Consider the following 56,258-nt stretch of genomic DNA (forward strand, 5'->3'; position numbering starts at 1 on the left):
CAGGCTCCACCCTGATCCTCGCTGCGGCGGCCTGACGGCGGCACGCAGGTTCGGCTTGACCCGGCTCCAATTCTAGAATTACGCTTTACCCTCGGGCGGGCGAAGGCGAAGAGGATTGGTGGGGATCATGACCGAACGGGCCGGTTCGACGACGTGGCAGTGGAGCAAGACCGGCGAGACCCAGCGCAAGCTTCTCGATGCCGCCCAAGAGGTGTTCGCCGAGGCGGGTTTCGTCAATGCCAGCATTTCCGACATCGTCGAGCGGGCCGGATCGAGTACGGGCAGCCTGTACCACCACTTCGGCGGCAAATCCGAGCTGTTCACCGCGCTGTGGGATCGGCACAACACGGCGCACCTCGAACAGGTCAGGGCATCGGTCATCGCCGAGCGTAGGGGCGGAACCACGGATCCACTCGATCTGTTCTGCGTCGGCGCACGCGCTTTCCTCAACGGGAGTTGGCAGCGCCGCGAAGTTGCCTTGGTCTTCGTGGACAACGACGGGCCACCCGGTTTCGAGAAGCTTCGTCGGGACAATCGCATCGAATGGATCAGGCAGAACTCGGCGCTGCTCGGCCCGGGTGACGACAGTGCACAGCGAATTACCGTCGGGGTGTTGACCGACATCATCGTCGAATCGTCCCGTGAGGTGATTCTGAACTGTCGTACGAAGAAGCAAGCAGGTGCCGTTGCCGACATCATGTGCAACTTGATTCGGAAGATCGCCTCCGAATAGAGCTCGACCTCACAGCCCGGTGCGCAATTTGATTGCGCACCGGGCTTTTTCGACCGCCGGGCTCAATTGTCGTCTTGGTTCCGGCAGTCCGCGCGTCAATTAGAGAGTACGATTCTAGAAGTTGCTTCTAGAGAGGGCGCGTATGTCTGGATCGAGTGGGGCGATACCTGTACCTGGTGTCGCCGTTCGGGTTGCACCCCGGGTCGAGCGACTGCTGGCTCCCAATGCCGGTGCGTGGACCTTCGAGGGCACCAATACATGGTTGATCGGTGCACCCGATGCCATGCAATGTGCGGTGATCGATCCAGGGCCGGCAGATGCCGGGCACCTGGATTCGATCGTCGCCGCGGCCGGCCATCGGACGGTGACGGAAATCGTGCTGACACACGGGCACAACGACCACGCAGACGGGGCGCACGCGCTCGCCGAGCGAACGAAGGCAACGGTGCTGGCGCAACGTGAGGTGCTCGGGCGAACCCCTATCGAGCACCTACAGCGAATTGTGTTGGCAGGCAACGTCACGGCTCGTGTGCTGGGTACGCCCGGGCACACCCGGGATTCGGTGTGCCTGAGTTTGCCGGACGACGACGTAGTGCTGACCGGCGACACCCTGCTCGGCGCCGGCTCGCCGGTCGTTCATCCGGCGTTGCTGGCAGACATGCTCGAGAGCCTGTGCATGCTGGCCGAGATCGGCCACGGTGGATCGGTGATCGGACTGCCAGGGCACGGTCCGGTGATCACAGATCTGGAAGCCGCGGCACTGCATCGGGTTGCCGCACGACGACGACGCATCGAACAGGTTGCAGCTTTACGTGATTCAGGCACGACTGAGATCGAGGATCTGGTTGCCGCCATGTACCGGCACATCGAGGACCCGGACGTGTTGAAAGCTGCACACTCGTCCGTCGAGTCCATGGTCGTCTTCCTCGACTCGGGTCTAGGTTCGGCCGCAACGGATTCGGGGCGCAGACGATGACGGCTCGGTCCGAAACCGAATGCACGACACCGCGGCCGGAGGTCGAACCGCGATCCGAGCGTCAGGTGATGCACGACGCGTGGAGAACGCTGTCGGTGGTTGCGTTCGCCAGCATGGTCTCGGGAATGTCGGGCAGCGCACTCAACGTTGCATTGCCGACGGTCGTTCGCCACTTCGACGCGAGCAGTGTGGCGGCCAGCTGGATCTTGCTCGCGTACCTGTTGACCAACACCGTGCTTCTCGTTGCGTTCGGACGAATGGCCGACATGTTCGGCCGTCGAACCATGTATCTCACCGGCCTCGGCCTGTACACCACCGGCAGCATCTTGTGCGGTCTGGCTCCGAATGCGTGGTGGCTCGTAGCTTTTCGCGTGTTGCAAGCGGCGGGAGGTGCCATGTTGCTCACCAACAGTGCGGCACTGGTGACCGCAGCATTTCCTCGTCACAGACTCGGTGAAGGGATGGGCATCTACCTTGCGTCGTTCTCCATCGCGCAGTTGTGCGGACCCACCTTGGGTGGTTTGATCGCGCAGCAAGCGGGATGGCGCTGGGTGTTCTGGTTCAACGTTCCGATCGGAATTCTCTGTCTCGTCTGGGGTGCCATCGCGCTGAAGTCTCCGCCCCGTGGTGGTGCGAAAGGTTATTCGCTCGACCTGCGCGGCAACGCAATGATTCTCGTCGCGTTGACCAGTGGTTTGGCTGCGCTGTCGCAAGCCACCTCGCTTGGCTGGTCGCACCCGCTCGTGGTGGGCGGTCTGGCGGTGGCAGTGGTGGTGGTGCCACTGTTTCTGTGGTTCGAGCGCCGTGTTCCCAACCCGCTCATCGACGTCGCTCTGTTCAAACACTGGCCGTTCGGGTTCGGCCTCCTGGCGTCCTTCATGAACTCGATTTCGCAGAGCGGGATAGTGCTGCTGTTTGCCCTGTACTTCCAGGCAGTGTCCGGAGTCAGCCCACTCGAAGCCGGGCTGATGGTGCTGCCCGTCGCTGTCGCAGCCCTTGTGGCATCACTCGGATCCGGGCCGTTGCAGCGCAAGATCTCTGCGTCGTCGCTGTCCGTCGCCGGAAATATCCTGACAGTGTTCGCACTGCTGATACTCCTGGTGTCGACAACGGGACGAATGCACTCAGCTGTCGTGCTGTCGGGGCTCGCGCTCGCAGGATTCGGATCCGGCCTGTTCATGCCATCGAATGCGACGGCCCTCATGCGTGATCTTCCCGACGAACGTCTCGGCATCGCCAACGCCATGCGCCTGCTGCTGCAGACCAGCGGATTCGTGGTCGGGACAGCGGTGATCCTGTCGGTGGTGACCAGCGCGATGCCTCTCGAACTGCGGAAATTCGTGTTCGCTGGAACCGTCAGTGACGTGTCGGAAGCCGCAGTGGATCAGCTCCTCACCGGATACGGCCGCACCCTCGGCGCGATGATCGTCATCGCATCCCTCACGGTGGCTGTGTCCATCGCGGCCAGGCATTCCAGAACTGTCGAGCAGCGCTGAGGCGCGGAACCGGACGCTGTGCGCACAGCGAAAAGCCGCCCATTCGCGACGAATGGGCGGCTTCTCGGTGGTGCAGGTCAGCGCAGCGCGCGGTTCACCGCCGACACCACGGCACGCAGTGACGCGGTGGTGATCGATGTCGCGATTCCGACGCCCCAGACGGTGGTGGCGACGCCCGCAGGCGAGGTGACCGAAGCTTCGACGTAGGCCGCAGCCTGGGCGTCGTCGCCCGCAGACATGGCGTGCTCGGAGTAGTCCAGCACGCTGACGTCGTAGCCGATGGTGGACAGCGCGTCGACGAAGGAGGCGAGAGGTCCGTTGCCGGAGCCGGAGATCTCCTGCTCGACGCCGTCCACCTTGACCGTCGCGGTGATCGTGTCGGTGCCGCCGTCGTGCTCGGCCGCGACGACCGACTGCTTGATGCGCTCGAGCGGACGGATCGGCGTCAGGTACTCCTCGGCGAAGACGTCCCACATCTCCTTCGGCGAGACCTCGCCGCCCTCACCGTCGGTGATGCGCTGCACGGCCTGGGAGAACTCGATCTGAAGACGACGCGGCAGGTTCAGTCCGTGATCGGACTTCATGATGTACGCGACTCCACCCTTGCCGGACTGCGAGTTGACGCGAATGACGGCCTCGTAGGTGCGGCCGACGTCCTTCGGGTCGACGGGCAGGTACGGAACCTGCCACGTGACGTCGCCGATGTCCGTACCCTGCTCGTCCGCAGTGACTTTCATTGCATCCAGGCCCTTGTTGATGGCGTCCTGGTGGCTGCCGGAGAAAGCGGTGTAGACCAGATCTCCGCCGTACGGGTGGCGCTCGGCGACGGGAAGTTGGTTGCAGTACTCCACGGTTCGGCGGACTTCGTCGATGTTGGAGAAGTCGATCTGCGGATCGACGCCGCGGGTGAACAGGTTCAGACCCAGCGTGACGAGGCAGACGTTGCCGGTGCGCTCGCCGTTTCCGAACAGGCAGCCCTCGATGCGGTCTGCGCCGGCCTGGTAGCCGAGTTCTGCTGCGGCAACACCGGTTCCGCGGTCGTTGTGCGGATGCAGTGACAGCACGATGCTGTCGCGGCGATCGAGGTTGCGGCTCATCCACTCGATCGAGTCGGCGTAGACATTCGGTGTCGCCATCTCGACCGTGGCGGGCAGGTTCAGGATCAACGGCTTGTCGGGCGTGGGGTCGATGATCGCGGTGACCGCGTCGCACACCTCTTTGGCGTAGGAAAGTTCTGTGCCGGTGTAGGACTCGGGGGAGTACTCGTAGCGCCAATCGGTATCGGGGAACTTGGCAGCTTCCTCGAGAACCTTGCGGGCACCGTCGGTGGCGATCTTCTTGATGACATCACGATCGGCGCGGAACACCACTCGGCGCTGCAGGATCGAGGTCGAATTGTAGAAGTGCACGATGACGCTTCGGGCACCCTCGCAGGCGACGAAGGTGCGCTCGATCAGCTCGGGACGGCACTGCGTCAGAACCTGGATGGTGACGTCGTCGGGGATCGCGCCGTCTTCGATGATCTCGCGGACGAAATCGAAGTCGGTCTGGCTGGCCGACGGGAAGCCGACCTCGATCTGCTTGTAGCCCATCCGAACCAGCAGATCGAACATGCGGCGCTTGCGGGCCGGGCTCATCGGGTCGATCAGAGCCTGGTTGCCGTCGCGCAGATCCACCGCACACCACTGCGGCGTCCGGTCGATGATCTTGTCCGGCCACGTGCGGTCGGGGAGGGTGATGGCTTCCACTTCCTCGGCGAACGGCCGATAACGGAACGTGGGCATCGAGGAGTTCTTCTGGGTGTTCCAGGCGGGCTGGTCGCTGGGTGCGGGCCGCGAGGGCGGGGTGATGGTGCGAGATCCCGAGGTGAATGCGTCGGCTGGTGACATGGTCTTCGTCTCTCCGTACAGATCAAAACAATGTGTTCGACCGGCGCAACGAACCCCGCGACGGGAAGCCAGTCTGGTCTCAGACCCCGTCGCGGCTGTTAAGAAGGAGAGCTCGCAGCATGGGGTGAGTGTACTACCGCAGACCGACCGCCTACCCCAGGGTTCAGGAGTCGACTTTTTCGGCGACGGTGTCGTGCCTGCGCTGCCACTGCTCGATGTCGTTCAGCCGTCCGACATCGGCCGCGGTCCAACACTGTGCGAGCAGTTCGTATCCGAGGTGATCGACCTCTGCATGGCGGGTCCACACGCGATGCGCCCAGCGGCGATCGTTGTGCGCCGCTTCGGCTCCCGCGAGCGCTGCGCCGACCAGCTCGAACTGCACGTCCCTTCGAAGCGTCAGAGTGGCTGCCGCCGTGACCGTCTCGGTTCGCAGCGTGGTCAGCAAACGGGCGGTCAGGTCCAGAACCCGCCGATCGGACCACAACAGTGCGCGTCGAAAAGCGCCCGGCAACAACAACCACAGGGCCGCGAACGCGAGGGCAACCCCCACCGCGGTTTCGACCACCCGATCCACCACGATGCCGCCGAGCGGAGCACCCGGATGCGAGATGGTGCCCATCAACAACGCGAGCGGGGTGATGAATGTGACGGCGAGACCGTAGTTGCGCGCCACGCTGATCTCGATCGCGAACTGCAGCACCATCAGCACCACGATCACGGCGAGACCGGTCAGCGGCGAGAGATAGATTGCCGAGAACAACACCACTCCGGCCAGAGTGCCGCCGAGTCGCTGCATGCCGCGGTATGACCCGTGGACGCGATCCGGCCCCTGCTGGAGCACCAGGACTGCGCCGAGGATCGCCCAATCCGGCCTGCTCAGACCCAGCGCCACACTGATCCCGCCCGCAGCTGCCGCCGCGCAGAACACCCGGATCGCCGTGGACGCCGCGTGTGAATCTCGATGCAACGACCGCTTCAACCGATAGCCGATGCTCGGACGAGCCAGCGGCAGTTGATCTCGTGCCGATTCCGCCTCGTTCTCGGGGTCCGGCACGGTGCCGGCGCGCGCCGACGTGGCAGCCGCAAACGCAAGATGGGCGTCGAACAGCGTCTGTACCAGCGGAGGGCGCGAGGTCGATTTCACCGATCCGGCCTCGTACACCGCGGCCCACGCCGCGTGCAGACGGGAGGCGGCAGTGTGCCGATCGGCGACGGAGGCCGTCGACGCGCTCGTGTATTTCTCGATCGCGGCCACCGCCGCACCGACCGCCGCCCGTTCGGGTCCTTTCGGATCCCGCACCACCCCGGACATCGCGACCACCAGCGCCGACGCGACGCCGATAGCCGCACAGACGGCGCCGCGGGTCGCGCTGATGTCGGCGGCAGGGAGGTACGACGCGACCGCGCACACCAGCACGAAGAAGAAGGCCCCCGGCGGACCGAGTCGAAGCGCCGCAACGACGTAGACCGCAACGAGTGCGAGAACCGACAGCACGGCCACCGGAATCATCCGGGCCCACCCGGTCTCGCCGAAGTCGAGGGCGAGCTGCCCGGCCGTCGCGCCGAGCCACACCGAGGCCACGAGCGCGCCGCCTGCAATCAGCACTACCCACCAGCGCGATCGATAGGGGCGACCCTCGCCGTAGATCACCGCAAAACTGCCCGAGACCACCAGTAGTGCCTCGGTGTGGAACCCGAGCAGCCACGCCACGATCGCCGGAACCCCGAACGCCAGCGCCGAACGCAGACCGCCCGGCCAGCGGCGGCCGACAGCGGGCAGCCCGAAGAGCACCCGCAGACCTCGGGCCGGCGGTGGTGGGAGATGTTCTGGAACGGTCACTCGAACATGTTAGGACAGGCGAAGCCGCAGGCAGACCACCCTGAAATCCCAGCTCGGAGCTACCCGGACCACTGTTCGGGCCGCTCGCTCGGTAAGGTGACCCGCGGACAATCGAACGATTGTCGGCTATCCAGCGGAGGTAATACGCGTGGCTCTCATCGTCCAGAAGTACGGTGGATCGTCGGTGGGGACCGCCGAACGTATCCGACGCGTCGCTGAACGAATCGTCGAGACCAAGAAGGCGGGCAACGACGTTGTCGTCGTCGTGTCGGCGATGGGCGACACCACCGACGAACTACTCGACCTGGCCCAGCAGGTGTGCCCGGCCCCGCCGGCCCGCGAGATGGACATGCTGCTCACCTCGGGTGAACGCATCTCCAACGCGCTGGTCGCGATGGCCATCCACTCGCTCGGTGCCGAGGCGCGGTCGTTCACCGGTTCCCAGGCAGGCGTCGTCACCACCAGCGTGCACGGAAACGCCAAGATCATCGACGTCACCCCCGGCCGCGTGCGCAGCGCGCTCGACGAAGGCTCGATCGTTCTGGTCGCCGGATTCCAGGGCGTCAGCCAGGACAGCAAGGACGTCACCACGCTCGGTCGTGGTGGGTCCGACACCACCGCCGTCGCGCTCGCCGCGGCGTTGAACGCCGATGTCTGCGAGATCTACACCGACGTCGACGGTATCTTCACCGCCGACCCGCGCATCGTTCCCAACGCTCAGAAGCTCGACACCGTCTCGTTCGAGGAGATGTTGGAGATGGCCGCCTGCGGCGCGAAGGTGCTCATGCTGCGTTGCGTCGAATATGCCCGTCGCTACAACGTTCCCGTACACGTGCGCTCGTCGTACACCACAAAACCCGGAACGATCGTCTCCGGATCTATGGAGGACATTCCAGTGGAAGAAGCAATTCTCACCGGCGTCGCACACGATCGCAGCGAGGCGAAGGTCACGGTCGTCGGTCTGCCCGACACCCCCGGTTACGCCGCCAAGGTCTTTCGCGCCGTCGCCGATTCGGAAATCAACATCGACATGGTGTTGCAGAACGTCTCGAAGATCGACACCGGTAAGACCGACATCACCTTCACCTGCCCCAAGGCCGACGGCCCGACGGCAGTGGAGAAGCTCACCAAGCTGCAGGCCGAAATCGGCTTCGCGCAGGTGCTCTACGACGACCACATCGGCAAGGTCTCGCTCGTCGGTGCCGGCATGAAGAGCCACCCCGGTGTGACCGCGACGTTCTGTGAGGCTCTCGCCGACGCCGGTATCAACATCGATCTCATCAGCACCTCCGAGATCCGTATCTCGGTGCTGTGCAGCGACACCCAGCTCGACGAAGCAGTGCGCGCGTTGCACGCCGCCTTCGATCTGGGTGGCGACGAAGAAGCCGTAGTACACGCGGGAACAGGACGATAACCATGACCACAGTTGCAGTAGTCGGAGCCACCGGCCAGGTCGGTGCCGTCATGCGAACCCTGTTGGAGGAGCGCAACTTTCCCGCCGACACCGTTCGATTCTTCGCCTCCGCACGCTCGGCGGGCAAGAAGCTGCCGTTCCGCGGCGAGGAGATCATCGTCGAGGACGCCTCCACCGCCGATCTGACCGGCATCGATATCGCACTGTTCTCGGCAGGAGCCACGCTCTCCCGTGAGCAGGCACCGCGGTTCGCGGCGGCCGGCGCGGTCGTCATCGACAACTCGTCCGCGTTCCGCAAGGACGCCGACGTGCCGTTGGTGGTCAGTGAAGTGAACCCCGAGGCGGCGAAGAACCCGCCGCGCGGCATCATCGCCAACCCCAATTGCACCACCATGGCTGCCATGCCGGTGCTCAAGGTGCTGCACGACGAAGCCGGCTTGCAGCGACTGATCGTCTCGAGCTACCAGGCCGTCTCCGGTAGCGGTCTCGCCGGCGTCGACGAGCTCGCCACCCAGGCGCGCGCCGTCATCGATGACGTCGAAAAGCTGGTGCACGACGGTTCGTCGGTCGATTTCCCGGCCCCGAACAAGTACGTCGCGCCCATCGCCTTCAACGTCCTGCCCTTGGCCGGCGCGTTGGTGGACGACGGATCCGGCGAGACAGACGAGGACCAGAAGCTGCGCAACGAATCGCGCAAGATCCTCGGACTGCCGGACCTGCTGGTCAGCGGTACCTGCGTGCGGGTGCCGGTGTTCACCGGACACTCGCTGTCGATCAATGCCGAGTTCGGTTCACCGTTGTCGGTCGAGCGGGCCCGGGAACTGCTGGCCTCCGCACCGGGCGTCTCGCTGGTAGACGTACCGACCCCGCTCGAAGCCGCAGGCAAGGACGACTCCCTCGTCGGCCGCATCCGTCAGGACCCGGGCGTTCCCGAGGGCCGTGGACTGGCCCTGTTCGTCTCGGGCGACAACCTGCGTAAGGGTGCCGCGCTCAACACCATTCAGATCGCCGAGCTGCTGGTCTGAGGTCGTGCGCGTTGTGCGTAGCTGGAATTACGCACAACGCGCACGACGGGGGTGATCAGTTCAGGCGGTGACCTTCGGCGGAGGCGTCGAAGATGTGCGCGTGCGCGTCGTCGATGCGCACATGGACGCGGTCGCCCTTCTCGGGCGGGCTACGCCAATCGGCCCGAGCGACAATGGTTTCGGACTTGCCGTTGATGTCCGCTCGTCCGAACACGAAGGCCTCGGAACCGAGCTCCTCGACGACGTCGATCTCGAGAGCTATTCCGCTGTCGGCAATCTCGATGTGCTCGGGCCGAATACCGAACATCACCTCGGTGGCCGAGCCCAGAGTCTGACGAGGCACCGGAATCACCTGATCGGCCAGGCGGACGCCGCCGTCGGTGACCGGAGCGCGGAACAGGTTCATCGACGGCGAGCCCATGAACCCGGCGACGAACGCGTTGACCGGGGTGCGGTAGAGCTCGCGGGGAGTGGCGCACTGTTGCAGCACACCACCTTTCAGGACTGCGACGCGATCACCCATCGTCATGGCCTCGACCTGATCGTGGGTGACGTACACCGTAGTCGTGCCGAGCCGGCGCTGTAGCTGTGCGATCTGCGTCCGCGTCTGAACCCTCAGTTTGGCGTCGAGGTTGGATAGCGGCTCGTCCATCAGAAACACCTGAGGTTGCCGGACTATGGCGCGGCCCATGGCAACTCGCTGACGCTGACCGCCGGAGAGGGCCTTCGGCTTGCGATCCAGGTACGGCTCGAGGTCGAGCAGCTTCGCGGCCTCCTCGACGCGAGTGCGAATGTCTTCCTTGTTCGCCTTCGCCAGCTTGAGCGCGAACCCCATGTTCTCGGCGACGGTCATGTGCGGGTACAGCGCGTAGTTCTGGAACACCATCGCGATGTCGCGATCCTTGGGCTCGGAATTGGTGACGTCCTTGCCGCCGATGAGGATGCGACCGGAATTGACCTCTTCGAGCCCCGCGAGCATCCGGAGCGACGTCGACTTGCCGCAGCCGGAGGGGCCGACCAGAACGAGGAACTCACCGTCCTCGATGTGCAGGTCGAGCTCGTTCACCGCGGGGGTGTCGGAGCCGGGAAAAAGCCTGGTCGTGCGCTCGAACGAGATTGTTGCCATGACGAAATAGATCCCTCCACCGGCAGGAACGTGCCGGACGATCCGAGTGTGGGGTGACGGCGGGAGCCGACCAGCACATAGTATGGGCCCAATCACAACCAGGAGGAAGGTGGCCGGGTGAGCGGCTCCGTGTCCAGACGAACCGCCCTACGCGGGCTGGCGGCGGCCGCAGTGGCAGCCGGCGCAGCAGCACTACCCGTGGCATCGACCACCCGTCGAGCACTGGCCGACGACTTCCTCCGCGGGCAGAGTCCTCTCCTCTTCCATTCGCCGCCGCTGACGCCGTTCCGTGACGAACTGCCGCGATTGCCACTCATCAGCGGTACCGAGGTCACGCTCGACGCACACAGCTCCACCCATGCCTTCCATGCCGACCTGCGACCCGGTCCCACGTTCGGCTACGGCCAGTGCGACTACCTCGGGCCCACCATCGAGTCGCAGCAAGGCCAGCCCTGGACGCTGAAGTACTCGAACACCACCGCCGGTAACCCTCTCGCCGCCGACATCGACACCTCGCTGCACGGCATGAGCGAGATGGATCGCACGATGACGCCGACGTCGCTGCACCTGCACGGCAGCATCACCGAACCGGCGAGCGACGGTCACTCGGAGATGCTGGTGCGCCCCGGTGAATCCATGACGCACAACTTCCCGGGGCTCAACGACGCCGCAGGACTCTGGTACCACGACCACGCCATGTCGATCACGCGCATCAACGTCTACGCGGGCCTGCTCGGCATGAACCTCGTCCGTGATCGTTGGGACACCGGCACCTCCGACAACGCCCTCGGACTGCCCTCGGGTGAGTTCGAGCTGCCGCTGGTGCTGCAGGAAAAGATCATGAATCCCGACGGCAGCATGAGCATCCGTTCCAACATCACCGTGCCGCAGGGTAAGTGGGAAGGCGGCGGCACCGGCGACGTGGGCGTCGTGAACGGCAAGATCTGGCCGACGATGGAAGTCGCCCGCGGGATGTACCGGCTGCGCCTGGTCAACGCCGGGTCGTACAGTGTGTGGAACCTGTTCTTCACCAACAAGTTACGCTTCTGGGTCATCGGGAACGACGGGGGATTGCTCGACGCCCCGGTGGAAACCACCAGCATCCGCCTTGCGCCTGCCGAACGCGCCGACATCCTGGTCGACTTCGGTGCCGTCGAAGCAGGGGCGTTGGTCGAGTTGCTCAACGACGAACCGCCACCGGCTCAGGCGGCGTCGCTCGGAGCTGTCCCGATGCCGATGTTCTGCCAGTTCCGCGTCGCGTCCGCGGCGGGGTTCCGGGGCGTTATGCCGTCGTTGCTGCGCGGAGGAAAGGGGCAGCCGGATGTATTGCCGCCGTTGCCGACCCCCACCTTTACCCGCACCGTCACCGTGAACCAGCCCTCCAGTGGGCTGAACCTGGACATGACGCTGATGAACCTGAACAACCTGCGGTACTCCGACCCGGACATCGAGATGCCGAAGCAGGGCACCGTGGAGATGTGGAACATCGTCAACACGACGGTCGAACCACACCCGATTCACCTGCACCTGGCGCACTTTCGGACGCTGGGACGTATTCCGATCGACCTCGCCGCGTACCAACGCGACTTTCCCCGGCCCACGTTCGGCACCAGATGGGCTCCGCCGGTGGAGAAGTTCCTCACCGGTCCATCGGTGCCCCCGGCTACCTGGGAAGCCGGGTGGAAGGACACCGTCAACACGTACCCGGGCACCGTCACCCAGATCCTCGTCCGATTCCCGACGGCCGACGAACTCGGGTTCGACCCCGACGCCACCTTCGCGGGACCGGCAGCGCACCACGGCGGTAGCGATATGAGCGGCCACGATATGGGCGGTCATGACATGCCGGCTTCGGGTCCATCCGAATTGCAGGGGTACATGTGGCACTGCCACATGCTCGATCACGAGGACCACGAAATGATGCTGCGGTACCGCACCGTCGCTCCGTGACGTAGTCACCCGAACCTGTCCGGGGTCGGGAGCTGGTTGCGTTCACCGTCCGGTCGGCCCACACTGACCGAGCCGCGTAAGGCAATCACCGTGCTCGGTCGATCTTTCTGCCCATCGGCTGACTGCGACAACGGAACGGACCCCGGCCATGACCAGCGGAACCAAATCCGACCCGTGGGCTCTCACCACCGCCCCCGGCACCTCGGCGTACACCATGTACCGCGATCCCGACCACGAGCCACCTGCCCTCGTATGCCAGGTGGGTTCGACGACACTGCGATACCGCATCGAGGCAATCGAGGATTTGCACGGCTGGCTCACCGAACGTGCCGACTGGGTATTGCTCGGTGCCGCAGACGAGAAGAAGCCGGCTGCTCCTGACACGGTCGAAGCGTGGGGGCGCTCAGAGGACAACCCGGTCGGCGGTTGGTACGGGCTCAGGAACGGATACCGCGGCCGGTTCGGGATGTACCTGCCGCCGCTCCTCGAAGAGCTCGGCCTGGCCGAGCTCACTCACAATGCCCGGAACAACAGCATGCGTGCCCTGTAAAGCGGTCATCGAAAAAGTGTGTCGGTGGGTGGGTATAGCTTTCGTGGTGTGAAGACATGGGGGGATGTGTTCGGGCTCGCGGACCAGGAATTGGTCTCCGAGCTCGCTGACGTGACATCCCTCGAAAACGCACTCGCTGCAACCAGATTGACGCTGCTTGCCGAAATTGACCGACGTGGCTTGGCGATGAAACTCGGGCACTCGTCCGTCACCCGCTGGTACGCCCGATCGGTCCGGATCACCGACGGATCAGCGGCCCGCCAGAACGCACTGGGGTACTGGCTGCACGATCACCACACTGTGCTCGACGCCCTCGCCTGCGGTGAGATTCACGCCGCGCACGCCTCGGCAATCGCCGAGGGTTACGACGTCGTACTGGTGGCCGACCCGACGTTGGGTGAGGATCGACGCGCGGCCGTCGTCGCGGAACTGCTCGACACCGCTCGACGGAGCACCGCAGGCTCGGTCACTTCGCGTGCGCAAGCCTTGGCGCATTCAGCGGCAGACGATGCTCGTGCTCGTCACGAGAAGGCGGAGAAGGAACGACGCGAGCGGGAACGCGAAGATCTGAGCCGATCCCGCGATGCTGCCAGAGCCGGCCACGATGCGGGTGACCGTGATGTGAGTGGCGGTAATGCAGATGGCGGTGATGCGGGTAGTGGTGATGCAGGTGGTAATACCGGTCCCGAACCTGCTGGGCAGCAACCGCTTCCGGCGGGACCAAAGCCGGTGCCGGTGTCGGAGAACCCGGATCTGAACCGGTTCGATCTGCATCCTCTTGCCAACGGTCGTTATCAGCTCGGCGGCAGCGTCGACCGGCTCCTCGCCGAGAAAATGCTCACCGCCCTGTCGCCGTTGACTGCACCGCGGCCAGATCCCGGTGGCGAACGCGATCCACGTAGCCCGTCGAAGCGGCGAGCCGACGCCCTCGATCAGATCCTCGACCGGCACCTGCGCGGCAGCACCCGCGGGCCGGCGGGCGGGTCGCGGGCGGCGGTGCACCTGATCGTTCCGCTACGAGACTTGCTCGCCCACGGCGGCAAGGAGCAACCCGGAAGCGCAACAACGGATTCGACGGGAACCGGTGCATTCGCCGAGAGCTCGTCGAACGGCGGTGCCGGCCGTCGCTGTGCCGGTTCCGGCGGCGACTCTGTGCGGCACGAAGATGATGACAGCGCCGGTCTTACCGACCCGCGTCCTGACGGCGCAGCCCGAGGTAACACCGATGCTCTCGGCGAAGCAGCAAACGGTAGCAATACCACCGGTGGTGATTGCGGCGTGCAGAAGTCTGCGCCCGAGCCGGGCGACGCCGACTGGCCGTTCCACCTCGACTGGACCGGCCCGATCAGTCGCTTCCTTGCAGAACTTCTCACCTGCGACGCCGACCTGGCCCCGGTCATCGTCGACCACCACGGCGTTCCGCTCGCCCTCGGGCGCACCACCAGGCTCGCGAGCGACGATCAACGCATCGCGCTGACCATCCGCGATACCTGCTGCGTGATGTGTGGCCGCCCTGCGCAGTGGTGCCAAGCCCACCACGTGAAGTTCTGGGAAGACGGCGGCGCAACCGATCTGAACAACCTCGCGTTGGTGTGCGGGGAATGCCACCGACTCGTCCACCACGGCGACTGGCAACTGATCATGGGCGAGGACGGACACCCGTACGCCATCCCACCCGAATCCGTCGACCCCAGAAGACAACCACTCCCCAGCTACCACCGACGAAAACGACGCGCAGCCTGACCACTTATGGTCGGCCGCTGAAGCGCCCCAGCCATTCCCCATCGGAGCCTTGCGTCGGCCGCGCGGCCATCGGTGAGGCTTCGGCGTGCGGCCTCCCCGTATGCACGGCGCTGTCGATGAGCACGGACGGGCCCGACATCGCTTGTATCCGCGGTTCTCTCGCTCACCCGATCGCCATCGCCGGGCTGGCTTCCGCGGGGCACGACCGGCATGCATGGTCATTCGGGCCAACGCCGCGTCGACCAGAGAACTGAGCACCTCGCCAATCGGTGGCCGCCCAGGGACTAGTCGCTCGCCGCTCCAGCGGTGGACTATGCGTCGTCTACCCGTCGGTCAGGGGTCGACGACCGACCTAGGGCGGAGGTACCAGCCCTCGGTAGTGCGCCGCGATGTCGCCCGGAGTGGTGAACCAGACGCCGTCACTGTTGTCGGTCATGTGCTTCAGAGCCGAGCGGAACCGTCGAAGTCTGTAGGGCTGTCCAGTCAGGAAAGTGTGCAGGGAGATCGCCAGCACCACGGGTTGGTGCGACGAGTTCTCCTTCAGCTCGTCGAAGCTGTCGATTATGTTGTGCTCGAACGTTTCTGCGGTCTGATGGTGGTGAACGAACACCGGGAGATCGTTGACCTCGTGGGGATACGGGACGCTCAGCAATGGGCCGCCCCGGGTCTCTAGCCACACGGGTTGATCGTCGATCGGCCAATCCAAGGTGTACTCGTAACCGCGTTCGGCGAGCAGGTCTTCGGTCACGCGGCTGGGGTTGGCGCCGGGACTCATCCACCCGCGAGGCGGCGAGCCTTCGTGATGTTCGATAGCTGTCGTCACCTCGTCGATCGAGCGGCGCTCGGCGTCCTCGACCAGGTCGTTCGGTTGGACGGCATTGGTTCTGCCGTGCGCGACGACCTCTGCACCGAGAGCACGGAAAGCGTCGACCAGCCGTGGGGCATGCCCGTACACCTCGGTGTTCACGAGGAGTGTCGGGCGGACTCCGCTCTGCTGCAACGTCTCTGCGATCCGAAAACCACCCACGCGGTTGCCGTACTCACGCCAGCCCCAGTTGTAGGTGTTGGGCTGATCCATCGCGGGCGTGTATCCAAGCCCGGGTTCGCCGTCGTCGTAGGGAAAGTGTTCGCAGTTGACGGCGACGTACACCGCGAGGCGCGCGTCACCCGGCCAGTCGAACTGTGGCCGATCGACGATGGGGGAGTAGTCGAAGCGTCCGTGAGAGGCGAGTGGCATACCGGCAGAATTGCCCACGGCTCGTCGGCGCAAACTGCTTCACGGTCGATCGACTCACACGGAATTACGACGCTGATTGGCAACGAACCGCGCCTTCTTCTGACGATTTCCGCACGTATTCATGTCGCACCATTTCCGGCTGCGGCTCTGGCTGGTGTCGAAGAACGCGGCTCGGCAGGTGGGCGATGCGCACAGTGCCAACTTTCCGTCCCGATCGCCGGCGATGATGCTGATGGCGTCGGCAGCGATGACTCCCAGGGCGTCTTCGACGGCTGAGTCCGAGTTCAACTTCCATTGCCTGTTGCCCTCGGGCGTCAGGACCAACGACGCGTTGCCCCGAACGCTGTGGTCGTTGACGATCTGAATGGCCGACGTGGGCAGAGCCTCGTGGACTGCTGCTGCCGTCGCGGCGAGGTGTATCGCTTCTCGCAGTTCCAGGGCCAGGTCCAGTTGGGCCGCGGTGCAGTTGTCCACGGGGAGTCCATTCAGTGCCAACCAGTCGACGAACCGGTGCGGCACCGGGATTCGTTCCAGCGGGTCGCCGCGTCGCTCGGTCAGTGTCCCGGTGAACGCGGTGGACAGCACGCTGCCGGGGCGGAACTCGGGGAACTCGGCGGCCATGGGAACCAGCTTAGCCGGTTGCGAAGAGGTCACCTCGAGATGTAGAACTGGCTTAGCCGGTTCCAATCAAGGAGACCCCATGACGACACTCAACTCCACGCAGGTGCACGCATTCGAGTTCCTGGCGTCCGACGCGGACCTCGACGATCTACGTGCGCGATTGAAGGCTGCACGCCTTCCGGAAGCGGAGACGGTGTCGTTCGGCACGGGCCGATGGGAACAAGGCGTCCCTCTGGCCGACCTCGTCGAGACCGTCGACTATTGGCGCACCGAGTACGACTGGCGATCGTTCGAGGAACGACTCGGTCGAGTAGGCCAGTGGCGCACAACGATCGACGGCGTCGGCATTCACTTTCTGCACCGACGATCGGCACGCGCGGATGCCACCCCGCTGATCATGACCCATGGCTGGCCGGGCAGTTGCGTCGAATTTGTCGATATCGTGGACGAGTTGGCGGATCCCCGAGATGCCGAGGCACCGGCGTTCCACGTGGTGATCCCGTCTCTGCCCGGCTTCGGCTTCAGCGACAAGCCGAGTGCGACCGGATGGGGAACCGAGAAGATCGCGGCCGCGTGGGTCGAGTTGATGCACAGGCTGGGTTACGACCGGTTTCTGGCCCACGGTGGCGATTGGGGAGGCGTGATCACCACGATCCTCGGTGGCCGGTTTCCGGAGCATGTCATCGGAATCCACACAACTCTCGCGCAACCGCCACCGGGGATGACGACGGAAGCGCTCACTCCCTACGAGCGCAGATGGACCGACGAGAGCGAAAATTTCCGGCGGCATCACTGTGCGTACGCGAAACAACAGGCGACCCGGCCGCAAACGATCGGATACTCACTCGTCGACTCCCCGGTGGGGCTACTCGCCTGGATTCTCGACAAGTTCGCCGAATGGACGGATACCGACGACAGCCCCTTCGAGGCGATCTCCAGGGACACCATCCTCGACAACGTCACCCTGTACTGGCTCACGCGCACCGGTGCATCGTCGGCTCGGATCTATTGCGAGAGCCACAACTCGCTCGATCCGGATTTGCGGGTCGATGTTCCTGTGGCTATCACGACGTACCCCCACGACATCGAGAAGAATCCTCGGCCGTGGGCTCAGCACCGCTTCCGGCAGATCGTTCGATGGAAGGCTCCCGAGAGTGGGGGCCACTTTCCTTCGCTGGAAGATCCCACCTACTTCGTCAGGGATCTGCAAGAGGGCTTCGCGGCCGTACTTTCGGCCGCGGGTATTCGATGAAACAAGCTACCGAGCAATGATATTCGGCAGTAGCCGATCGCGTCAGGGCAGTCGGCGCGCTTGTGCTCGGGCGTAGTCCTCGGGGTGGTTCTTCTTCTGATTCGCTCGGACGGGGTAGAGCAGCAGCCAGAAGGCGAAGAAGCAGACTGCGCGGATTATCACCCACACGAACCACACCGGCCACACGATGAGCAGCCCCAGCTGAAGTATCTGTTTCAGCACCACGGGTGTGCCGTTCGCCAGCGCCAGCCAGCGCAGTGGATTCAGCTTGCGGAGAAAGCGTTTGGGCTCCGAATACGGCTCGTCGGGTCCGATGCTCAATGGCGAGACAGTGCTCGGCGGTGCTGTGGACATTGTCAAACCTGTCTCACGGTGATCGGAGCATCCCAGCTCCGATCACCGTGCTCGGCAACGAATTACGGGGTGATGACAGTCTGGTCGTCCACCTGGGTGGTGGCGTCGACCAGTAGGTCGAACTGATCGACGCTGCCGTCGACGTTGATCTGCAGGATGTAGTAGCCGTCCTGCCCGGTGATGATCGCGGTCTTCTGCGCCGACACCAGCTCGGCCCCTGTCTCGTCGACGTAGGTTCCGGCGATCTGGTACGCCGGGAAGCCCGACAGAGTCGACACGGCACCCTCGCCGGACGGGGTGAATTGGGGAAGGTTCATCAATTCGCCTGGGGCATAGTCGATGATGGCCTGAGGATCGACGTCGCCTTCGAGCTTGGAGACGATGGCGATCATGCTCGGGGTGCGTTCGTCGGCGGCGACCTCCGGGTAGATGATCGCACCGTAGGCCCACTCGGGGGTCTGTTCGGCCGCGTCCACCCAGCCTTCCGGGATGGCGAGGTTGATGGTGGGCGCGGTGGGATCGTCACGGGTGACGGGGATTTCGGTCAGGCCCGCGTCGACGATGTAGTCGGCGATGGTGGGGTTGGGGCCGGCGGGGGCTTCGGTGGTGGTGGCGGGTGCCAGCTTCTTGACCGTCGTGGTCGCGGCTGCCTCTGTTGTCGTGGTTGCGGCTGCCGAGGTCGTGGCCGTTGCCGTGTCGGAGCTACTGCTGCATCCGGCGGCGGTGAGCCCGAGTATCACCACGGCAGCACATGCGGCCCCACGAACGCCAATAGTAGAGAGTGTCATCGGTCCTCTTTCGTTCGTTCGGATACAGCATTCAGGTCGCTACAGCAGGGATCGAACCGACCGGATCGTAGAACCGTGACATTGGAAATGGATTGGAAGATCGGGTGCACCTTCCAATCGATTTCCAATCCTCGCTGGTTAGCGTCTGCAGCTATGAGGTCAGTAGTGAAGACGTTCGCGGTGGTCGGGGTGGTGGCGTTGGCCTTGTCCGCGTGCGGTGGCTCGGCGCAATCCGATTCCAGCACAACAGAATCGACACCCCAGGCGGTGGCAGGCGATGCGCCCGCAACCGTCGGGATGGTGGGCGATGCGTCCGATCCGGTGAACGAAATCGTCGCGGCCGCGATCGATGATCTGCAGTCGTATTGGGCCGAGCAATTCCCCGCTGTCTACGGCAGCGACTACACACCCGTCAGCGGTGGCTTCTATGCCGTCGTCCCGTCTTCCGGCGATGTGCCGCCGTGCGCGTCGTCGGCCGACGACATCGCGGGCAACGCCTTCTACTGCCCCAGCGCCGACGTAGTGGCGTGGGACAGCGAAGGTTTGCTCCCCGATCTGCAGCAACGGTTCGGCGACTTCGTGATTCCCATCGTGATGGCTCACGAGTGGGGGCACGCGATTCAGGCCAGGGCCAATTTCGAGGGCATGACCGTCACCAGTGAAATTCAGGCCGACTGCTTCGCGGGAGCGTGGGCGGCTCATGCGGTGTCCGACGCCACCGCCTTCGATCCGTCGCAGGCCGAACTCGACAGTGCTCTGGCCGGTTTCCTGTATCTGCGTGACGAGCCGGGTAGTTCGGCCGAGAGCGATTCGGCGCACGGCAGCGGCTTCGACCGCGTCAGTTCGTTTCAGACCGGGTTCGACGGCGGCCCGATGGACTGCAAACCGTACGTCGACGGCTCCCCTCCCGTCCTGCAGCTGCCGTTCACCAGCCAGTCCGACGCCGATCGGGGCGGCGACGCCCCGCTCGAGCAGATCATCGACGGCGTTCCGAAAGATCTCGAGGACTACTGGAGCGTGCTCTTTCCGGAGTTGACGGGCCGGCCGTGGGAGCCACTGAAGCCGGTCGTTGCGTTCGACCCGTCCGATGCTCCCGACTGTGGTGGCCAGTCTGCTTCCGGCTATGTGCTGTTCTACTGCGTGCCCGACGACTACGTGGGGTTCGATGCCGTCGATGCGATGCCGCGGTTCTACGAGCAGGGTGGGGACTTTGCCGTCGCGGCGCTCATCGCAACCCAGTACGGATTGGCGGGGATGGCACACGCCGGGATCGACGCCGACACCCAGGACACGTCCTTGCAGGGCGATTGCTTTGCCGGGAGTTGGGCGGCCAGCGTGTTGCTGCAGAACCGTCCCACCAGCGGATACACCCTCTCGCCCGGGGACCTGGACGAGGCGATCGCGTCGCTGCTGCTCTTTCGCGGCGACGGTGACGAATCACGGCAGGGGAGCGGGTTCCTGCGCGTCGAGGCGTTCCGGCACGGAGTGATGGACGGGGCCCAGGCCTGCATCTGACGGTCCGAACCAAAACTTAAAGTCAGGCTGGACTGTTTGTTGTTTTAGCGCTACTGTGCAAAGTGTGACTACCGACACAGGATTGAACGACGCCGAGCCGACCGGGCGGCGTACGCAGGCCGAGCGCACCGCGGGCACCCGCGCGAAGTTGCTCGACGCCGCGATCGACTGCCTCGTCGAACTGGGCTTCGCCAAGACCAGCACGCAGGAAATAGCGCGGCGCGCCGGTGTGTCTCGGGGAGCGCAACTGCACCACTTTCCGTCCAAGGAGTCGTTGGTGATCGCGGCCGTCGAGCACCTGGTCGACCGCAGGCTCTCGGAGATCCTCGAGGCCGAGCCCGATCCGGCGCGCGGACCCGAGATTCTCGCCGACGCGTTTTCCGGGCCCCTCTTCTATGCCGCCCTCGAACTCTGGGTAGCGGCCCGTACCGATCCGGCGCTGCACGAGGCGATGATCCCCCTCGAACGACGCGTCGCCGAGGCAATTCAGGGTGGTGCCCAGATCGTCATGGGTAGCAAGATGTCGCCCGAATCCATCGAGCTCAGTGTCGAACTCGCCCGCGGCCTGGCCGTCTCGGCGCTGTTCCGTACTCCCGAGGCCGACGCGCAACTGCGTGAGCGGCTCCTTCCGATCTGGTCCGAAAAGGTGATGACGTCATGAGTCTCGAGCAGCGCGTGGACATCCTCGTCGTGGGAGCCGGGTTCGCCGGTCTGGCAGCCGTGGCGAAGATCCTCGCCGCCGATCCGGCCGCCGACGTCACCGTCATCGAGCGTGCGTCCGATGTGGGCGGCACGTGGCGAGACAACACGTATCCGGGGTGCGCCTGCGATGTGCCTACCTCGCTCTACTCGTTCTCGTTCGCTCCCAGCCCCGAGTGGAGTCATACCTTCGCGCGTCAGCCGGAGCTGTTCTCCTACCTGAAATCGGTGGTGGAGCGGCTGGGACTGCAGCGCAGGATCGTCACCGACTGCGAATTGCAGAGCGCCACCTGGGATTCGAGCACCTCGCGGTGGTCGGTGCAGACGTCGAAGGGCGCAACGAGCGCGCGGGTTCTGGTTGCCGCCACCGGAGCGCTGTCGACCCCGAAGATTCCGGACGTGCCCGGTATCGACACGTTCTCCGGCACCGTGTTCCACTCCGCCACGTGGAATCACGAGCACGACCTCACCGGTGAACGCATCGCCGTCATCGGCACCGGAGCGTCTGCGGTGCAGTTCGTCCCCGAGATCGTCGACCGCGCGCAGCGGCTCACCGTCTTCCAGCGCACCCCCGCCTGGGTCATCCCGCGACTCGATCGCACCATCGGCCGGCTCGAAAGAACGCTGTACGAGAAGATTCCTGCGGCCCATCGTGCGGTGCGCGGCATCATCTACGGCTATCGCGAGGCCTACGTGACGGTTCTGGCCGACAATCCGTGGATGCTGCCCGCGGTGAAGGTTTTCGCGAAGGCGAACCTGAAGCGGCAGGTCAAGAACCCCGCGACGCGGGCCGCTCTGACCCCCGACTACGCACCCGGCTGCAAAAGGCTTCTGCTGTCCAACGATTGGCTCCGGACGCTCGACCGTCCGGACGTCGATCTCGTGACGTCGGGCCTGACGTCTGTGACCGAGAACGGCGTGGTCGACGCCTCGGGTCGCAACCACGAGGTGGATACGATCATCTTCGCGACGGGGTTCACTCCCACCGAACCGCCGGTGTCGCATCTGTTGCGCGGCAACGACGGTCGTACTCTCGCGGAGCGTTGGGGCGGTAGCCCGCAGGCGCACCTCGGTACCACTGTCGCCGGGTTCCCGAACCTGTTCCTGATGTACGGCCCCAACACCAACCTCGGGCACAGCTCCATCGTGTACATGCTCGAGTCGCAGGCCAACTACGTGGTCTCCGCGCTGAAGGAAATGATGGATCGCAGGATTGCGGCCGTCGAGGTCAACGAATCGGCTCAGCGGCAGCACAATTCGTGGGTCGACTCCGCGCTCGACGGCACCGTGTGGAATGCCGGCGGCTGCTCGAGCTGGTACCTCGATGCCAACGGTCGCAACTCCACGATGTGGCCTACCTACACATTCCGGTTCCGCAACAAGACGCGAGAGTTCGATGTCTCGAACTATCGAATCGTCCCCGGTACTCCCGAACAAGACACTCTCGAATCAGACAACGAGGTGGTATCCGCATGAGCGACTACGACGTATTGATCATCGGCTCCGGTTTCGGCGGCAGCGTTGCCGCGCTGCGGGCCGTCGAGAAGGGCTACCGGGTGGCAGTTCTGGAATCCGGTCGCCGATTCGAGGACGACGAGCTGCCCAAGACCAGCTGGCGGCTACGCAAGTACCTATGGGCTCCGGCGTTGGGTTGCTATGGCGTGCAACGTATCCACCTGCTGCCCGATGTGCTGGTGATGGCAGGAGCCGGCGTGGGCGGTGGCTCGCTGAACTACGCGAACACGCTGTACCAGCCACCGGCGAAGTTCTTCGAGGACCCGCAGTGGGGTTCGATCACCGACTGGCAGCGCGAGTTGAATCCGTACTACGACCAGGCGCGTCGGATGCTCGGCGTCGAGACCAACCCCACCATCACCGCCTCGGACAAGGTGATGAAGGAAGTGGCCGAGGACATGGGAGTGGGGGACACGTTCACCTCGACGCCGGTGGGCGTGTACTTCGGTGACCGCGGCAAGACGGCACCCGACCCGTTCTTCGGTGGTGCCGGTCCCGAACGCACCGGCTGCACCGAATGCGGATCGTGCATGACGGGCTGCCGCGTCGGTGCGAAGAACACACTCGTCAAGAACTACCTCTATCTGGCCGAACATGCAGGCGCGCATGTTCTTCCGTTGACCACGGTCGTCGACGTGCGGCCCAACGGCGCAGGCTACGACGTGGTGACGCGTCGGACCGGTGGGAAGCTGCGCCGCAAGGAGAAGACCATCACCGCCGATCAGGTCATTTTCTCGGCCGGCACCTACGGCACGCAGAAGCTGATGCTCGCAGCCAAGGAGAAGGGTTCGTTGCCGCGATTGTCGGACAGGATCGGCTCGTTGGTGCGCACCAATTCCGAGGCGGTCCTCGCCGCGACCGCCCGCGGCCGTGAGGTCGACTACCACGAGGGTGTGGCGATCACGTCGTCGTTCCATCCCGACGACCACACTCACATCGAGCCGGTGCGATACGGCAAGGGCAGCAACGCGATCGGACTGTTGCAGACGGTGCTGAGCGACGGCGGCGGCAAGATGCCCCGGGTGCTCAAGACCCTCGGCGTCGCCCTGCGCCATCCCGGCGCTGCGGTGCGGAGCCTGTCGGTGCACCGGTGGTCGGAGCGAACCGTCATCGCGTTGGTCATGCAGACCGACGACAACTCGCTCGAACTCGGCTCGAAGAAGGGCCCGTTCGGTCGCCGGCTCACCAGTAGGCCCGGTGCGGGCGATCCACCGCCGCAGTGGATTCCGCAGGGACACACAGCGATCAGGTTGCTCGCCGACAAGATCGGCGGCGACCCGGGCGGGTCGATCGCGGAGATCGTCAACATTCCGATGACGGCGCACTTCCTCGGTGGCTGCGCCATCGGTGACTCGCCGAAGACCGGTGTGATCGACGGCTACCAGCGTGTGTACGGCTACGACGGATTGCATGTGCTCGACGGCTCGGCCGTCAGCGCCAACCTCGGGGTCAATCCGTCGCTGACCATCACCGCGCAGGCCGAGCGTGCAATGGCGTTGTGGCCCAACAAGGGTGAGACCGACAAGCGCCCCGCGGCGGGTAGCGAGTACCGGGAAGTTACACCCACACAGCCGGTCCGCCCGGTGGTGCCGGTGTCCGCGCCGGGTGCGCTGCGGCTTCCGTTGACCGTGGTGGGGAGGGACTCCTGATGTGGAGCGTGCCCGAGTCCGAGACCGAGCGCACCGATTGGCCGGTCAGCCCTGCAGCGCCATGGCCTGCCAACGTCCGGGCCACGATCTGGTGGCATCGAGCACGGTCGTCGGAGTTCGGTCCGTCCGGAGCTACAACCCTGCCGATCACGATGGCCATGGTGGTCGATTACGTGACATCACCCGTCGGTCCGTACCGCGAGATTCTGGCGAGCCCAGTTCTGCGCCGAGACGTCGGTCGCACTCCTCGGATGGCGGTTCCGTTCATCGCCGTCGATTCCGCCACGTCCGTACACGGCGGTAGGACCAACTGGCACCTGCCCAAGGTGCTGGCCGAGTTCGACGGCGAAGTCTTGGGAAAGGCCGGGGTGAGCAGCGGCGAGTGGTCGGTGCACACCGATTCTCGCGGCTACGGACCGCAGTTTCCGATGCTCGGGTCCATCGGATTCGCGCAACCGGTCGACGGCGGCTCGGCCGTCGGTATCGCTCGTCTGAAGGGTAAGGCCAGGTTGGCCCGGGTCCGGGTGGAAGCGACGGGACCGACGTTGAGCCGCTGGATGCCGTCGGGCACCTATTTCGGACTGCAGATCGTGTCGGGGTCGATGCGAACCGGTGAAGCGCAGTTGGTGCCCTGAAAGCCGTTCTTTTCTTGACTTAGTCCAGATTGATTGCATGCTGAAAGCCGGAGACGTCGCCGCGTCAGGGGTTTATGTCGCAGCCCCGCGAGGCATTCTCTCCACGAAGCGGTCCAGCGTCCGGCCGTTCAGTGCGTCCCCGGGACAGCCCTCCCGGTTTTACTCCAGCCATCAGGAGGCTTCGTATGACCAAGCCGATCAATAAGCCCACCACCAGCAACTCGGGAATTCCAGTACCCAGCGACGACCAGTCGCTCACCGCCGGGACGCAGGGTCCGATCCTCCTGCACGATCACTACCTGATCGAGAAGATGGCCCAGTTCAACCGTGAGCGGGTCCCGGAGCGCGTCGTGCACGCCAAGGGCGCAGGCGCGTTCGGTGAACTCGAGATCACCGGAGACATCAGCAAGTACACCAAGGCGAAGGCTCTGCAGCCTGGTGCCAAGACCGAGATGCTGGCACGCTTTTCCACGGTCGCGGGCGAGCAGGGCAGCCCCGACACCTGGCGCGATCCGCGTGGCTTCTCGCTGAAGTTCTACACCGAGGAAGGCAACTGGGATCTGGTCGGCAACAACACCCCGATCTTCTTCGTCAAGGACCCGATCAAGTTCCAGGACTTCATCCGCAGCCAGAAGCGCATGCCCGATTCCGGCCTGCGCGACAACAACATGCAGTGGGACTTCTGGACCCTCTCGCCCGAGTCGGCACACCAGGTGACCTGGCTCATGGGTGACCGCGGCATTCCGAAGTCGTTCCGCCACATGGACGGATTCGGCTCGCACACATACCAGCTGATTGCCGAGGACGGCACGAAGACCTGGGTGAAGTTCCACTTCAAGACCGATCAGGGTATCGATTTCCTGACGCAGGACAAGGCGGACGAGGTTGCGGGTACGTCGCCCGACCACCACCGTCAGGACCTGTTCGGATCCATCAAGAACGGCGACTTCCCCAGCTGGACCCTCAAGGTGCAGCTCATGCCGTACGACGATGCCGAGAACTACAAGTACAACCCGTTCGACCTCACCAAGGTCTGGTCGCAGAAGGACTACCCGCTGATCGAGGTCGGCAAGATGACCTTGAACCGCAACCCGGAGAACTTCTTCGCTCAGATCGAGCAGAGCTCGTTCGAGCCCTCCAACACCGTGCCCGGCATCGGCTTCAGCCCCGACAAGATGCTGCTCGGCCGTGTGTTCTCCTACGCCGACGCGCACCGGTACCGCATCGGAGCGAACTACGCGCAGCTGCCGGTCAACGCCCCGAAGTCCGAGGTCAACTCGTACTCCAAGGACGGCAACATGCGGTACTCGTTCAACTCCCCGGAGACGCCCGTCTACGCCCCGAACTCGTTCGGCGGCCCATCGGCGGACACGAACAAGTACGGCGACGACGGAGCGTGGGACTTCGAGCCTCGTTTCGTGCGCACCGGGTACATCGAGCACCCCGAGGACGGCGACTTCGTGCAAGCGGGAGCCTTGGTCCGCGAGGTCATGGACGACGCCCAGCGTGAGCGTCTCGTCGGAAACATCGTCGGCCACGTCCTCAACGGCGTCAGCGAGCCCGTCCTGAGCCGAGTGTTCGAGTACTGGACCAACGTCGACCCCGAGCTGGGCAAGAAGGTCGAGGAAGGTGTTCGATCGCAGCAGAACGAGACTGCGCCGACCACCGGTGCCGGCGCAATCGACGATCCGTCCGACGAGGCCGCCAAGGTCTGATCCGACCGACCCTGGGATCGGCGTCACAGCGATGATGGCGTCGATCCGGAACAACGTGGGCCGACGTGCCGTTGTGTAGTACAGACGAAAGAACAATAATGGTGTGCGATGCATACCGTCGTCCAACGGCAGGGAGGCCACATCATGACGAACCCCATCACCAGCACTCTCGACGCAGGCCAGCAGAAGATTGCGGGCGACGCGCTTCAGGGCACCGTGGTCGATCTCATCGACCTCTCGCTCATCGCGAAGCAGGCGCACTGGAACGTGATCGGCAAGAACTTCCGTTCCGTTCACCTCGAGCTCGACGAATTGGTCACTGCTGCACGTGAGTTCACCGATCAGGCGGCCGAGCGCGCCACTGCCATCGGCGTCAGCCCCGACGGCCGCGCAGCTACCGTCTCGTCGACCGCAGGCACCAAGGGCTTCGGTGCCGGGTGGACTCAGGACAGTGAGGTCGTGCCCGCCGTTGTCGACAACATCGCTGCCGTGGTGGAGCGTCTCCGCGGACGCATCGCCGACACCGGCGAAGCCGATCCGGTGACGCAGGACCTGCTCATCGGCATCACCGCGCGCCTCGAGCAGTTGCACTGGATGTGGCAGGCGCAGGCCAGCTGACGTTTCTTTCCACCCGACAGGCCCCCCGCGCACAGCGGGGGGCCTGTTGTTTGCGTGCACCACCCCCGGGTATCCGAGAACCATGCGTGTTTCGAACCCCGCCGTCGGGGCTGTTCTGTTCGACATCGACGGAACCCTCGTCGATTCCAATTACGTGCACGTCGACGCCTGGTCGCGAGCGTTTCGTGAAGCCGGGCACGAAGTGCCGTCGTGGCGTATTCATCGCAGCATCGGGATGGACGGGTCGAAGTTGCTGGAGGCACTGGTCGGCTCGTCCGACAGTGCGGTGGCGCAGGAAGCGAAGAAGCTGCACGGCGAGTACTACGCCGATGCCTCGTCCGATCTCGAAGTGCTCCCGGATGCCCGTGAACTGTTGGCGGACTTGAATACCCGTGGACTCACCGTTGTGCTGGCCACATCCGCCCCCGAGAGCGAGCTCTCGACTCTGCGTGATCTGCTCGACGTCGAGGACTCGGTTGCGGTTGTGACGTCCGGTGAGGACGCCGAGGTGGCCAAGCCCGAGCCCGACATCGTCGCGGTTGCGCTGGAGCGTGCCGGTGTTCAGGCGGAGCGTGCGGTGATGGTCGGCGACAGTGTGTGGGACATCGAAGCGGCCGGACGTGCGGGAGTACGCGCCATCGGTGTGCTGAGCGGTGGCATCTCGCGCAGCGAACTGCTCGACGCGGGAGCGGTAGCCGTGTTCGACGACCCCGCCGATCTGCTCGCCAACATCGAGACCAGCCCCATCTACTCCGACGAAAAGGCAAGTGCTTGAGCGAGTTCCGTAAGCCGCACCCCAGGGTCGACGGCTACGTCCCCATCGAGAGCTACGGTGCGATCGGCGACGGCCGGACCGTGGCGATGATCGCCGACGACGGCCGCATCGACTGGTTTCCGGTTCCGAATCTCGATTCACCGCCTCCGTTCGCGGCGCTGCTCGACGCGCCACACGGCGGTTACATCGAACTCGCGCCGCGGGACGAATTCACCGTCGAGCGTGAATTCGTCCCTGGCACCAACGTATTGAGTTCCACATTCCGTACCGACTCCGGCACCGTGCGCATCACCGACTCGCTCAACACCGGCGTGGCCGGACGGTTGCCCTGGGTGGAGTTGGCACGTCGCGTCGAGGGTCTCGCCGGCAGTGTCGAGCTGACGTGGGCGGTCGCGCCGGGGACCATGCTCGGGATCGCCTCGCCGTGGGCGTACGACACCGAGCACGGAACCGTCCTGCGCGTCGACGGATTGACCTTGGCGGTAAGGACATTGGGCATAGAGGACGTGCAGCTCGCGGACCGCGACATCAGCGGTGTCTTCACCACCCACCCGGGCTCACGGCACGTACTCGGTGTGGTGGGAACCGAGAACGAACCGCTGCCGCTGCCGGATCCGCAGCACCTCGACGAGGGAATCGACCGGACCATCGCCAATTGGCGTGTGTGGTCGGACGAGTTCTCGTACCAGGGCCCGTGGTCGGAGCATGTCGCTCGCAGTGCGCTGGCACTGAAGTTGTTGCTGCACAGCCCGTCCGGCGCGATAGCAGCCGCTGCAACGACCTCACTGCCCGAGAACCGCACCGGTGGCAAGAACTGGGACTACCGCTACGCGTGGGTTCGCGATGCCGCGTACACGATTCGCGCCCTGCAGCGGTTCGGTCTTCGTGAGGAAATCCACGCGGCGGTGGCGTGGCTGCTGAAAGTCATCCGATCAAACGATCCCTTGGTCAACGTCTTCTACACCCTCGGCGGTGAATTGCCTGGCGGGACCGAGCAGCCCGACGTGCCCGGCTGGCGAGGCATCGGGCCGGTGGTGAACGGTAACGCCGCGGCAGATCAACTGCAGTTGATGATCTTCGGGGATCTGTTCTCGATCATTCGGCAGTACGTGGACGCGGGGAACATCCTGGACGCGCAGACCGGTCGACTGCTGGCCACCATCGCGGACGAGGCATGCGATTCGTGGCAGCGCAAGGACGCCGGAATCTGGGAGCTCGAGGACGAGCAGCACTACACCAGCTCCAAGCTCGGTTGCTGGCAGGCGCTGGACTGCGCCGTGCACCTGGCGGAAGCCGGGGAGATCCCGGGCATACCGGATAGATGGAAAGCCGAGAAAGAATGCATTCGGCGCTACATCGAAACCGAGTGCTGGTCCGACGAGCGGCAGGCCTACCTCGCGTACCCGGGCGCCGACGGACTCGACGCATCCGTGCTGTTGGCCGCCGAGATGGATTTCGATCGTGGAGAACGACTCTCGTCGACCATCGATGCTCTCGTCGACGAGCTCGGTGCCGGGCCGCTGATGTATCGCTACAGCGGAGTCGCACAGGAAGAAGCGACCTTCGTGGCCTGCGCCTTCTGGCGGGTGTCGGCATTGTCGTGCGTCGGCCGAGACGACGAGGCCACAGCTCTGATGGACCAGCTGGTGGCGCTGTCCAACGACGTCGGGTTGTACAGCGAAATGATCGATGCTTCGGATGGGTCGTTTCTGGGTAACTTCCCGCAGGGCTTGAGCCACCTGGCCCTGGTGAACGCGGCGCTGACCATTGCGCGCTCGCACGACGCCACAGCCTGACAACGACCTCGAACGCAAGGTGGGATTTCATGGATTTGGGAATCGACGGTAGGACAGCACTGGTGACCGGAGCAGACTCCGGTATCGGCTGGCACACCGCGAAAATGCTGCTGGCCGAGGGTGTTCGGGTTGTGATCAGCGACAAGGATCAGACCTCGCTCGACGACGCAGCAGCGCAGCTCGAAGCGCCCGATGGGCAGTTGTTCGCGTTCGCTGCGGACGTGACCGACACTGAGGCGGTCGAGAACTTGGCGGCGCAGACACAGCGGGCCGTGGGCGACATCGACATCTTCGTCCAGTCGTCGGGAGTGACGGGCGCGCAAGGACTGTTTCACGAGATCGACGAGGAGGGGTGGAGTTCCACCCTCGACATCGACCTGATGGGTCCCGTCCGGCTACTGCGGGCATTTCTGCCGGCGCTACGCCGTGGTGGTTGGGGACGCGTCGTGTTGCTGACCTCCGAGGATGCCGTGCAGCCGTACGACGACGAATTGCCTTACTGCGCAGCCAAAGCCGGCGTATTGGCCCTCGCCAAGGGGCTCTCGCGCAGTTATGCGTCGGAGGGATTGCTGGTCAATGCAGTCTCTCCCGCGTTCATCCACACCCCGATGACCGACGCGATGATGGACAAGCGCGCCGAGGAGAAGGGCACCGACCGCGACGGTGCCATCGAGAGCTTCCTCGACGAGGAGCGTCCGTACATGGAGCTGGGACGTCGAGGTGAGCCCGAGGAAGTCGCTGCGGTGATCACGTTCCTGTGCTCGGATCGCGCGTCCTTCGTCAACGGATCGAACTACCGAGTCGACGCCGGTTCCGTCGCAACAATCTAGGAGAGCATCATGACCAATTTCGGATACACGTTGATGACCGAGCAGAGCGGCCCGAAGGAGCTGGTGAAGTACGCCGTCGGAGCCGAGAAGGTCGGCTTCGACTTCGAGGTCAGCAGCGATCACTACTCACCGTGGCTCTCGTCCATGGGTCACTCGCCCTACGCCTGGACGACGCTGGGTGCGGTGGCTCAGGCCACCGAGCGCGTCGAGCTCATGACGTACGTGACGTGCCCGATCATCAGGTACCACCCGGCCGTCGTCGCGCAGAAGGCCGCCACGCTGCAGATCTTGGCCGACGGACGCTTCACTCTCGGCCTGGGCAGCGGTGAGAACCTCAACGAGCACGTCGTGGGAGAGGGATGGCCGTCCATCGACAAGCGTCAGGACATGTTCGTCGAGGCACTCGAGATCATCCGTGCTCTGCACGCCGGCGGCTTGGTCACCTACGAGGGCAAGCACTTTCGCGTCGACTCCGCGCGGATCTGGGACCTGCCCGAGGGTGGCGTGCCGATCGGCATCGCCGCCGGTGGCGAGAAGGCAGTGGCGCGGTTCGCCGAGTACGGCGATCACCTCATCGCCACCGAGCCGGACGCCGACCTCGTCAAGGCGTGGTCGGACAACCACGACGGACCGGCGCGCTCCATCGGACAGATCCCCATCTCCTGGGATCCGGACAAGGACGCCGCCATCGATCGCGCACACGACCGATTCCGCTGGTTCGCCGGCGGCTGGGCCGTCAACGCCGATCTGCCGACGACGGCGGGATTCGCTGGAGCCACCAAGTTCGTGCGGAAAGAAGATGTGGCCGACACGATTCCGTGTGGACCCGACCTGGACGCCATCGTCGAGGCCGTGAAGCCGTACTGGGAGGCCGGGTACACCGACATCGCCCTCGTGCAGGTGGGCGACGAAACCCAAGAACGGTTCCTCGCCGAGGCTGCAGGCCCGTTGTTGGAGAAACTGCGCGCTGCGTCCAGCTGAGCTGCTCCGGTAGCTGAACAACCCCGACCGATTCATTCGGCCGGGGTTGTTCGCGTCGGGCGGTCCTCCCACGGTATGACTCCGCGTCCGTCCGTCGCAGGACTGAAATCGTCGGCAGGCAGGACGCCACGAAAGTTCCCACGCGGCAGAGTGGTTCACATCGAACGAGCCGAACACTCACCGCAGGGAGGCGGACGATGAACACGCGAGATGCTGTCGAGGCGGGTGGCCGCTCATTTTTCGTGGCGCTACCCGATACGGCCCGCGCAGGCGCGTTGGCGGCCCGGTTGGCGCAGGTGTCGACCACTCGGATCACTCACGACTCGGGGCGTCCATGGCTTCTCGGGCATCTCACAACCGACCGACTCGTCACCGCACAGGTTGGACGTACGACGGTCGCAATCGTCGGCAGGTCAGATGCGACGGAGTCCCGGCTGCGGAGACTTGCCGAGGACATTTCGGTACCGGCACAGGCGGCAACGGCAGCGTCGAACTTCAACGGGAGTTACACGACGATCGTGTCGGTAGATGGACAGATCTATGCCAGCGCCGCGGCAATGGAGACCCGCAGAATCTGGTCTGCGCGCATCGACGGTGTGCTGGTACTGAGCGACCGCGCCGATGTTCTGGCCGATCTGGGCGAGTTCGACGTCGACCCAGCGGCCGTCACCATACGACTACTCGGCACCATGCCGCACCCACTCGATCGCGTCCCGTTGTGGACGGAGGTCGAACCACTTGCCGGAGATCGATACATCACCGTCGACAGAAACGGCGAGCGAAGCCGGACCGGAACGTGGTGGTACGCGCCACAGGCCGACACCTCGAGGTCCGATGGTGCCGTTCTGTTCAGATCGGCGGTGGAGGGTTCGGTTCGAGCTCGCACCGCGCCCGGAGATCCGGTGGCCTGCGACCTTTCCGGGGGGCTGGATTCCACTCCGCTGTGCTATTTCGCAGCACAAGCGCAGCAGGGTGTGCTCGCTCGCACTCTCTTCAACGACGACCCGGGTGGACGCGAGGATCTCCACTGGGCTCGCCGGGCGATCAAGAGCATGCCCGGAGTGCACACCCATGAGGTCACCTCCACGGACGACATGCAGGATTTCTACGAGGGTGTCGACAGCCTGGATGTTCGACTCGACGAGCCGACGCAGGCCGCGACCGCCGGGCCGCGGATCGTACGAATGTTGGCCGACGATCGCCGCAAGGGAATCAGGACGCACATCACCGGTCTCGGAGGGGACCACATTTTGCGCGGCGTCAATGCGTGGGAGCACACGATCGTACGGGCACGTCCGTGGGTCGGGTGGAACAGAGCCAGGGCGCAGCACATTCCAGCGGGAATCGGAGTGCTGACGACCTTGCGAGAGTTGGCCGATCGGCGCACGTACCGACAATGGTTCGCCGACACGATGCGTGCAGCACTGGCCGGAGTTCCTCACCCCGAGGTACCACGGATGAACGATTGGTCTAGTCCGCCCGCTGTGCCACCCTGGCTTACGCCGCATGCTCGCGAATTGCTTCGGAGCAAGATCGATTCCGTGCTCGAGGCAGCAGAGCCACTGGACCGAACCGTTGCCGGGCACATCGATCTGTATTTCGCTCGCGATGCTGCCCGACTGATCCGCGGCACAGCACAACTGGGACAGCCGTTCGGAGTGTCCTACGACTCGCCTCTGCTCGACGATCGAGTGGTGGAAGCTGCCCTTGCAGTTCGACGCGACGAACGCGATACCCCACTCGAATGGAAGCCCCTCATGAAGGACGCGATGCGCGGATTGCTGCCGAACGACTATCTGATGCGAACGAACAAGATCGGCGGCGGACCGCAGTCCGTACGCGGGTACGCCCGCCACTACGGACGACTGCTGGAGCTGATGGACGACGCACGACTGTTCGATACCGGACTGGTCGACCGAACAGAATTTGTTGCATCGACGTCGCCTCGAGCTCGTGAGGTACCGGTCGGACATGTTCACCAGGCCATCAATGCCTCGGTATTCCTTGCGGCTCAGCGAAATCGGACCGACGTAACAGTGTGATCGATCCATCCCGGCTCTATCGACAAAGGAGAAACCTATGTTCTGGAGGACCAAGGACACTGCTGCGCAGCGAAACTCGGGTCGTTCCAGCAGGACGAGGCACCTCGACACGGTGGCAACCGAGTACGGTCACGTCGTTCTCGACGGTGCAGCCGGCCGGTACTGGCACCTCAACGACAGTGCGCTGATCGTGTCACGTTGCCTGCGTGAGGGTGGCAGTCGCGAGGACGCGGCCGCGGCGTTGGTCGACACGTTCGCCATCGACCCGGCACTGGCGAGACGCGACGTCGACGCTGCCTACCGTCAACTCGAAGGGGTCGGTCTGCTGTGAGTGACGTACTGCCACACATTCCTTCGACCCTCGGTCCGCTCCCCACTCTCGGCATCAAGGCGAGCGTCGGAATCGCCAAGGGCCTGAGTCGAATGCCTCCGAATGTCCTGCGTTCGTTCCTCGAACGGATCGCAACCGGCGCTCGGCCGGCGACGTACGAGGAGGCTCGTCTGGCTCGCGATGCAGTCCTGACCTCCAGCCCCTACAGCAGAGGTGGATCGGCTTGTCTGCCTCGCTCCCTTGCGACGGTGTTGGTGTGCCGTGCACGAGGCACGTGGCCGCAATGGTGCGTGGGCGTGCTCTCGTCGCCGCCGTTCACCGCCCATGCGTGGATCGAGGTCGACGGAGTGATAGTCGATGAGCCGATGGCCAAGTCCGACTTCTCGACATTCTTCTCCGTCTCCTCGAAATCGATGCTGCCGCAGTCTGTGTGAGCTGGACTCCAGGCTGCGCCCCATGAACTCGGGACGTCGGACGTCGACCGCGCCGTCGACCGCCGTCGATCCCGTACCGGAGGACTCGATACGGGCCCCGGAGTGAATCGACCGATCCCCTGAGTATGCGAAAGGAGGTGTGACACATGACCGAGGATTACCAAGCCCCGACCATCGTCGACCTGGGTAGCTTCCAGGACAAGACAGGTTTCGGCATCGGTGGCCAGGCAGAGGGCTGGAACCCGATCGCCGATCGCAAGAACTGACACCGGATCACAGAAGCTCGACCGGACAGAATCGAAAGGAAATACCGCCATGATCAAGGATTACGAATCTCCCGCTGTCGTCGACCTGGGTAGCTTCCAGGACGAGACCGGTTTCGGCATCGGTGGCCAGGCCGAGGGCTGGAACCCGATCGCGGATCGCAAGAACTGATCGTCGACGCCGCGAACATCGCGGACTGATCAACCTCGGAAAGGAGGTGTAACGCGCATGTCGAAGCCATACGAAACACCTGCTGTTGCAGATCTGGGCCGCTTCCAGGACGAGACCGGAGAGTTCATCGGTCCGCACACCGAAGCGATCCTGCCGTTCGAGGATCACTCCAAGGAGTGAATCCGTCAGTCACATAGAACAATTCGAAACATCTCTACAATTCAGCGAGGAGTTCCATCGTGAACAAGGCATACGAAACACCTGCCGTTGCGGATCTGGGCCGTTTCCAGGACGAGACCGGAGAGTTCATCGGTCCGCACACCGAAGCGATCCTGCCGTTCGAGGATCACTCCAAGGAGTGACACTGCACCCGGTGCGGCGACCCGGCACGATCATGTGCCGGGTCGCCGGTCCGGGATCCGATTCCGAGTCGTACCCAACTGTTGTGGCAACAACGTAGAAGGAGCGTCGATGACGATGGCACTGCACGGGCAGTCGAGCGACTCCGTTGGCACATCCGTCTACCCGAACCGATCCGACGTACCGGCCCTCGAGGCCAGGGACGTTCGGATGCGCTACGGGTCGATCGATGTGTTGACCGGGGTCGATCTTCGTGTCGAGGCGGGCGAAGTGGTTGCATTGCTCGGGCCGAACGGCGCGGGTAAGACGACCACCATCGAGATTCTCGAGGGAATTCGCCGCCGGTCGAGTGGGTACGTGCGTGTGTTGGGAGTCGATCCCGCCCACGGCGACGAAGAATGGCAGTCGCGCATCGGTGTCGTGTTGCAGTCATGGCGTGATCATCGTCGATGGAAAGTTCGAGAGTTGTTGCTGCACTTCGCACAGCATTATCGGGTACTCGGGCCGTCGGGTGGCCGACTGCCATACGATACGGACGAGTTACTGGATGCTGTCGGTCTGACCGACCGAGCACAGACCAAGGTCGGTCGACTCTCCGGAGGCCAACGGCGTCGTCTCGACGTCGCGATCGGACTCGTCGGAAATCCCGAACTGTTGTTCTTGGACGAACCGACAGTCGGGTTCGATCCCGAAGCGCGCCAGGACTTTCACGAACTCATCGGGTCGATCACCCGCACGCGGCGAACGGCCGTCGTACTGACCACCCACGATCTGGTCGAGGCCGAGCTCCTCGCAGATTCGGTGGCGATTCTGGTAGATGGACGTGTCGTCGCGCGTGGAACCACCGAGCAGCTCGCCCGCCGGTACGCCTGGGGTACCGCGGTGTCGTACCGGCTCCGTGGACGTTCGCAGACGGCGACGGTCGACAACGCCACCGAGTTCGTGCGTGAACTGTTGGCCTCGGGGGGCTCCCAGGTGACCGATCTCGTCGTCCGGCCACTGAATTTGCAGGACGCCTACCTGCACATGATTCGAAGTGCCGATCCCGTTGCCGCGGAGCTCGATCCGAGTCCAGACGAAGGAAAGGTGCTCTTCCATGCTCATTGATACCGTCCGTCTCGGTCTCGGCCGCGGGCTGATCGAATTCAGACAGAGCCTTACCCTCGTCCTCAACTACATCTTCTTTCCGTGCATCGCTCTGATCGTCATGTATTTCCTTCGAGGAGTGGAGGTGTCGGGCTCCGGAACCTCGCTCGGTAGTTTCGCCATCCCCGGAGTGCTCGCGATCAACGTGCTGTTCAGCGGACTGATGGGGTTGGCCACCAACCTCATCGCCGAGCGGGAGGACGGAAGTCTGCTGCGCGTGAAATCTTTGCCCTACGGTATTCACACCTATCTCGTCGGCAAGATCAGCAGCCAGGTGGCCCTCACGTTCATCACCTTCTGCGTCGTACTGATCGGAGCGAGTGTGCTGTTCGGGCAGTTCGTCTCGGCCGATCCGATCGAACTCGCAAACCTTGTGTGGATTCTGCCCCTCGGCATGACGGCTACTCTGCCGTTCGGAGCGATCCTGGGTTCGCTCGTCAAGAACCCGCGGAACCTGAGTTTCGTATCGCTTCTGCTCATGGCGCTGGTGAGCGTGTCCGGCGTGTTGTACCCGCTGGCGAACCAGGCGTCCTGGATGCAGGCGATCGGACAGGCGACTCCGCTCTACTGGCTGGGCCAGGCCCTGCGCGCTGCTCTCCTCGGTGATGCCGCAGCCGCTTCGGAGATCGGTGGACGGTGGCACCTGGCCGAGACCGCATTGGTTCTCGGTGCTTGGAGCGTCGTCGGATGCATCGCGGCGGTGTTCGTGCTCCGGCGCGCGGCACGGCGCGATGCGGGTGCCAAGATATCCGGAGCCGTCTCCTCGCGTGCCGAGTGATCACACTCCGTCAGTCCGAGACCAAACCCGCAGTGTGGGCGAACACCACGCATTGAATTCGGTCGCGAACATCGAGTTTGCGCAGTACCCGCCCCACGTGTGTCTTGACGGTAACCTCCGCGATGAACAGCTTGTCCGCGATTTCAGAATTGTTCAGTCCCTGTGCGATTGCCTCGAGTACGTCACGTTCGCGGTCCGTCAGCGACTCCCAGCGACGCCGAACGGAATCGTCGGCGGGAATACCGGCACGTTGCGGGGATACCGAGCACAGCAGTTGCCGAGTCATTTGCGGCGAGACGACCGCAGTGCCGCGGTGAGTGGCCTCGATGGCGGACAGAAGTGCGTCGGGCGGAGTGTCCTTGAGCAAGAATCCGCTCGCCCCCGCCATGATGGCGTTGTACGCCAGGTTGTCCACCGCGTATGTCGTGACAATGAGGATCTTGGGAGGCGCGTCGAGGTCGAGGATCCGCGCAGTGGCGTCCACTCCGTTCAGTCCGGGCATGTCGATGTCCATCAAGACCACGTCGATCTCACCCGGCAAGCTCTCGACCAGGGAAACTGCGTCGATCCCGTTGGTTGCTTCGCCGACGACGGTGGTTCCGCTGCCGGACTCGACGATCATTCGCAGCCCAGCTCGGAACAGTTCACTGTCGTCGACGATGACAGTGCGAATCATTGTCCCCCCGAAAGATCGAGTCAGCTGATGGCGATCAGTTGTTTCTGGTGCGAACATACCGGTTGTTCGAGCTGCGATCGTCGGAGCTGAGAGGAATCGTGGCCCGAACGACGAATCCGCCGTCGGGCGGCGACCCGGCGAACAGTGTTCCGCGCAGGGAATCGACGCGCTCGCGCATACCGAGTAGCCCGAAGCCGTCCGTAGTGCACTCTGCGGCACCCACTTCGGCAGCTGACCCGTCACCGTCGTCACTGACTTCGACTTTCACGTTCTCCGCGGTGACGTCGACCGATGCAGTCACCTTGGTCACCGAGGTACCGGCATGTTTGCGAACGTTGGTCAACGACTCCTGCACGATTCTGTAAACGGCTTCCTGCACCGTCGGTGGCAGCTCGCAATGACGGCCCTCCACAGTCAAATCCGTGGCGACGGTATCGGACGCGGCCGATTCGACCAGGAACTCGAGATTCGACACGACGGGCGAGGTGCGCGTCATGTCCGCTGGTTCGTCTCGGAGCAGCTTGAGCAACTTTCGGAACTCGGAAAGCGAATCACGACAATGGGTGTTGATCATGCGGAGCGAATTCTTGTGTTCTTCCGCCAGTTCGGGGGATGACCGCAACGTTCCCTCGGACATGGTGAGGATGCCGGCCAGACTGTGTGAGATCACGTCATGAAGGTCGCGCGCGATGCGGGCACGTTCTTCTGCTGCGGCTATCTGCGCCAAATGGTCCTGCTCGCGTTCGAGTTGGTCGGCACGGGTACGCAGAGTTTCGTCGTGCACACGACGTAGGGCGGTATGGGTGCCCCACAGCCATACCGCGACGGTCGTCGTCCCGATGGCCGAGAGTGGCACTGCAGATGCCGCGAACGTCTCACCCCACCGGATCGCGGCAATTACCGCGCCCGCCACGACGGCTGCCGCGCACAGCAGTGCCGCACGGCGTGGGGCGTGTGCTGCCACCGCGTACACCCCGGCCAGCAACATGAGATTCGCCGGGATCGGGCCGAAACCTTCGATCAACTGGACGGTGCCGGCAGCCGACATCACGGCGAAGGACCGCAGCGGATAGCGATGCGCGAACAACCATGGCAGACACAGGCCCAGTGCAATGGCCATCAAGAGAACTGTCGTCGTACCGCGCCAGTACACGCCTACCGAGACCGCTCCCGTATAGGAAAGGATGCCGAAGCAGAGAACACCGCGTCCGATGGCTCGGACGCGGTGTTGCTCGGATCCAGTGTTGAGCATCATGCGGCGATGATAACGGGACCAGGTGGTCCGTAGTGTTTTCGAGCAGGCCCCGCGAATCGCCGAGACGTTGTCGGATCAACTGGAGAAGATGTTGCTCACCGCGTCGTGCAGCTCACCGTACTGAGCGATCGACGGATTCACCACGAAGAAGATCCACAGGGCGGCCGCCGCCACGGATACGCACAACACGATCATCGACAGGACGAATCCCGTGCGTGCCACCCCGGTTGCAGTGCGCCGCGTCGCCCGCCACCCCAGAACGACGCCGGTTGCGGCGAGCGCGACCGGGACGAAGCCGGCGAACGGAAAGATCACCAGCACGGGTGTGAGAACGAAGGCGAGCAGTGCTGCGGTGAGCGAAGCGGCACCGCGCCCGTCGGGGCGCTGATGCGTACGCCCCGGTTCGGTGTACTCCGTGCGAGTGATAGTTCGATTGTCGGTCATGGTCGATTCTCCTTTCGCTGCGATATCACTGAACGTGAATGTCCTTGCGGTCGAGTGCCCTGCCGGTCAGTGCGACGACTACGACAGTGAGCAGTGCCGTGGCCGTCAGGACCGACAGTGCGGCTCCGGTGGTCAGCGAACCCGAGTCACCGAAAGTTCCGGAGGCCAGTTGGGTTGCGCGAGTTGCCAGGGCATAGGGCAACACGAAGATTGCCTCGGTCACCTCGGCGGTGAGGAGGAACACCGATATACCGGCCCCGGCGAGAGCGATGGCAATCGGCACCGCAAACGACCTGATCGTCATCGACAGACCGGATTGCAGAGCCGCCACCGGTAGCGACCCCACCACGACGAGTGCACTGGTCGCGAAGAGCTCGGAAGGAAGCATGCCGTCGAGCGAGAAGACCACCTTGCCGAGAACGACGACGGCTGCCAGCATGACGATGTTCATGACCGCGGTCAGCGTTGCCACCACGGCCGTCTTGGCGATCACGATGCGCGTCGACGGAACCGGCCCACTCATCAGGGCATTCCAGTTCCCTCCTCGGTGTTCGGATTTCCACGCCAGCGAGGCCAGTACGGCAACGCCGAGTGCGAGTGGGAACAGGCCGTAGAACACGACTGTGCGCAACCACAATGTGCGCCATCCCTCTGCCAACTCTGCGCCCGACGCGATCGTGTTGAACGTTCCGACCCCCGCGATGATCAGAGGGAGGAGAACGACGACCGCCCATGCCTGCGAGCGCCTGAGCTTGATCATTTCCGCTGAAAACGCATTCATGCTCGTACCTCCTGTCGATCGAGTCGCACGGTCATGAGCCAGAACAACACTGCCCCGACAACTCCGAGGGCGACGATGCTGGCGTAGGACGGGTTCAGTGTCACCACCTGCTCGCCTCGGTAGTCGGCGGCCGACGCCAAGGAGTAATACCCCCACGGCGTCAGGTGTGCTGCCCAGGAGGGGAATCCGGAGGCGCAGATCGCGATGACGGTACCCACGATGCCGATTCCCAGCGCGACCAGTTGGTTGTCCACTCGCGCTGAGATCACCAGGTGCAGACCGAGTATCACCAGGTTGGCCGTCACCGCTGCCGCCGTGTAGCCCAACCACAGACCGGCAGGCAACGGTTGGGTCACCCCGATGGCGGTCCCCAGAAATACACCTGCAGCGCTGGCCGCCACCGTCGCGCCACCGACGACGAGGCCCGTCGAGACGAGCTTCGCCCGCACGAGGGCTCCGCGGTCGGCTCCATTGGTCTGGTTCAGTAACCAGCCGTTGGACTGGTGCTCGACTTCCACTGTGCGGCTTGCCATCACTGCAATCAGCAGTGGTGACGCGATGGGGACGGCAAGGGACAGACCGGCCAGTGGCAGTGCCCAGGAGACCGCGGTCGAATCGTTCGACGTCGCCGCGGTGAGAGCGCCGACGAAGGTCAACCCTACGATCGCGGCGACCAACAATGCGGCGATCGCGCCGATGTGCAGGTGCCTGAGTTTGGCGAATTCGTTGCGTACGGTCGTCACAATCGGCCACCCTTCGTCAGATTCATGAATACGTCTTCGAGCGACTGATCGTCGCGCCGAACGCCGTAGACGCCTGCGTTTGCGCCGACGAGTTCCGCCACCACCTGTGCGGTACTTCGATCGTCGATGCCGGACAGCCTCAACGTGTGGTCGTCGACCTGCACCGGGATCTTCTGTTGCAGAACCGAACTCGCGCGTCCGGGATCGATCGCGTCGATGAGCACGTCCGGAGTGGAGGCGGCGAACAGCTCGTCGCGGGTGCCTTGGAAAATCAGGCGGCCCTGGCTCAGGATTCCGAGCATGTTCGCCGTCTTGTCGATCTCGCCGAGCAAATGGCTCGAGACCATCACTGTCACACCGTGTTCGGCGAGATGACGGAGCAAGCCGCGGATCTCTTCGATTCCGGCCGGGTCCAAGCCGTTGGTGGGCTCGTCCAGGATCAGAAGTTGTGGCTCGCGCGCGAGTGCCATCGCAATGCCGAGGCGCTGTTTCATTCCCAGCGAGTAGTTCTTCACCTTCTTGTCGAGGTGTTCCTGCAGACGGACGGTGGCTACTGCCCGCTCGATCTGTTCGGCGTGCAGCCCGAGCGAGCGCTGCACGATACGAAGGTTCTCCGCACCCGTGAGATGTCCGTATCCGGGTGGAGATTCGATGAGTGATCCGATGTGTGAGAGCAATTCGCGGCGAGTGCCGTGATTCATCGGTCTACCCAGGATCTCCACCTCACCCGAGGTCGGTCGAATCAGGGACAGCAGCATTTTCATGGTCGTCGATTTGCCCGATCCGTTCGGACCGAGAAAGCCGTAGACGCAGCCCTCAGGAATGCGAAGGTTCACGTCGTCGACGACGGTATGCGTGTCGTAGCGCTTGCCGAGGCTGTGAGTTCTGACGATGTCCATACCCCGACTGTTCCGCATTCGGCCTGGAGAATCGTCCGCCTGCAGGAGTATTTCGGAGGGTATACCCAGGTATACCCTCCCTTCAGCCGCCGGTACCCGGACCGACCAGTCCCGACTCGTAAGCGGCGATCACTGCCTGGGTGCGATCACGTACCCCCAGCTTGGACAATATGCGTCCCACGTGGGCTTTCACGGTTACTTCCGACACCGCGATCGCAATGGCAATCTCCGCATTGGACAGCCCGCTCGAGAGGTGGACCAGGACTTCACGTTCACGTGGAGTCAAATCGGCGAGTTGTTCGGCGGAGGTGCGCACCTGCCGCGCTCGGGGTGCGGGAGCGGAAGTGAAATGCTCGATCAAGCGCCGCGTGGTGCTCGGGGCGACCACCGAATCTCCCTCGTGCACATGCTGAATCGCCGATATCAGCTCGTCGATCGGAGCGTCCTTGACGAGAAAGCCACCGGCACCGGCTCGAAGGGCGTCGAACACGTACTCGTCGAGGTCGAAGGTGGTCAGTATCAGTACTTTCGAGTTCGTGGCTTGCACGATTGCACGGGTTGCTTCGATGCCGTCCATCACCGGCATTCTGACGTCCATGAGAACGACGTCGGGGTTGGTCGCCCGAACCACGTCGACGCCTTCGCGTCCGTCGGCAGCTTCGCCGACTATCCGCACCTCGGCGCGCGAGCCGAGCACCAATTTCAGTCCGGCTCGCACGAGGTTCTGATCATCCACCAGCACAACCGATATCGTCACCGTACCGCCTCGGCGGGTAGTGAGACCGCGACGTGGAATCCGTCCGCGGTCGGGCCTGCGTCGAAGGTGCCGCCCTGCGCGAGAACTCGCTCCCGCATACCCATCAGCCCCCACCCGGACGCGGACGACGAATCGGTTCCGCGTCCGTCGTCCGCGACGGTCAACTCGATCGTCGCCGGTCCGTAGTTCAGATGCACTCGCACGGCTCGAACCTCCGGTCCCGCGTGTTTGCCTACGTTGGTCAACGATTCCTGAATCACACGGTAGATCACCAGCTGCAGACCGGGCGGCAACTCGACGGGCTCGCCCGTCACGCGATAGTCGACCGGAATGCCCACCGCCCGCGATCGCTCGACGAGCCCGTCGAGCTGGGCGACACCCGGTGCAGGTACCCGGTCGACCGGATCGTCGGAATGCAGAACGGTGAGCATCGACCGCATCTCGGTCATTGCTTCTCGCCCGGTGTCTCGAACGGTCTCCATTGCCGCGGCGGCCGCATCGGGATCCTGCCGGACGGTGCCTGCGGCACCCTCCGACAACAACACGATCGCGCTCAGGCTGTGGGACACGATGTCGTGTATCTCGCGGGCGATCCGGGTTCGTTCGGCCGCGGCAGCGTCCCGCTCCACCTGCTCGGCGCGGAGCTGCAGGCTGTGGACGTACTCGTTGCGGACGCGCGCCAGCATTCCGGTCAGCCACGCGATCGCCACGATCAGCACCAGCAGCCCCACGTCACCGAAGGACATGCTGTACCGCTCCATCGACGGCATCGTCATCGTGATCGTCCACACCGCCACCGCGACGGCCGCAGGAACCGAGTTCGACGGCGGCCGACTCCGAGCGACGGCGTGCAGAGCGGGAACGAGCATCACATCTGCGACCAGCAGCTCCACCCCGAGCGCGAGTTGCAGATAGGCGGTCGCCACAATCACCGAGAACATCGACAAGGGGCGACGGCGATGGAAGACATACGGCAGACACAGTCCGACCGGCAGGGCATATGCAATCCAAGAGACCGCACTGTCAGGGACCGCGAATCCCTGCACGGGCAGGTTGTAGGCAAAGACCGCAGCTGCGACAGCGCAGTCCAGAAACCTGTGATTGCGCCGGCTCGACCGGGCATCATCGATCACCGTCATCGCCCGATACCGTACTGGACAAGCGCATTCGGGTCACGTCGCTAACGTCGGAAACTACGACACCTCCCGTCGACGCGGCTCTTCACGAGCCCCGTCGCTGCCTTTCCCGCCACTGACGGGCCGTGCGGTTCGGGCAGGGCGCGGAACTGGCTAGGGAGCCAGGCGCGACAGGTTCTTCGAGATGCTCGACGTCAATGCCTTACCGACGATCGCGGCGAGCCCGGGGACGGGCGCGTCGAATCCGATCGTGTAGTCGAGTTCGGTGCCGCCGTCGGTGGTGGGGGTGAACCTCTGCACGCCCCAGTGGCCGCGTAGTGGACCACCCTTGGTGATGCGGTACTCGATCAGAGAGTTCGGCTCGGAGACGATGGTGGTTTCCTCGAACGCGGGCATCGGCCCGAGTTTGAGGCTGCGGGTGGAGCCGACTCCGTTGCGCGATGTATCGCCGTCGCGCACGCGGTCGATCTTCGCCATGAACAGCGGCCCGAGGTTCTCGTGTTCGGACAGCGCCGCGAACACGACCTCGGGTGGGGAAACGAACCGGTGGGTGACGTGGACGCGGGTCGGGGTCGGCATGGTCGTGAAGTCCGTTCGCTCGGGGTCGGCAGAGTCGACTCACAGTAGCGTCGACAGAGCAAAGAAAAGGGACCCACTCGATCGAATCGAGTGGGTCCCTTTCGGTGGTCCAACTGTCGGGGTGGCGGGATTCGAACCCACGACCTCTTCGTCCCGAACGAAGCGCGCTACCAAGCTGCGCCACACCCCGTGTACCGCTGGAGAAGTCTAACTCACGACTGCCTCGGAACGCGAAACGCCCTCGTCGGAGACGTTTTTCGGACCCATTCTTGGGGCCGGAGTCAGCGTGATCAGGGTGGCCTCGGGCCGGCAGCAGAAGCGTGCGGGCGCGTACGGCGAGGTTCCGATTCCCGCGGAGACGTGCAGCTGGGTGTGCGCGCCCCACTTGGACGGGCCCTTGACCCGCGAACGGTCGATCTCGCAGTTGGTCACCAGTGCGCCGTAGAACGGCAGACACAGCTGCCCACCGTGCGTGTGACCGGCGAGGACGAGGTCGTAACCGTCCTGAGCGAACTTGTCCAACACCCGCGGCTCCGGCGAATGCGTGATGCCCAGGCGCAGGTCGGCCAACGGATTGGGCTGACCGGCGATGGTGTCGTATCGATCGCGCTTCAGGTGGGGATCGTCGACGCCCGCCGCCGCGATGCGTACCCCAGCGACCTCGAGCTCACGACGCACGTGAGTGACGTCGAGCCAGCCGCGCTCGGAGAACGCCGCCCGCAGATCGCGCCACGGCAGCGATTCACCGGTCGTGCGCTTGTGGTTCTTGTCGAAATACTTGAACGGGTTCTTCGGCTTGGGTGCGAAGTAGTCGTTGCTGCCGAACACGAACAGGCCCGGCCGGGCGAGCATCGGCCCCAACGCCTGCACGACGCTGGGGACGGCGCGCTGGTGGGAGAGGTTGTCGCCGGTATTGACGACCAGATCGGGCTCGAGCCGGTCCAGTTCACGCAGCCAGTTCTGCTTCATCCGCTGGCCCGGCATCATGTGCAGGTCGCTGATGTGCAGCACCCGCAGGGTCGCCGAACCCGGCTCCAACACGGCCATGGATGTCTCGCGCAGAGTGAAGGCATTGCGCTCGATGAGGGTGGCGTATCCGAGCCCCAACGCCGCCGCGCCTGCAGTCCCGATCACGGAACTCTTCAGCGGAGCTGCTCGGACTGCATCGCGAGCCTGTTCTGCAGCAGTGCGCAGTTGCGTGGAGGCGCTGCGCAGTTGCGCCGAGGTACGGAGAAACGAGGGACTGAATTGTGCGGACACCTCATCCACGATACGGCAGCAACCGGATATGGACGTGCGAGCCGACGACTGCGCCGCGTAGCGTTTCCGCCATGTCCGAACTCAAGGCCCGCCTCCGTACCGACCTCACCGCAGCGATGAAGGCGAAGGACAAACTCCGCCTGGCTACGCTGCGCATGATTCTCGCCGCCATCCAGACCGAGGAGGTCTCCGGTAAGGAGGCCCACGAGTTGACCGACGACGACGTGCTGAAAGTGCTTGCCAAGGAAGCGAAGAAGCGCGGCGAATCGGCCGAGATCTACACCCAGAACGGCCGCGGCGAACTTGCGGCGAACGAGCATGCCGAGGCGCAGATCATCAACGAATACCTGCCCACCCCGCTCACCGACGAGGAACTGGCCACCATCGTCGACACCGCCATCGCGCAGGTGGCCGAGGACCTCGGTGAGCGACCGGCGATGAAGCAGATGGGTCAGGTCATGAAGATCGCGTCGGGACTCGCAGCGGGTAAGGCCGACGGATCGCGACTTTCGAAGGCAGTCAAAGACCGCCTGTAGTGCGCACCACTGCCGCAGGCACTAGCGAGGAGCCGTCAGACCGGGGATCGCCGGAATCTGGATGCCCGGCGGTAGTTCCGGTATCTGGATGTTCGGCAGGGCAGGGGCCGGAGCCGGGGCCGGTCGAACCGAGCCGTCGCTGACGTAGATCGTGATGTTCGATCCCGGCACCGCCGAACCCGACGGTGAGGTCGACACCACGGTGCCGCGTGCAGCCTGGTCGGCCGTCGTCACCGCCGTCACCTGGAAGCCCGCACCCTGCAGCGTGGACGTCGCAGACGACTGGCTCTGACCGGTCACATCGGGAACCTGACCGTTGGCGGAGCCACGGACGTACTTCTGGTCGACGGGTGGCAACGCGACGGGACCGTAGTTGTTGGCGATCGGGGTCATGGCGTCGAACCACGTCCGCGCCGGCTCGTTACCGCCGTACAGATTGCCCGAGCCGCATGGCCGCAGCGGGAACGAGCAGATCTCGCTGGGCGTCGGCGAATCACCGTAGGTGTACACGGCGGCGGCGTAGTTGTTGGTGAACCCGAGGAAGCCCGAGGATCGGTTCGACTCGGTGGTACCGGTCTTACCGGACATCGGCAGGTTCCAGCCGGCGGATGCGGCGGCGGACGCTGATGTGCCGCCTGCCTGGTCGTCCTTGCTCATCGCGTTGGCGAGGGTGTTCGCCAGGCCGGGCTCGACGACCTGCTCGCAGGCCTGGTGCGCGACCGGAACGGGCTTCCCGTCGCGGTCGAAGATCGAATCGATCGGGGTGGGCGGGCACCATTTGCCGCCGGAGGCGAGCGTGGCAGCCACGTTGGACAGTTCCAGCGGGTTGACCCAGGTCGGTCCGAGGGTGAACGAGCCCAGGTTCTGACTCTTCTGGAAATCGGCCATCGACTGGTCGGTGCCCGACGAACCCGGGTCGGTGTACGAGCGCAGGCCGAGGCGAACGGCCATATCGACCGTCGGCGTGACGCCTACCGACTCGATCAGCTTGACGAACGCGGTGTTGGGGGACTGAGCCAGCGCGTCGGTGATGGACAGCGCGGGTGGGTAGTTGCCCGCGTTCTCCACGCAGTACGTGGAAGCGGGGCAGTTTCTGGCACCGCCGTCGCCGACTCCCTTGACCTCCACGCGCTTGGGAACCTGCAGCGTTGCGCTGGTGCCCAGTCCACGCTCCATGGCTGCGGCCGTGGTGAAGATCTTGAAGATCGAGCCCGCTCCGTTGCCGACGAGGGAGTGCGGTTGCGGCTGCACGGTCTCGTCGTCGTCGGCGTTGAGGCCGTAGGTACGGCTGCTGCCCATCGCCAGAACTCGGTGCTGGTCCTGTCCGGGGGCGACGACGTTCATGACAGTGGCGACACCGTCGAGGTTCGGGCTGGTGTTCTCGACCAGCGCGGCCTTGGTGGAGTTCTGCACTGCGGGGTCGAGCGTCGTGCGGATGAGGTACCCGCCCTTGTCGATCTGTTCCTGGCTGATTCCGGCCTGGGCGAGGTACTGCAATGCGTAGTCGCAGAAGAATCCGCGGTCGCCTGCCGCGATGCATCCGCGGGGCAGGGTCTGGGGGACCGGCAGCACACCGAGCGGCTCGGACTTGAGGGCCGTCAGTTCTGCAGCACGCTCGGGCAGGTTCTGAATCATCGTGTCGAGCACGGTGTTCCGGCGCTCGAGCACGCCCTCCTCGTTGGTGTACGGGTTGAGGGCCGAACTGGACTGCACCATTCCGGCGAGCATCGCGGCCTGGACGGCGCTGAGCTGGCTGGCGTCGATGCCGAAGTAGGTCTGGGCCGCGTCCTGGATGCCGAAGGACGCGTTACCGAACGGCACCAGGTTGAGATACCGGGTGAGGATCTCGTCCTTGGTGAGCTCTTTGTCGAGCGTCAGCGCCATCCGAATCTCGCGGATCTTGCGGGCGGGTGTGGTCTCGATCGCGGCACGACGCTCGGCGTCGGTCTTGGCCACCACCAGCAGTTGGTAGTTCTTCACGTACTGCTGATCGATGGTGGACGCGCCCTGCTCCACCTGGCCACTGGTGGTATTGGTCAGGAACGCGCGCAGCGTGCCCTGCCAGTCCACACCTCGGTGTTCGGCGAAGCGGCGGTCCTCGATCGAGACGATGGCGAGCTTCATCTCGTTGGAGATCTTGTCGCTCGGTACCTCGAAACGGCGCTGCTCGTACAGCCAGGCGATGGGTGTGCCGTTGACGTCCGTCATCGTCGAGACGGCAGGTACTGCTCCCTCGACCAGCTCGGCCGACACGTTGTCGACGGTATCGGCGGCTCGGTTCGAGGCGTACCCGAATCCTCCGGCCATGGGGAACATCACGCCGGCGAGCAACGCACCGGCGAGTGCTGAACATCCGGCGAGCTTCGCCACGGTTTTTCCGACTGACACAGAGCACAGCGTACGTGGGTACTGCTCGGACCGGCATCAGGCCCGCATGCGCTGTGTGCTGCGCCCCTGCTCGGGACGGCCGTACCAGAAATGTGACCTCGCCGTCTTGCATTCGCGGCTCGCTTTACCTAAATTATGAGCACGGTGTGATTCACGTAACACTTGATAATGATTGTGGGGCAGCTCTTAGAATTTGTGCTTCGCCAGCGAGGTACAAACTTTCTTGGAGCCTCCGGGACGTCCAGCGAGGACGACCGACACGCAAAGGGGTATCCGCATGCATACGACAACCGCGCCGACGCGACTCGATGTAGAAGAAGCAGAAGCACGCATCGCCTGGGTGTCGCACGCCCGCTGCAAGGGCACGGACCCGGATCAGCTCTTCGTCCGGGGCGCGGCGCAGCGCAAGGCCGCGACGATCTGCCGGCACTGCCCGGTGCTGATGCAGTGCGGTGCGGATGCACTCGACAACCGAGTGGAGTTCGGCGTGTGGGGCGGCATGACGGAACGCCAGCGTCGGGCGCTGCTCAAGCAGCACCCCGAGGTCGACTCCTGGTCCGAATTCTTCGAGACCCAGCGCCAGCAGCAAGCGGCTATCTAGCCCCCCGCCGGGCCCGGCAGGTCCACAGCCTGCCGAGCGCGGCCGATCTAACCCTTGCGGGTCAGCTGATCGGCCACCGCACGTAGCGCGGCAAGGTCGGAGACCTCGAAGGGCAGGGAGGGAACACCGACGATCGGCACGCGGGGGTGCGCACCGGTGAAGCGTCGAAGCAGCCGCACCTCCCGCGCCGCCGTCACAGCACGTTGCGCGTGAATGCGGAGAACCGCAGCGGTCAGCGTCGAGCCCGGGTCGTCGATCCGATCGAGCAGGTCTGCGGCAGTGGCAGCATGATCGGCCTGCACCGAAGACAGAGTCGGGTGCGTCCGGTTCACCACGAGCCCGGCCAACGGCATCTTCTCCGCCGAGAGGCGTTCGACGAAGAACGCCGCCTCCCGCAATGCGTCGGGCTCCGCGGCAGCAACGACGAGGAAGCTGGTGCCGTCCTCGCGTAGCAACTGGTAGGTGCGCGTCGCACGCTCGCGGAATCCGCCGAACATCGAATCCAGCGATTGCACGAAAGACGATGCGTCCGAAAGCATTTGGCTTCCGATGACGGTGGAGACACCGCGCATCGCCAAACTCATCGCGCTGGTGACCACCCGGGTGATGCCACGGCCGGGAGCGGTGAGAAGCCGGATGAACCGGCCGTCGAGGAACGAGCCGAGCCGCTGCGGTGCATCGAGGAAATCCAGTGCATTGCGCGACGGGGGAGTGTCCACCACGATCAGATCCCACGACGAATCCAGGGACAACTGCCCCAGCTTCTCCATCGCCATGTACTCCTGCGTGCCCGAGAAAGACGACGCCACAGTCTGATAGAACGGGTTGGCCAGGACCTGCTCCGCCTTCTCCGGCGTCGAATGTTCGATGACCATCTCGTCGAACGTGCGCCGCATGTTCAGCATCATGGCGTGCAGCTCGCCCTTGGCGCCGGCACCCAATTTCACCGGCTGCGGGCTGTTGTCCAAATCGCCGAGACCGAGAGCCTGAGCCAGGCGGCGGGCCGGATCGATCGTCAACACCACCACGCGCCTGCCCTGCTCGGCGGCACGTAACGCCATCGCGGCGGCCGTCGTCGTCTTACCGACCCCGCCTGCCCCGCAGACCACGACGATCCTCGACGTGGGATCGGTCAGAATGCGATCGACATCGAGTTCGGTTGCTACTGGTCGAGTCATCGGACACCCTGTTCTGCCAGCTTGGCGGCGAGCTCGTACAAGCCGCCGAGATCGACACCGTCGGCCAACATCGGCAACGACATGCGTGCGACGTCGAGTTCGTCGAGTTGAGTTGCGCTCTCCACCTGAGCCGAGAGCGTCGACGCGTGCTCGATCGATTCGGTGAGCAGACCCGCGAAGTCGGCCTCGGAGAGCGTGATTCCGGTTTTGGCGAGGCCGTCCTGGATAGCAGCGGCGTCGATGTCACCCTCGGCGATGGCTTCGAGCGAGTCGTCGGGCAGGAACGTCGGTTCGGTGCGGTTGACGATGACCGTGCCCAGCTGCAGATCTGCCGCCTCGAGTTCACGTACCGCGTCGGCGGTCTCCTGAACCGGCAGGGCTTCGAGCAGTGTGACGAGATGCACGACGGTGTCCGCCGAGTGCAGCAACCGAACCACGCCCTCGCTCTGCGAACGCACCGGGCCGCCCTTGGCCAGATCGGCCATGGCCTTGGTGACGTCGAGGAAGTTCCCGATCCGACCGGTCGGCGGCGAATCGACGACGACCTCGTCGTACGCGCGGTTTCCCTTCTTGTCGGTCCGCACCACACATTCCTTGACCTTGCCGGTCAGAAGCACGTCGCGCAGGCCTGGTGCGATGGTCGTCGCGAACTCGATGGCACCGATCTTGCGCATCGCGCGGCCGGCGAAACCGAGGTTGTAGAACATGTCGAGGTATTCGAGGAACGCGGTCTCGATGTCGATGGCCAGCGCGTAGACCTCACCGCCGCCGTCCGCCGAGGCCACGCGTGTCTCCACGGGTGGCAGCTGCGGCACGTCGAACAGCTGCGCGATGCCCTGCCGTCCCTCGACCTCCACCAGCAGTACCCGTCGGCCGCCGGCGGCGAGCGCCAGCGCCAACGCGGCGGCGACCGTCGACTTGCCGGTGCCGCCCTTACCGGACACGAAATGCAGCCGCGCGGCATCTGCCTTCGCCGGCCATCCCTCTTCGTTCGATGTACCCACGTCTCGACCATATAGAGACTCGATGCCGGTCGTCCGACGGAACCGGCATTCCCGTCTTCGCAGTGACGCGCCCCTCGTGTTCGGCCGAACGATAGGGTCAACAGTCATGAGCGAAAAGATCATCTGGGAGTACTTCACCGCACCGGTGCTGATTCACGCCACCAAGCAGATTCTCGACAACTACGGTTCCGAGGGCTGGGAACTCGTCACGATCATGGCGGGACCGAACGGCGGCGACACGCTGGTCGCGTACTTCAAGCGTCCGAAGGCCTGAGCGCAGATGACCGACTGGAGCGAACGGCTCTCCGAGCTGGGCATCGAGCTACCGGACGTGGTTCCGCCGTTGGCTGCGTACGTCCCGGCAGTACAGGTGGGTTCCCTCGTCTACACCTCGGGTCAGCTGCCCATCGTGGACGGGAATCTGACGTCCGCGGGCAAGGTCGGCTCCGACGTCTCGGCGGAGGACGCCACCGCAGCGGCGCGCATCTGTGCGTTGAACGCGCTCGCCGCGGTCCATGCGCTCGTCGGAATCGACTCGATCGCACGCGTGGTCAAGGCCGTCGGATTCGTGGCGTCCGCCCAGGGGTTCACCGGTCAGCCCGGGGTGATCAACGGGGCGTCGAACGTCATCGGTGAGATCTTCGGTGACGCAGGCAAGCATGCCCGCTCGGCCGTGGGTGTGGCCGAATTGCCCCTCGGTGCTTCGGTGGAAGTGGAGCTCATCGTCGAACTGCGGTAGTCGCCGTTCCGTGGAGGGCGGCGCAGGTCTCGTCGATCGCCGAACGCAGCATGTTCGCGTAGTCGGCGTGGTCGGGAACGGTCGTCGGGCATGCCGCCACGCAGACGGTGACCAGATCGCCGTACCCGTAGACGGCGTGGCTGACGCTGCAGCCGGGCCCGAGCGCGGCGACGCCCGAACACGACTGCGCTCGGGCCGAGCCCAGTGTGAGGTCGAGGCTCGTTCGGTTGACGCTGGTCACGACCGTATGAGTGGTGACCCGATCGGGTGTCCCGGTGCGAGGGGCCGTGCGCCGACCGTGGCGGCCGAAGCCGAGGATCAGAGCCGCTGGATAGACCTCGGCCGATCGAGTTGCATCGAGGTGGCGGTGATCGGTCACGTGTTCGCGCTGCTGTGCCAGTGCTTCCGCGATGGCCGACGCTCGTCGGGTCGCATCGGCAAGCTGCGGGTGCAGACTCACGGCCGCGGGCAGGGTGCGATTGACGGCAGGCCACGGCACCGACGCCGAGAGGGCGGTGGGGACGAGCGCTCGGAGGTCGTCTCGGTCCGGTTCTCCGTGGGCCGCGCAGTACTCGGCCAGCGCAGCCCCGACGGCGGTCAGTGCGGTGACCGTCACGGTCGCCGGCCCACCCGTCCACTGCGACTTCGGGAACTGCAGCACGTGCACGGCCCTGGTCTCGTCGGGATGGGCATTGAATTTCGCGGCCTCGACCGGCGCGGGTACCACCAGCTCCCCGTCTCGCACCGCGGCCAAGTACTTCTTCTGGGCGCGCACCATCGGGATCTGCGACCTCGCCCAACGGAGCGGCAGCAGCACGGCACCTTTGGCAGCGTCGTACCGAGGGCGCGCACGCGACGCCACCGGGTCCGGGAGAGCCGTGTTCTCGGTGTTCTCGCCGCGACCGAACAGGGCGCGGGCGATGTGGGTGCCCACCGATCCGTCGGACATCGCATGACTGATCTGGACGACGACGACAGTGGCCGCTCCCCGAACTCCGTCGACTTTCGAAAGTCCTCGGCCGACATGAATTTTCCACGCCCGATCCGTCGCGTCGATCGGAACGCTCGACAGCTCTGCCAGGAACGACTCGACCGTGTGCCGGCCATCGGACAGGTCGTGATCCACCAGATGGTCGCGAACAGGGTGCGGATCACGGATCCATCGCGGAAATTCCCAGTGCCCCGGTGCTTCGCAAATGCGAATCCCCAACCTCGGAACGAGCCGAGCGCGATGTTCGACATGCGCCACCACCTGGTGAAAACTCGGTGGATCGGCGTCTCCGGAGTCGAAAACGATCGCCGTGTACTGATCCATCGAACGGTGAGGAGCCGAGGCGAAATGAAACATCGCGTCCTTGACGTCCATGATGGTCATGGATTCAGGGTGCCCACTCCCGCGCCCGATCAATCACCTTCTGCAGATGCAGGCCTCGGTGTACCGAGCATTCGTGATCGACACCCGACTCGACCGACTCGAGGAATTCGTCCAGCAACACGGCGAAGCAATCGGTCGACGAGGTCGATCGATCGGTGAGGGTCTCGACTCCGTCGGTGCCGCTCAGCTCGATGCGCATGAGCGACGGCATGATCGGCGTCCGTAGTGACAATTGCACCGTGCTGCGGGCACCGCCCTCGTGTTCGAGCAGCACCGTCCAACTGTCCGATGCCACCTCGCGGTGCGAATAGGCAACGCGTGCAATGGTTCCCAGCGCAGCGTCGAGCAGGTCGAACACGTGTGGCCCGATGTCGAGTATTGCCCCGTCGTCGTGTCGCCACTGCGAATTGGCGTATGCCCCGCCGAGAATCGCCCCGGAGAACCAGGTTCCCGATCCTGCTGCCCAGGTACGTCCGGCCGTCGCGTCGAGGAATTGTCTTGTCTCCGGAGCGAATCGGAGAGTCAAGGTCACCATCGACCGCACTCCGGCCGCCGTGACGGCCGCGGCAAGTTCCTCGGCCTCGGCCACGGTTGCCGCAATCGGCTTGTCCAGCAACACATGTTTGCCTGCCTGAACTGCGCGCAATGCGTACCCGGCCTGCACGGCGGGCGGTACTGCGAACGCCACCGCGTCGACTGCGCCCAACAATGCGTCGAACGAGTCGAAGACCGGCGCTCCCAGTTCGGCCGCGGCGTCCGGTCTGCGTGCCCACACGCCGGTGAAGTCCACACCCGGGTGAGCGAGCAGCGAGGGGGCTTGAGTCTTGCGAGCCCAGGGGCCCGCTCCGACGAGTCCGATCTTCATGAGAGTCGACGGTAGTCCTCGTCACCACGGCCTGGGGTGGGCGACCTACAGTGTTTCAATGGCCGACTCGAACCCCCAGCATCCCGCGTACGGACTTCTTCGGCAGGTGACGCCGACCGCGTCGGTTCTGCTCGCCGACAACCCGGGCAAGATGACTCTCGACGGAACGAACACCTGGATCCTGCGTGCACCGGGTGCCGAGGAATGCATCGTCGTCGATCCGGGTCCGAAGGACCGAGCCCATCTCGACGCCGTCGCCGCGTCGGGCACGGTGGTGCTGACGCTGGTGACCCATCGCCACGCTGATCACACAGGCGGAGTGAAGCGCTTCCACCGCAAGACATCCGCTCCGGTGCGCGCTCTGGGGGAGAAGTTTCTGCACGGGGACGGCGCGACGTTGGCCCACGGCGAGGTCATCGAGGCGGCCGGATTGCGGATCGAGGTCCTGCACACGCCCGGACACACAGCGGATTCGGTGAGCTTCGTGCTCGATGACGCGATCCTGACCGGAGACACGATCCTCGGCCGCGGCACCACGGTGCTCGACCCGAAGGACGGCTCCCTCGCGGATTACCTCGAGTCGTTGGACCGACTGGAATCAGCAGGTGCCGGAAAGACGGTGCTGCCCGGGCACGGACCCGAACTACCGGACGCCGCCGAGGTGGCGCGAGCGTATCGCGCCCACCGTCAGCAGCGGTTGGATCAGGTTCGCGCGGCGCTGGTGGAGATCGGCGAGAACGCGAAACCGATGCAGGTGGTACGCCACGTCTATTCGGACGTGGACAAGAAGCTATGGCCGGCTGCGCGGATGTCGGTCAAGACGCAGCTGGCCTACCTTCGTGAAAGCAGCTAGCTAGCGAGCTGCTGTCCCGACGGGGCTCGGCCTAGCGAGCTCTTCGGGCCAAACGCTCGGAGTCCGAGATCAGCACGGACTTGCCCTCGAGGCGCAACCATCCGCGGTGTGCGAAGTCGGCGAGTGCCTTGTTGACGGTCTCGCGAGAGGCACCGACGAGCTGAGCGATCTCTTCCTGCGTCAGGTCGTGGGTCACGCGAAGTGATCCCGCTTCCTGTGTGCCGAAGCGCTGCGCGAGCTGCAGCAGTGCCTTCGCGACACGTCCGGGGACGTCGGTGAAGATGAGGTCGGCCAGGTTGTTGTTGGTGCGGCGCAACCGGCGAGCCAGCACGCGCAGCAACTGCTCGGCGATCTCGGGGCGCTGGTCGATCCAGTCCTTGAGCGCAGCGCGGTCCATGCTGACCGCGCGCACCTCGGTGACCGTGGTGGCCGAGGACGTACGGGGGCCGGGATCGAAGATGGAGAGCTCGCCGAACATGTCCGACGGTCCCATGATCGTCAGCAGGTTCTCGCGGCCGTCGGGAGAGCGTCGTCCGAGCTTGATCTTGCCGGAAACGATGATGTAGAGCCGGTCTCCGGGCTCACCCTCGTTGAACACGACGTGTCCGCGGGGGAAATCGACAGGCTGCAGCTGCTTCGTCAGGGCCGCAACCGCAGAGGGTTCGACTCCTTGGAAGATGCCGGCCCGTGCCAGGACGTCGTCCACTTGCGCTCCTTTAGGGATGTCGACGATGCGGCAAACCCGCACCACCGAAGGCGTTTGTACACAGTCGTGCCACCCACCGAACTGCGTGGGCAGTTCAGGCGTCGAAGCCGGTGCAATGTTCAAACACAACAATTACCTCAGGGGAGTCTACTTCGACTCGGTCGAAACCGAGTGATCGACGCCACCACAGGTTGCCAGAGCTATTGAGTGTGTGTTCCCGTTCACCGAAAATTCA

Annotated in this window: 58 protein-coding genes, 1 tRNA gene and 1 pseudogene (1 of these 60 cut by a window edge); 36 read left to right on the forward strand and 24 right to left on the reverse strand. The window is 64.4% G+C overall.

Annotated features, from left to right (window positions below; translation table 11 throughout):
- The 4 genes from CH286_RS11560 to CH286_RS11575 all read left to right on the forward strand — a co-directional run.
- Positions 1-35, forward strand: partial view of a thiolase C-terminal domain-containing protein gene (locus CH286_RS11560; protein WP_094609302.1) — the final stretch only. Its footprint begins 1,105 nt before the window's first position; only the last 35 of its 1,140 coding nucleotides appear in the window; its start codon lies beyond the left edge, outside the window; it ends in the stop codon at positions 33-35.
- A gap of 92 nt (positions 36-127) precedes the next feature.
- Complete coding sequence (locus CH286_RS11565; RefSeq protein ID WP_094609279.1) at positions 128-733, forward strand: TetR/AcrR family transcriptional regulator; 606 nt, start codon at positions 128-130, stop codon at positions 731-733.
- A gap of 142 nt (positions 734-875) precedes the next feature.
- Positions 876-1,709, forward strand: coding sequence for an MBL fold metallo-hydrolase (locus CH286_RS11570; protein ID WP_094609280.1), 834 nt, complete (start codon positions 876-878; stop codon positions 1,707-1,709).
- Positions 1,706-3,205, forward strand: a complete 1,500-nt coding sequence (locus tag CH286_RS11575) for an MFS transporter (RefSeq protein ID WP_094609281.1) — start codon at positions 1,706-1,708, stop codon at positions 3,203-3,205. Before CH286_RS11570 ends, CH286_RS11575 begins: the two co-directional genes overlap by 4 nt.
- A 77-nt stretch (positions 3,206-3,282) precedes the next feature.
- On the opposite strand, the gene leuA is transcribed toward CH286_RS11575, so the two are convergent.
- A complete protein-coding gene (gene leuA / locus CH286_RS11580) occupies positions 3,283-5,094 on the reverse strand; it encodes a 2-isopropylmalate synthase (protein WP_037150013.1) in 1,812 nt (603 codons plus the stop codon).
- A gap of 163 nt (positions 5,095-5,257) precedes the next feature.
- Positions 5,258-6,934, reverse strand: a complete 1,677-nt coding sequence (locus tag CH286_RS11585) for an FUSC family protein (RefSeq protein ID WP_037150010.1) — start codon at positions 6,932-6,934, stop codon at positions 5,258-5,260.
- Between the two features lie 148 nt (positions 6,935-7,082).
- On the opposite strand from CH286_RS11585, the gene CH286_RS11590 reads away from it, so the two are divergent.
- Positions 7,083-8,348 (forward strand): aspartate kinase, encoded by a 1,266-nt coding sequence (locus tag CH286_RS11590; RefSeq protein WP_032379997.1) that lies wholly within the window; start codon positions 7,083-7,085, stop codon positions 8,346-8,348.
- Between the two features lie 2 nt (positions 8,349-8,350).
- Positions 8,351-9,373 carry an aspartate-semialdehyde dehydrogenase gene (locus CH286_RS11595; RefSeq protein WP_037150007.1) on the forward strand — a complete coding sequence of 341 codons (1,023 nt, stop codon included), beginning with the start codon at positions 8,351-8,353 and terminating at the stop codon, positions 9,371-9,373.
- Positions 9,374-9,428: 55 nt separating this feature from the next.
- Here the strand turns inward: CH286_RS11595 and CH286_RS11600 are convergent, their stop codons facing one another.
- Positions 9,429-10,499 (reverse strand): ABC transporter ATP-binding protein, encoded by a 1,071-nt coding sequence (locus CH286_RS11600; protein ID WP_032379999.1) that lies wholly within the window; start codon positions 10,497-10,499, stop codon positions 9,429-9,431.
- Positions 10,500-10,616: 117 nt separating this feature from the next.
- On the opposite strand from CH286_RS11600, the gene CH286_RS11605 reads away from it, so the two are divergent.
- From CH286_RS11605 to CH286_RS28165, 3 genes are all read left to right on the forward strand, one after another.
- Positions 10,617-12,449: a multicopper oxidase family protein gene (locus CH286_RS11605; protein ID WP_037150005.1), complete on the forward strand. Its 1,833-nt coding sequence runs from the start codon at positions 10,617-10,619 to the stop codon at positions 12,447-12,449.
- 148 nt (positions 12,450-12,597) lie between these two features.
- Positions 12,598-12,999, forward strand: coding sequence for a DUF6855 family protein (locus tag CH286_RS11610; RefSeq protein WP_032380001.1), 402 nt, complete (start codon positions 12,598-12,600; stop codon positions 12,997-12,999).
- Positions 13,000-13,047: 48 nt separating this feature from the next.
- A complete protein-coding gene (locus CH286_RS28165) occupies positions 13,048-14,742 on the forward strand; it encodes an HNH endonuclease signature motif containing protein (protein ID WP_242640218.1) in 1,695 nt (564 codons plus the stop codon).
- Positions 14,743-15,094: 352 nt separating this feature from the next.
- On the opposite strand, the gene CH286_RS11625 is transcribed toward CH286_RS28165, so the two are convergent.
- Both CH286_RS11625 and CH286_RS11630 read right to left on the reverse strand, forming a co-directional pair.
- Complete coding sequence (locus CH286_RS11625) at positions 15,095-15,979, reverse strand: polysaccharide deacetylase family protein (RefSeq protein ID WP_037149999.1); 885 nt, start codon at positions 15,977-15,979, stop codon at positions 15,095-15,097.
- Positions 15,980-16,033: 54 nt separating this feature from the next.
- Positions 16,034-16,600, reverse strand: coding sequence for a CGNR zinc finger domain-containing protein (locus CH286_RS11630; protein ID WP_094609282.1), 567 nt, complete (start codon positions 16,598-16,600; stop codon positions 16,034-16,036).
- Positions 16,601-16,679: 79 nt separating this feature from the next.
- On the opposite strand from CH286_RS11630, the gene CH286_RS11635 reads away from it, so the two are divergent.
- Complete coding sequence (locus tag CH286_RS11635; protein WP_094609283.1) at positions 16,680-17,852, forward strand: epoxide hydrolase family protein; 1,173 nt, start codon at positions 16,680-16,682, stop codon at positions 17,850-17,852.
- Between the two features lie 42 nt (positions 17,853-17,894).
- Here CH286_RS11635 and CH286_RS11640 read toward each other — a convergent pair whose 3' ends face one another.
- Both CH286_RS11640 and CH286_RS11645 read right to left on the reverse strand, forming a co-directional pair.
- A complete protein-coding gene (locus CH286_RS11640) occupies positions 17,895-18,206 on the reverse strand; it encodes a hypothetical protein (RefSeq protein WP_052077812.1) in 312 nt (103 codons plus the stop codon).
- Between the two features lie 62 nt (positions 18,207-18,268).
- Positions 18,269-18,994, reverse strand: a complete 726-nt coding sequence (locus CH286_RS11645; protein WP_032380005.1) for an LpqN/LpqT family lipoprotein — start codon at positions 18,992-18,994, stop codon at positions 18,269-18,271.
- A gap of 51 nt (positions 18,995-19,045) precedes the next feature.
- On the opposite strand from CH286_RS11645, the pseudogene CH286_RS28170 reads away from it, so the two are divergent.
- From CH286_RS28170 to CH286_RS11725, 21 genes and pseudogenes are all read left to right on the forward strand, one after another.
- A pseudogene (locus CH286_RS28170) lies at positions 19,046-19,246 on the forward strand (hypothetical protein); the annotation flags it as partial.
- A 45-nt stretch (positions 19,247-19,291) separates the two neighbouring features.
- Complete coding sequence (locus CH286_RS28420) at positions 19,292-20,509, forward strand: neutral zinc metallopeptidase (protein ID WP_349290434.1); 1,218 nt, start codon at positions 19,292-19,294, stop codon at positions 20,507-20,509.
- Positions 20,510-20,564: 55 nt separating this feature from the next.
- Positions 20,565-21,170 carry a TetR/AcrR family transcriptional regulator gene (locus CH286_RS11655; RefSeq protein WP_094609284.1) on the forward strand — a complete coding sequence of 202 codons (606 nt, stop codon included), beginning with the start codon at positions 20,565-20,567 and terminating at the stop codon, positions 21,168-21,170.
- Complete coding sequence (locus CH286_RS11660; protein WP_094609285.1) at positions 21,167-22,684, forward strand: flavin-containing monooxygenase; 1,518 nt, start codon at positions 21,167-21,169, stop codon at positions 22,682-22,684. The genes CH286_RS11655 and CH286_RS11660 overlap by 4 nt, the downstream gene beginning before the upstream one ends.
- Entirely contained in the window at positions 22,681-24,372 is a 1,692-nt protein-coding gene (locus CH286_RS11665) for a GMC oxidoreductase (RefSeq protein ID WP_094609286.1), read from the forward strand. Before CH286_RS11660 ends, CH286_RS11665 begins: the two co-directional genes overlap by 4 nt.
- Positions 24,372-25,007, forward strand: a complete 636-nt coding sequence (locus tag CH286_RS11670) for an acetoacetate decarboxylase family protein (protein ID WP_032404568.1) — start codon at positions 24,372-24,374, stop codon at positions 25,005-25,007. The genes CH286_RS11665 and CH286_RS11670 overlap by 1 nt, the downstream gene beginning before the upstream one ends.
- A gap of 185 nt (positions 25,008-25,192) precedes the next feature.
- Positions 25,193-26,722 (forward strand): catalase, encoded by a 1,530-nt coding sequence (locus CH286_RS11675; RefSeq protein ID WP_032380010.1) that lies wholly within the window; start codon positions 25,193-25,195, stop codon positions 26,720-26,722.
- A 144-nt stretch (positions 26,723-26,866) separates the two neighbouring features.
- Positions 26,867-27,340: a Dps family protein gene (locus CH286_RS11680; protein ID WP_032380678.1), complete on the forward strand. Its 474-nt coding sequence runs from the start codon at positions 26,867-26,869 to the stop codon at positions 27,338-27,340.
- Between the two features lie 82 nt (positions 27,341-27,422).
- A complete protein-coding gene (locus CH286_RS11685) occupies positions 27,423-28,115 on the forward strand; it encodes an HAD family hydrolase (RefSeq protein WP_094609287.1) in 693 nt (230 codons plus the stop codon).
- Positions 28,112-29,911, forward strand: a complete 1,800-nt coding sequence (locus tag CH286_RS11690; protein WP_094609288.1) for a glycoside hydrolase family 15 protein — start codon at positions 28,112-28,114, stop codon at positions 29,909-29,911. Before CH286_RS11685 ends, CH286_RS11690 begins: the two co-directional genes overlap by 4 nt.
- Before the next feature lie 29 nt (positions 29,912-29,940).
- Positions 29,941-30,741, forward strand: coding sequence for an SDR family NAD(P)-dependent oxidoreductase (locus tag CH286_RS11695; RefSeq protein ID WP_094609289.1), 801 nt, complete (start codon positions 29,941-29,943; stop codon positions 30,739-30,741).
- Positions 30,742-30,750: 9 nt separating this feature from the next.
- A complete protein-coding gene (locus tag CH286_RS11700) occupies positions 30,751-31,722 on the forward strand; it encodes an LLM class F420-dependent oxidoreductase (protein WP_032387954.1) in 972 nt (323 codons plus the stop codon).
- A gap of 197 nt (positions 31,723-31,919) precedes the next feature.
- The gene (locus tag CH286_RS11705) at positions 31,920-33,764 is read left to right on the forward strand and encodes an asparagine synthase-related protein (protein ID WP_094609290.1); all 1,845 of its coding nucleotides are present in this window, start codon (positions 31,920-31,922) and stop codon (positions 33,762-33,764) included.
- 37 nt (positions 33,765-33,801) lie between these two features.
- The gene (locus CH286_RS11710; protein ID WP_080730710.1) at positions 33,802-34,095 is read left to right on the forward strand and encodes a lasso peptide biosynthesis PqqD family chaperone; all 294 of its coding nucleotides are present in this window, start codon (positions 33,802-33,804) and stop codon (positions 34,093-34,095) included.
- A complete protein-coding gene (locus tag CH286_RS11715) occupies positions 34,092-34,529 on the forward strand; it encodes a lasso peptide biosynthesis B2 protein (RefSeq protein WP_217902923.1) in 438 nt (145 codons plus the stop codon). Before CH286_RS11710 ends, CH286_RS11715 begins: the two co-directional genes overlap by 4 nt.
- A 146-nt stretch (positions 34,530-34,675) precedes the next feature.
- Positions 34,676-34,795, forward strand: coding sequence for a keywimysin-related RiPP (locus tag CH286_RS27630; RefSeq protein WP_141215835.1), 120 nt, complete (start codon positions 34,676-34,678; stop codon positions 34,793-34,795).
- Between the two features lie 49 nt (positions 34,796-34,844).
- A complete protein-coding gene (locus CH286_RS27635; protein WP_121872028.1) occupies positions 34,845-34,964 on the forward strand; it encodes a lasso RiPP family leader peptide-containing protein in 120 nt (39 codons plus the stop codon).
- A gap of 57 nt (positions 34,965-35,021) precedes the next feature.
- A complete protein-coding gene (locus CH286_RS28180) occupies positions 35,022-35,144 on the forward strand; it encodes a hypothetical protein (protein ID WP_254925626.1) in 123 nt (40 codons plus the stop codon).
- Positions 35,145-35,203: 59 nt separating this feature from the next.
- The gene (locus CH286_RS28185) at positions 35,204-35,326 is read left to right on the forward strand and encodes a hypothetical protein (RefSeq protein ID WP_254925625.1); all 123 of its coding nucleotides are present in this window, start codon (positions 35,204-35,206) and stop codon (positions 35,324-35,326) included.
- A 109-nt stretch (positions 35,327-35,435) separates the two neighbouring features.
- On the forward strand, positions 35,436-36,431 hold the full coding sequence (locus tag CH286_RS11720; RefSeq protein ID WP_241257124.1) for an ABC transporter ATP-binding protein: 996 nt from the start codon (positions 35,436-35,438) through the stop codon (positions 36,429-36,431).
- On the forward strand, positions 36,421-37,248 hold the full coding sequence (locus CH286_RS11725) for an ABC transporter permease (protein WP_032380017.1): 828 nt from the start codon (positions 36,421-36,423) through the stop codon (positions 37,246-37,248). Before CH286_RS11720 ends, CH286_RS11725 begins: the two co-directional genes overlap by 11 nt.
- Positions 37,249-37,258: 10 nt before the next feature.
- Here CH286_RS11725 and CH286_RS11730 read toward each other — a convergent pair whose 3' ends face one another.
- From CH286_RS11730 to CH286_RS11780, 11 genes are all read right to left on the reverse strand, one after another.
- Complete coding sequence (locus CH286_RS11730; protein ID WP_032380018.1) at positions 37,259-37,924, reverse strand: response regulator; 666 nt, start codon at positions 37,922-37,924, stop codon at positions 37,259-37,261.
- Between the two features lie 34 nt (positions 37,925-37,958).
- Positions 37,959-39,179 carry a sensor histidine kinase gene (locus tag CH286_RS11735; protein ID WP_094609291.1) on the reverse strand — a complete coding sequence of 407 codons (1,221 nt, stop codon included), beginning with the start codon at positions 39,177-39,179 and terminating at the stop codon, positions 37,959-37,961.
- Between the two features lie 75 nt (positions 39,180-39,254).
- Positions 39,255-39,623, reverse strand: a complete 369-nt coding sequence (locus CH286_RS11740) for a hypothetical protein (RefSeq protein ID WP_037149972.1) — start codon at positions 39,621-39,623, stop codon at positions 39,255-39,257.
- 25 nt (positions 39,624-39,648) lie between these two features.
- Positions 39,649-40,404, reverse strand: coding sequence for an ABC transporter permease (locus CH286_RS11745; protein ID WP_094609292.1), 756 nt, complete (start codon positions 40,402-40,404; stop codon positions 39,649-39,651).
- The gene (locus tag CH286_RS11750; RefSeq protein ID WP_094609293.1) at positions 40,401-41,147 is read right to left on the reverse strand and encodes an ABC transporter permease; all 747 of its coding nucleotides are present in this window, start codon (positions 41,145-41,147) and stop codon (positions 40,401-40,403) included. The genes CH286_RS11745 and CH286_RS11750 overlap by 4 nt, the downstream gene beginning before the upstream one ends.
- Positions 41,144-42,046, reverse strand: a complete 903-nt coding sequence (locus CH286_RS11755; RefSeq protein ID WP_094609294.1) for an ABC transporter ATP-binding protein — start codon at positions 42,044-42,046, stop codon at positions 41,144-41,146. Before CH286_RS11755 ends, CH286_RS11750 begins: the two co-directional genes overlap by 4 nt.
- Before the next feature lie 82 nt (positions 42,047-42,128).
- Complete coding sequence (locus tag CH286_RS11760) at positions 42,129-42,803, reverse strand: response regulator (protein WP_032404579.1); 675 nt, start codon at positions 42,801-42,803, stop codon at positions 42,129-42,131.
- On the reverse strand, positions 42,800-43,942 hold the full coding sequence (locus tag CH286_RS11765) for a sensor histidine kinase (protein WP_094609295.1): 1,143 nt from the start codon (positions 43,940-43,942) through the stop codon (positions 42,800-42,802). The genes CH286_RS11760 and CH286_RS11765 overlap by 4 nt, the downstream gene beginning before the upstream one ends.
- Positions 43,943-44,092: 150 nt before the next feature.
- Positions 44,093-44,518, reverse strand: coding sequence for an SRPBCC family protein (locus CH286_RS11770; RefSeq protein ID WP_032404581.1), 426 nt, complete (start codon positions 44,516-44,518; stop codon positions 44,093-44,095).
- 116 nt (positions 44,519-44,634) lie between these two features.
- Positions 44,635-44,708 (reverse strand) — tRNA-Pro (locus CH286_RS11775).
- A gap of 17 nt (positions 44,709-44,725) precedes the next feature.
- Positions 44,726-45,664, reverse strand: a complete 939-nt coding sequence (locus CH286_RS11780) for a metallophosphoesterase (RefSeq protein ID WP_032380682.1) — start codon at positions 45,662-45,664, stop codon at positions 44,726-44,728.
- 185 nt (positions 45,665-45,849) lie between these two features.
- On the opposite strand from CH286_RS11780, the gene CH286_RS11785 reads away from it, so the two are divergent.
- Positions 45,850-46,314 (forward strand): GatB/YqeY domain-containing protein, encoded by a 465-nt coding sequence (locus CH286_RS11785; protein ID WP_032380026.1) that lies wholly within the window; start codon positions 45,850-45,852, stop codon positions 46,312-46,314.
- A gap of 21 nt (positions 46,315-46,335) precedes the next feature.
- Here CH286_RS11785 and CH286_RS11790 read toward each other — a convergent pair whose 3' ends face one another.
- Positions 46,336-48,684 carry a penicillin-binding protein gene (locus tag CH286_RS11790; RefSeq protein WP_032380683.1) on the reverse strand — a complete coding sequence of 783 codons (2,349 nt, stop codon included), beginning with the start codon at positions 48,682-48,684 and terminating at the stop codon, positions 46,336-46,338.
- Positions 48,685-48,979: 295 nt separating this feature from the next.
- Here CH286_RS11790 and CH286_RS11795 point away from each other — a divergent pair, with 295 nt between their 5' ends.
- Positions 48,980-49,303, forward strand: a complete 324-nt coding sequence (locus CH286_RS11795; protein ID WP_008712729.1) for a WhiB family transcriptional regulator — start codon at positions 48,980-48,982, stop codon at positions 49,301-49,303.
- Between the two features lie 47 nt (positions 49,304-49,350).
- On the opposite strand, the gene CH286_RS11800 is transcribed toward CH286_RS11795, so the two are convergent.
- Complete coding sequence (locus tag CH286_RS11800) at positions 49,351-50,481, reverse strand: ArsA family ATPase (protein ID WP_094609296.1); 1,131 nt, start codon at positions 50,479-50,481, stop codon at positions 49,351-49,353.
- Complete coding sequence (locus CH286_RS11805) at positions 50,478-51,485, reverse strand: ArsA-related P-loop ATPase (protein WP_032380028.1); 1,008 nt, start codon at positions 51,483-51,485, stop codon at positions 50,478-50,480. The genes CH286_RS11800 and CH286_RS11805 overlap by 4 nt, the downstream gene beginning before the upstream one ends.
- Before the next feature lie 106 nt (positions 51,486-51,591).
- On the opposite strand from CH286_RS11805, the gene CH286_RS11810 reads away from it, so the two are divergent.
- Both CH286_RS11810 and CH286_RS11815 read left to right on the forward strand, forming a co-directional pair.
- Positions 51,592-51,759 (forward strand): DUF4177 domain-containing protein, encoded by a 168-nt coding sequence (locus CH286_RS11810; RefSeq protein ID WP_094609297.1) that lies wholly within the window; start codon positions 51,592-51,594, stop codon positions 51,757-51,759.
- Positions 51,760-51,765: 6 nt separating this feature from the next.
- Positions 51,766-52,224 carry a RidA family protein gene (locus CH286_RS11815; RefSeq protein ID WP_032380029.1) on the forward strand — a complete coding sequence of 153 codons (459 nt, stop codon included), beginning with the start codon at positions 51,766-51,768 and terminating at the stop codon, positions 52,222-52,224.
- Here the strand turns inward: CH286_RS11815 and CH286_RS11820 are convergent.
- Positions 52,205-53,599, reverse strand: coding sequence for a wax ester/triacylglycerol synthase domain-containing protein (locus CH286_RS11820; protein ID WP_094609298.1), 1,395 nt, complete (start codon positions 53,597-53,599; stop codon positions 52,205-52,207). The genes CH286_RS11815 and CH286_RS11820 overlap by 20 nt on opposite strands.
- A 4-nt stretch (positions 53,600-53,603) precedes the next feature.
- Positions 53,604-54,464, reverse strand: coding sequence for a Gfo/Idh/MocA family protein (locus CH286_RS11825; protein WP_032404584.1), 861 nt, complete (start codon positions 54,462-54,464; stop codon positions 53,604-53,606).
- Between the two features lie 58 nt (positions 54,465-54,522).
- On the opposite strand from CH286_RS11825, the gene CH286_RS11830 reads away from it, so the two are divergent.
- Positions 54,523-55,317 carry an MBL fold metallo-hydrolase gene (locus CH286_RS11830; RefSeq protein ID WP_037149947.1) on the forward strand — a complete coding sequence of 265 codons (795 nt, stop codon included), beginning with the start codon at positions 54,523-54,525 and terminating at the stop codon, positions 55,315-55,317.
- A 31-nt stretch (positions 55,318-55,348) separates the two neighbouring features.
- On the opposite strand, the gene CH286_RS11835 is transcribed toward CH286_RS11830, so the two are convergent.
- A complete protein-coding gene (locus CH286_RS11835; protein ID WP_027494494.1) occupies positions 55,349-56,023 on the reverse strand; it encodes a Crp/Fnr family transcriptional regulator in 675 nt (224 codons plus the stop codon).
- Positions 56,024-56,258 lie beyond the last annotated feature (235 nt).

Origin of the sequence: Rhodococcus sp. WWJCD1, from assembly GCF_002258735.1 — a bacterium.
GTDB lineage: Bacteria > Actinomycetota > Actinomycetes > Mycobacteriales > Mycobacteriaceae > Rhodococcoides.

Excerpts from the sequence above, each read along its gene's own strand:
- CH286_RS11825 (WP_032404584.1), bottom strand. The coding sequence starts at position 54,464 with ATGAAGATCGGACTCGTCGGAGCGGGCCCCTGGGCTCGCAAGACTCAA.
- CH286_RS11705 (WP_094609290.1), top strand. The coding sequence starts at position 31,920 with ATGAACACGCGAGATGCTGTCGAGGCGGGTGGCCGCTCATTTTTCGTG.
- CH286_RS11600 (WP_032379999.1), bottom strand. The coding sequence starts at position 10,499 with ATGGCAACAATCTCGTTCGAGCGCACGACCAGGCTTTTTCCCGGCTCC.
- CH286_RS11635 (WP_094609283.1), top strand. The coding sequence starts at position 16,680 with ATGACGACACTCAACTCCACGCAGGTGCACGCATTCGAGTTCCTGGCG.
- CH286_RS27635 (WP_121872028.1), top strand. The coding sequence starts at position 34,845 with ATGATCAAGGATTACGAATCTCCCGCTGTCGTCGACCTGGGTAGCTTC.
- CH286_RS11665 (WP_094609286.1), top strand. The coding sequence starts at position 22,681 with ATGAGCGACTACGACGTATTGATCATCGGCTCCGGTTTCGGCGGCAGC.
- CH286_RS11680 (WP_032380678.1), top strand. The coding sequence starts at position 26,867 with ATGACGAACCCCATCACCAGCACTCTCGACGCAGGCCAGCAGAAGATT.
- CH286_RS11720 (WP_241257124.1), top strand. The coding sequence starts at position 35,436 with ATGACGATGGCACTGCACGGGCAGTCGAGCGACTCCGTTGGCACATCC.
- CH286_RS27630 (WP_141215835.1), top strand. The coding sequence starts at position 34,676 with ATGACCGAGGATTACCAAGCCCCGACCATCGTCGACCTGGGTAGCTTC.
- CH286_RS11745 (WP_094609292.1), bottom strand. The coding sequence starts at position 40,404 with ATGAATGCGTTTTCAGCGGAAATGATCAAGCTCAGGCGCTCGCAGGCA.
- CH286_RS11685 (WP_094609287.1), top strand. The coding sequence starts at position 27,423 with ATGCGTGTTTCGAACCCCGCCGTCGGGGCTGTTCTGTTCGACATCGAC.
- CH286_RS11645 (WP_032380005.1), bottom strand. The coding sequence starts at position 18,994 with ATGACACTCTCTACTATTGGCGTTCGTGGGGCCGCATGTGCTGCCGTG.
- CH286_RS11755 (WP_094609294.1), bottom strand. The coding sequence starts at position 42,046 with ATGGACATCGTCAGAACTCACAGCCTCGGCAAGCGCTACGACACGCAT.
- CH286_RS11630 (WP_094609282.1), bottom strand. The coding sequence starts at position 16,600 with ATGGCCGCCGAGTTCCCCGAGTTCCGCCCCGGCAGCGTGCTGTCCACC.
- CH286_RS11670 (WP_032404568.1), top strand. The coding sequence starts at position 24,372 with ATGTGGAGCGTGCCCGAGTCCGAGACCGAGCGCACCGATTGGCCGGTC.
- CH286_RS11765 (WP_094609295.1), bottom strand. The coding sequence starts at position 43,942 with ATGACGGTGATCGATGATGCCCGGTCGAGCCGGCGCAATCACAGGTTT.
- CH286_RS28420 (WP_349290434.1), top strand. The coding sequence starts at position 19,292 with ATGGTGGGCGATGCGTCCGATCCGGTGAACGAAATCGTCGCGGCCGCG.
- CH286_RS11725 (WP_032380017.1), top strand. The coding sequence starts at position 36,421 with ATGCTCATTGATACCGTCCGTCTCGGTCTCGGCCGCGGGCTGATCGAA.
- CH286_RS11565 (WP_094609279.1), top strand. The coding sequence starts at position 128 with ATGACCGAACGGGCCGGTTCGACGACGTGGCAGTGGAGCAAGACCGGC.
- CH286_RS11660 (WP_094609285.1), top strand. The coding sequence starts at position 21,167 with ATGAGTCTCGAGCAGCGCGTGGACATCCTCGTCGTGGGAGCCGGGTTC.
- CH286_RS11795 (WP_008712729.1), top strand. The coding sequence starts at position 48,980 with ATGCATACGACAACCGCGCCGACGCGACTCGATGTAGAAGAAGCAGAA.
- CH286_RS11610 (WP_032380001.1), top strand. The coding sequence starts at position 12,598 with ATGACCAGCGGAACCAAATCCGACCCGTGGGCTCTCACCACCGCCCCC.
- CH286_RS11640 (WP_052077812.1), bottom strand. The coding sequence starts at position 18,206 with ATGTCCACAGCACCGCCGAGCACTGTCTCGCCATTGAGCATCGGACCC.
- CH286_RS11575 (WP_094609281.1), top strand. The coding sequence starts at position 1,706 with ATGACGGCTCGGTCCGAAACCGAATGCACGACACCGCGGCCGGAGGTC.
- CH286_RS11710 (WP_080730710.1), top strand. The coding sequence starts at position 33,802 with ATGTTCTGGAGGACCAAGGACACTGCTGCGCAGCGAAACTCGGGTCGT.
- CH286_RS11830 (WP_037149947.1), top strand. The coding sequence starts at position 54,523 with ATGGCCGACTCGAACCCCCAGCATCCCGCGTACGGACTTCTTCGGCAG.
- CH286_RS11785 (WP_032380026.1), top strand. The coding sequence starts at position 45,850 with ATGTCCGAACTCAAGGCCCGCCTCCGTACCGACCTCACCGCAGCGATG.
- CH286_RS11625 (WP_037149999.1), bottom strand. The coding sequence starts at position 15,979 with ATGCCACTCGCCTCTCACGGACGCTTCGACTACTCCCCCATCGTCGAT.
- CH286_RS11800 (WP_094609296.1), bottom strand. The coding sequence starts at position 50,481 with ATGACTCGACCAGTAGCAACCGAACTCGATGTCGATCGCATTCTGACC.
- CH286_RS11700 (WP_032387954.1), top strand. The coding sequence starts at position 30,751 with ATGACCAATTTCGGATACACGTTGATGACCGAGCAGAGCGGCCCGAAG.
- CH286_RS11740 (WP_037149972.1), bottom strand. The coding sequence starts at position 39,623 with ATGACCGACAATCGAACTATCACTCGCACGGAGTACACCGAACCGGGG.
- CH286_RS11730 (WP_032380018.1), bottom strand. The coding sequence starts at position 37,924 with ATGATTCGCACTGTCATCGTCGACGACAGTGAACTGTTCCGAGCTGGG.
- CH286_RS11675 (WP_032380010.1), top strand. The coding sequence starts at position 25,193 with ATGACCAAGCCGATCAATAAGCCCACCACCAGCAACTCGGGAATTCCA.
- CH286_RS11735 (WP_094609291.1), bottom strand. The coding sequence starts at position 39,179 with ATGATGCTCAACACTGGATCCGAGCAACACCGCGTCCGAGCCATCGGA.
- leuA (WP_037150013.1), bottom strand. The coding sequence starts at position 5,094 with ATGTCACCAGCCGACGCATTCACCTCGGGATCTCGCACCATCACCCCG.
- CH286_RS11595 (WP_037150007.1), top strand. The coding sequence starts at position 8,351 with ATGACCACAGTTGCAGTAGTCGGAGCCACCGGCCAGGTCGGTGCCGTC.
- CH286_RS11770 (WP_032404581.1), bottom strand. The coding sequence starts at position 44,518 with ATGCCGACCCCGACCCGCGTCCACGTCACCCACCGGTTCGTTTCCCCA.
- CH286_RS11810 (WP_094609297.1), top strand. The coding sequence starts at position 51,592 with ATGAGCGAAAAGATCATCTGGGAGTACTTCACCGCACCGGTGCTGATT.
- CH286_RS11570 (WP_094609280.1), top strand. The coding sequence starts at position 876 with ATGTCTGGATCGAGTGGGGCGATACCTGTACCTGGTGTCGCCGTTCGG.
- CH286_RS11815 (WP_032380029.1), top strand. The coding sequence starts at position 51,766 with ATGACCGACTGGAGCGAACGGCTCTCCGAGCTGGGCATCGAGCTACCG.
- CH286_RS28180 (WP_254925626.1), top strand. The coding sequence starts at position 35,022 with ATGTCGAAGCCATACGAAACACCTGCTGTTGCAGATCTGGGCCGCTTC.
- CH286_RS11820 (WP_094609298.1), bottom strand. The coding sequence starts at position 53,599 with ATGACCATCATGGACGTCAAGGACGCGATGTTTCATTTCGCCTCGGCT.
- CH286_RS11695 (WP_094609289.1), top strand. The coding sequence starts at position 29,941 with ATGGATTTGGGAATCGACGGTAGGACAGCACTGGTGACCGGAGCAGAC.